The sequence below is a fragment of the Paenibacillus sp. JNUCC 34 genome (assembly GCF_058269055.1).
In genome coordinates this window covers 2,355,001-2,412,381 of record NZ_CM177770.1, presented here as the reverse complement: position 1 = coordinate 2,412,381, position 57,381 = coordinate 2,355,001, and the positions used below count along the sequence as shown (strand labels likewise).

Sequence of the window (57,381 nt, the reverse complement as noted above, 5' to 3'; positions counted from 1 at the left end):
TATTGCTCGCGCCTTCTCTTCGCCGATTTAAAAATGTCTAAACATCGGTTCGTTACCATTTTGCATAGATAGGCTTTCGGTTCTGTCATTTTCGAAGAATCTATATCGATTACTTTGACGAATACATCCTGCACGACATCTTCCGCGTCAGAAACAGATCCGGTCATCTGGTAAGCAAGATTAAACAGTAACCCTTTGTACTGTGTATAAAGCTCTTTCATGTCACAGCGCTCCTCACCATTGAAGCAAATATTTCATCAAAGCATACTGGAAAAATTCCACAAATATGATTTGATTTTATAACCAAGGCTACCGGTTATGGTCATATCAATTCCCCACTTTCGCGTCCAACTCAAGCCATTTTCCGGACCCAGACCGACAGTGAACGATTCGATCACTGTTTTATGCTGCGGAGCCGGTCGCCCATCCAAATCAGCCATAATGATGGCTCCGAGCCGGTTGGCCTGAAGGATCGCTTCTTTACACGTCATCCCGTCGGCTTTGCTAGTTGTTGGATCAACAATGTGTGCGCAATCTCCTATGCAGTAAATGCCTGGAGTTTCTCGAACACGATAGCTTTCATCAACGATCACTTGACCATCCCGCGTAAGCGGCAGTTTCATACTCCGAAGCACCGGATTGGGAACTAAACCTAACGTCCAGACTACCAAACCGACGAACAGAGGTTCATCTCCAGATATTGTAAGCTGACCACCCTGTTCTCGTAAAGCTTTTCGTCTATGATGAACCGTCACGCCCTTTGACATAAGGGAACGTTCCAACTTGATTCCAACTTTCGAAGGACCTTCAGGGAATAACCGTTCGTTCTTATTCAGAAGGTGGATAGTAATCTCCGACGGGTCAAGTCCTAGAGTTAACGCTTCCTCCCTCATAGCGTATGCCAATTCTGCGGATGTTTCGATACCCGTAATACCCGCACCTGCAACAGCAACACTCATCAAACGCCGCTTTTCCTTTTCTATTGGCTCTGTTAGGGCAAGTTGCAAGTTTGTTCGCCACTGCTCTAGAATTCGTGCTGCCGCTTCCAATCCGGTCAATGCAATACCACCCTGTTCCGGGTCAGGTTGCCTGATAACACTGCCTACCGCCATGACCAGCACATCATAGTTCATCAATTGCTGCTTGCCTTCTGCATCCTGATAACAAAGCCTTTTACTCCGGCTCTCCACTCTCAGTACCGTACCTTGTACGAATTGAGACCCTTCAGGTAGTATTCGCTGCCACGGTACGGTAATCTCCTCATTCCCTACAGCAGGTCTAAATAAAAGAACTTTCCGCAAATGGTATGTTTGCTTATCGATAAGGATCAGCTGAAGCCGGCGTCCGTCTGTTCTTTTTCGATACGCTTTTTGGATCGCTTTAACCGCATGAATACCAGCAAACCCGCCTCCCACAACAACACATATAAAATCTTGCATTTGTAACCACTCCTCTTTTTGCATTTGCAAATAAAACGAGGAACCCATGTTTTTTGTGACATGTGAAGTACAAAGATAATTATAAGAAAAATGTCCATCGACCCAGTGCTTTTTATAAAAGGGGAAATTTAAAATCACATATCAGCACTTTTTTACCTCCAAACTGCACTGCATAATAAAACCATAAGACATCTTGCGTATGCGTCTTGACGTAAATTTTGGAATGTCTTTAAGGAGGTACTTATGTACACTGACAGCTACTCAACAGAGAAATGGTTGGAATTCCAACAAGCCGAGTTGGAGCAGCTTGATCGTAAAGGAGCATTTGTCAAATATGACGGAAGCAGTTATTATGGCGTAACAGCATTACCCAGAAACGTTCGTTTAGTAGATATCCTCTATGGTTTCTTTCGAAAGCGCAGATCACGAAGAAACAATTCCATGTAAGCAAAAAGAGAGCAGGCGCATTTTGCGCTTGCTCTTCTTCCTTTTTCTCTCTTCCAAATAAGAGTTATTATGTTATAAACATATATATACTAATCAGAAATGTGGTGCTATCAAATTTCATGGATAACCAATTGGATGTACAACAATATCTAAATCGCATTGGGTACAGCGGTCCCATCAACAATAGTCCAGAAGTACTCTCTCAATTACAGGAGCATCATGTCCACACAGTCCCTTATGAAAACCTGGATATACTAGGACACATCCCCTTATCGCTTGAAATCCCGGATCTGTTTCATAAGATTGTAATTGAACGCCGGGGAGGCTACTGCTTTGAACTGAACGCGCTGTTCGGATGGCTTCTGCAGGAACTCGGCTTCAAGGTTACTAATTATTTCGGCCGGTTCTGGCGGGGTGAGTCCCATACGCCAGTCAAACGACGTCACCATATCCTTCACGTTGACATACATGATAGACGATTTATCGCTGATGTTGGAGCGGGCATGGCACCTCGACTCCCGATCGAACTCATTGAGAACGTCGAACAGGTACAAGGCAATGAAATCTATCAAGTTAATAAAACATCATCTTATGGATGGATGTTGTACGAGCGTAAGAATGGAGTTTTGGACCCTGTTTATTCCTTCACGGAGGAAAGTAACTTACCTCAAGATTATATAACGACGTCCTACTGGTGCCAGTATTCACCTGAATCGGTATTTAATAAAGGAGCCAAAGTATTCATCCGTACCAAGGACGGTAGAAACACTGTAGATGGTCATGAATTTCGTATCTTTACATCTGATGGAGTCCGTACATTTTCACCGTCCAATCCACAAGAATATGCGGATGCTTTATATGCTCACTTCGGAATCAAGTTACCTTTTGAATTGAAACAATAATGTACCGCATATAAGCATTAATGCTTTGTTTTGAATTGATCAAAACACGCCCTTTGTTATTTTTGTCCGATAATCGTCTGAGGGATTAAACTTATCGTAAAGCTAAAGTTCCACAAAATGCCCTTTCTATTGCCTTAGGCTTAAACTCATCTAATAAACAGATTGACCTTCCTTGACCTGATCTGAGGCGTTAATTCTTCATTATTTTAATGAGCTTCATCATCATGCCCGCAGCACCGGAATGACCGGTATACTCATTGATCGTTCCCGTGAAGAACAGATCGGTATCTTCGTGATAAAAGGCAAACGCCCCGGATTGCCCCCAATGCCCGATCAACCCCTTTTTCAAATTAAATAGAGTGATGGGCTGTTTCGAAATACCGATTCCATAATAAAAGAGTCCAGGTCCGAATAACAGATTCCAATGGGAGGTCAATTCCGAGAGATCTTTCTTGGGAAATAGCCGTCCGCTAAAAAAAGCTTTTAAGAAAGCCATCGACTCCTGTGCGTTTGAAACAATGCCTCCCTCCGAATCGATCGAGGACATATAAAGCGGAACGTTCAGCTGCCGTTTCTTGTAAAACATAGGGACTGGGCGAACGTCGCTTACATCTTCAAACAAATACGTCTTGGTCAACTGCAGTTCGTCAAAGAGAAAAACTTTGAACGCCGCTTGAATGCTCAGATCGGTAATGTTTTCAATAATCTTTCCAAGCAACCGAAAGTTCGGGTCCGAATATTGTGCTTTCCCTTTCTGGCCCGGTTTAAATTTTGGCTTTTTCCCCTTGATTACCTCCAGCGTTCTTTCAAGAGACCACGCCTGATCCTTTCCATTTACCAACTCCGAGACGAGTTCGGACGTAAAATAATCGGGAATGCCCGAAGTGTTGGACATCAGATGCTTAATGGTAATGTCATTGCTGTAATCAACCCCATCCAGCACATGAATTCGGTTCATGATCTCTTGCGAGAGATATTTGGAGATTTTATCCTCCATCTGCAACTTCTGTTGCGAGCGCAATTTCAACAAAATCGCTGTGATGTACAACTTGCTAACGCTGGCGATGAAATACTGAGCATCGAATTGAATGTTTCCCGCTCCGCTGACAAGCGAAAGCGATCCATCTCCCTTTTCCACGCACATCACAGCACCGATAATATTTTTCTTCCCGATGGCTCGAGCCACAAGATCGTCCAACAGCGATTGGGTTAATTTATCGTTCATTCCGCGCCAACGCTCCTCTCCCGACCTCTTTCATATTTCTTTCTGGCGTACGCGAGCAGACATGACAATGTCTAACGCAACGCTGTCCAACACTTCAATTAATTGCTCGTCTTTCAAATGGTCCGGAAGCAATCCATTCGCCGCCATAACCGAAAGGCCCGTTTGAAAAATTTGCATCTTGAACAAAATGTTCATCAGCTCTTCATCGGAGAAACCGGCCAATTCCTTGTCCTGCTTCATCCTTTCCACTACAAGGTTGACGTCATTCCGATCATGATTCATATAAGAGTTATGCTTCATAATTAAATCCCTGAACAGCACGCTATATTCCTTGGCAAAACGAAGACTGGCGATGCCGACGTCGCGAAACGGTTGCCCCGAATTTTGCTCTAGTAGCAATTGCTTCGCAACTTCCTGCGTTTTTCTAACGACTTCCTCCTTCAATTCTTCGATATCGTTAAAATTAACGTAAATGGGCGCGATCGAGCTCCCCAGTACCTCCGCCACTTTCCTGATCGTAATCGTATCGATTCCTTCGACTTTCGCGATTTTAAAAGCTGCGTCAATAATGTCTTGTTTGGAAAACTTTTTTTTCGGCGCCATCGTAATCCCCTTGCACTTGTTTGAGTAACGATCGATATATATCATGTGATCTATATTCGCATTGTATCAAAAATATCCATAATTTCAATACCGAAACGACGTTTTTCATAAAGAAAAATGTCAGGATAGGCGAGTGGTATGGGAGATTGCCGTTGATTCCCCCACTCCCTTCTCCGTTTATGCCGAATATCAATTACAGTTGTTCAACATTTTTCTTAACCTCTTGTCGTATAATTGGATCAAATCTTTTTTTTCGAGAGGAGACCATTTCAATGACCGCGAGCGAATCCCCGAAAAATCTGTTTACAAAAGAATTCACCCAGAACCCATACCCGGTATACGAAAAATTAAGGAAAAGCGATCCCCTGCTTAATTTGATGTTTCCGGACGGTTCTTACGGCTGGCTTGTCAGCAGTTATGAAGATGCAGTAGCGGTCCTAAAAGATCCTAGATTTATCAAAGACATAACGAAAATATACGGTAACGAATATGCGAGCGTTTTTACAAGCAACATGCTATTCTCTGATCCACCAGATCACAAAAGACTTCGTGGACTTGTACAAAAAGGGTTTACTCCGCAAATCATTGCTGGAATGAGAGACCATATTCAAGATATTGCTGATGAACTTCTTGATGCCGTGTCCTCACAAGACAGCATGAATCTTATCGATGATTATGCCTTCCTCCTACCGATCATCGTGATCAGTGAATTACTCGGGGTTCCTCTCGAGGACCGAGATAAATTCCGGATCTGGTCCAACTCCATTATCGGAGCTTCCAATCAGGAAACTGAAGAAGAAGTGATTCAACATATGAACGAATTCGTTCAGTATCTGCGAGAATGGTTTGCTAAGGTCCGTGAAAATCCCGGAGACGACATGATCAGTCAGTTGATTATTTCCGAAGAACAAGGAGACCGCTTGTCTGAAGAGGAGTTGTACGGTGTCGTCACCTTGATGATCATTGCTGGCCATGAAACGACGGTCAATCTGATCGGCAATGGTGTGCTTGCACTTCTGGAGCATCCGGAACAACGCAAATTACTGCAAGAACAACCAGACCTTATTCATGGCGCGATTGAGGAGATGCTCCGTTACAACGGCCCTGTCGAATTCAGTACATCCCGCTGGGCAAGTGAAGATTTGGAATTTAGAGGCCAGATGATGAAAAGAGGTGATCTGGTCATCGTAGCATTGGATTCCGCCAACCGCGATCCAGAACAATTTATCGATCCTGATATTTTTGATATTACAAGGGATAAAAGCAAGCATCTGGCTTTCGGTAAAGGTATTCACCTATGCCTTGGTGCCCCACTCGCCCGTCTGGAAGGTGAAATTGCAATAAACACGCTGCTGCGGAGATTTCCGAATCTCGAACTCCGTAGTGACATTCAAGAACTCGAATGGAGACCCGGCATGATTGTTCGGGGTGTAAAAGAGCTCCCCCTTTCCATCAAATGACCAAATATTCTTCATAACAGCCCACAATCTTACAGCAGTTTGTCTGCTATGAGATTGTGTTTTTTTACTTCTTTTAAAAAAAATGATCATCGTTATTGACTCTACCACTATGGTACACCTCATACTAAAGATGAGCTCAATAACACCGCGGTGGAAGGAAGATAACAATGTTTCGAATAGGTGATTTCTCCAAGCTGTCGAGGATCAGTATACGGATGCTGCGACATTACAATGAGTTAGGTTTACTCGTGCCGGAATATGTTGATGAAATGACGGGCTATCGTTATTACAAGCCAGGGCAGCTCTCGCTTGCTAACCGCATTCACTCCTTAAAGGATATGGGCTTTAGTCTTACGTTAATCGGACAAATTCTGAAGGAATACGGTGATGAGGAGAGTTTGCGTAAGCATCTCATGATTCAACACGCACAAATGAAAGAACAAGAGCAATTATTACAGAACAAGCTGTCACTGCTTCAAACAACCATCCAGCAACTCGGAAAGGACTGTCTACCCATGAAATACAATGTCACCCTAAAAGAAATTAGTTCAAGATATGTAGCGAGCTTACGCAAAGTCATACCTTCGTACAATCAAGAAGGACTGTTATGGAACCAACTGATGGAAGAAACAGCAGCTCAAAAACTGCAATTTGCAGAACCTTGCATAAGCCTTGCGGTCTTTCACGACGAAGGTTATAAGGAAGCTGATGTCGATGTTGAGATTCAGATTTCTGTCACTGGCACGTATCAGGACACGAAAAATGTCCATTTCAAGCATGTTCCTCAACTGCTCGTGACTTCTACAATCATTGAGGGAAGCTACAATCAATTGGGAGCTGCGAATGAAGTGATTGCAGCTTGGATCTCTGGCAATCATTATGAAATAAACGGGCCTATGTTTAACATTTATCATGTCGGACCTGGTACTGAAGCGAACCCAGACCTTTGGGTAACAGAGATATGTTATCCAGTGAGAAAGCAATAAGAAGAACTGAGTGTCTCGACAAGAAGGAGGGCTTAAAACCCTCCTTTTTTTTATACCTATCTTTTCTTGTGCAGCACATTCATTTGTCAATATCACGGACTTCCTTTGTTATGGGGTTCTCGGAATAATTTTCAAATGTTCTGGGGAATTTATTGGGTATTAATCATGGGAAGGCGAGCGATCTAATTATGAATACTCAAACCGCTGTATCATTTTCCTCTATAGATCAAAATATGCAGTACATCCAAAACGCCCTGTTTCAATCAAGTGATCTTAAAACTAGAACTCAAGCTTTTAAAGGAACTTCTGGAGTACTTCTATATCTCGAATCTGTAGCAAATAGTGAACTTATTGAGCGAAACGTAATTACACCATTAAGCAAAAGCGAAGAAGACAAAGAACTGATCGATATTTTTACAACTCTCAGTTTTGAGCAAGAAACCTCGTTAGATAAGGGAGTTCAAGGACTCATACAAGGAAAATGCCTCTATTTTTTGGAAGGGAACCACGAGTTCTACATCCTCTCCACACCAGCAAATTTCTTACGAAGCGTAGCTGAGCCAGAGAATGAAAGTGTTATTCGAGGCGCTCATAATGGCTTTATCGAAAGTTTGAAAGTGAATTTATACCAAATTCGCAAACAGATCAGCACACCTAATCTCACTGTGCGTTACTTCCAGCTTGGGAAAACAAATCCTAAGCAGGTTGCCATAGTATATATGCAAGATCTTGCTAGTGAAGAAGTAGTACAGAAAGTTGAAACAAGACTTAACCATATCACTTTGGATACCATCATCAGCACGGGGTACATACAGGAGGAACTGGAGGATAATCCGTATTCGATATTTCCCCAGCATCTGAACACGGAGCGTCCCGATACTACCTGTGGACACTTGCTCGGTGGGCATGTAGCTATTTTACTGGATGGTGACCCAACCGCTTTGATCGTACCTGTCGACTTTTTTTCTTTTTACAAATCTCCTGATGATTACAGTAACCGCTGGATGATCGCCTCCTTTATTCGCTGTATCAGGCTGCTAAGCTTCATTACGGCATTCCAGCTGCCCGCTATTTATATAGCGACCGTTTCTTATCATTCCAATGTTCTGCCACTACAATTGTTTTTCACGGTTCAAGGTTCATTATCACGTGTACCGTTTCCTCCATTGGTTGAAGCCATGTTGCTTGAGCTCATTTTTGAATTGCTTCGGGAAGCGGGACTTCGTCTTCCTAACCGAGTCGGTCAAACCATAGGCATTGTAGGCGGTTTGGTCATCGGGGATGCCATTGTAAAGGCTGGGTTGATATCTTATACAATGATCATTGTCGTAGCCTTAACCGCTATATCCTCTTTTCTCATTCCCTCCAATGAGATGAGTTCGGCTATTCGTATATTGAGGTTTCCACTGATGCTAGTGGCGTCCATATTCGGTTATATCGGAATTTCATTTGGTCTGACGATTTTGTTCATTCATTTAGTCAAGCTTGAATCCTTTGGCTCGCCATATTTTAAACCATTGGCACCGTTAAGATTAAGAGGTCTAAAAGATACGTTTGTACGATTTCCCATTTGGAGTATCCGCAGGAGTCACGGCAGTTCAAAACCTGATAAATAACAGTCCACTTCTTGCAGTAAAGGATGAGATAAAATGACCCTTAGTGAGAAAATGATCTCGAAAAACCAGCTTTTCTTTTTATTAACTCAAGCCCAAATCGGAGTTGGAGTTCTGTCGATTCCTCACAAGTTAAATGATGATGCGATGGGCGGTTCGGGTCTCTCCGTTTTGATCGCAGGATTAGTCACCCAAATCATCATCATATTGATGTGGTTCTTATTAAAGAAGTATCCTGGACTCACCCTGTTTCATATTTGTCTAAAACTATGTGGTCCAGTTATAGGAAGATTATTGATTGTTTGTTATGTCGCTCACTTCATACTTCTAGGTGCTGATATTATGCTCAGCACGGTTGATGTTCTACATCGCTGGATACTTCTGTCAACACCCAAATGGGTATTATTAGGTATCTTCTCGATCATGATCCTCTATCTAGCCAGAGAGAAACTCACGGTATTGGCCAGATTCTACACCCTGGCATCTTTTCTGTGTATTCCTTTGATCTTTTTTGTCAGTTATGGTTTAACTCAATCCAATGTAGACAATATGTTTCCGCTGCTTGGGGCCGGCTACCTGAATATTTTAAAAGGGGCCAAGGATACCACCATCTCCATGTATGGATTTGAGTTGATTCTCATCATTTTCCCTTTTACAATAGGTTCGAATAAACAAAGACTAAAAGTGATGAGCCTGGCTAATTTGTTCGTAACTTTATTCTATACATTTGTCGTGGTCACCTGTTTGACGGTATTTAACACTGAGCAGCTGCGATTAATACCTGAACCAGTGATCTATTTGATGAATACTCTTAATTTCTATATATTCGATCGTGCGGATGTCTTGTTTTTACCCATATGGACCATTACACTCGTGTGCTCAATAGTCAGTTATGTTTATGCCGCCTCTATTGCTCTTGCGGTTATATTTCAGAGGAGTAATCACAAGAGCTTTGCACCCTATGTCAAAATTATAATTTACATCATTGCGTTGATCCCTGTCACCCCGCTAGCCATACATCAATTAGATAAAGCAGCTGAATATTCTGCATACCTTTTTATAATCGCTATCCCTCTCGGTTTGATGATTCTATCTCTCTTTGTCAAAAGGAAGGCCGGTGAACTGGCATGAAGCTCATTTCGTGTATCTTGGTGATGCTCCTCTCCTTCGTCTCCCTAACCGGATGTTGGGATCGAGAATATTTGAAAGATATAAATCTAGCTTATAGCGTGGCCTTTGATCGTAAAGATAATGGGAATATTATGGAAACAGTTGAAATCATTATTCCTGCTCAAACAGAGCAGGCCGGCACGAGTAATGAAATCCACACCAGTGAAGGGGCATCAAAACGCGGTGCAAGCAATGAGATGCGAAATAAAGTTCGAGGTAATATGAAATTTATAAAAAGCGGGCTGCAGCTTATAGGGAGACCGTTAGCAGAGCAAGGTCTGTATTCTGTTCTGGACGTGAATTTCAGGGATCCCAGCAACCCGACTTCCAATGTTCGACTGGTCGTCACTGAAGATGAAGCTACAAAAATAATAAGTAAAAAAACGGTGGGGAAAACAAAAATCGGCGAGTTCATATCACAGAAAATTAAAAGCTTGGAAAATATGAGTGTATTCTACCCTTCTGAAACCCTTGATAAAGTGTTCCGATACTTAAAGGATCCTGGGCAGGACTTCGTTTTGCCTTATATTGGACAAGAAGGTAAAGAAGTAGTGGCTAAAGGTGTGGCTCTCTTTCATGGACAGCATCTCACCGGATCGCTTAATACGGATCAATCTATTATGTTGGTTCTTCTCAAGGGACAACATGGAAACAATGCACGCTTCAACAGAAAACTAGAAATAAGTTATCCAGATAAGTTAAACGGCACCATTAGCTTCAATGTCGGGAAGAAAAAACTAAAACGAAAATTTAAAGTGCATATTTCCAAGGATGGGGACATTCATGTGAATTTGAATTTGAAACTCCAAGCCATCGTTGAAGAGTTTACGGAGGAGAAAGCGCTTAATGAAAAAAAGCTAAAAAGTGTTAATCAAAGGCTCTCTGAAATGCTGACGGAAGAGGCAGAAGAAGTCATACGAGAACTCCAAAAGGCGAATTGCGATATTTTCGGCGTAGGGAGAAAAGTGATTGCCTATCATAATAACGTATGGAAAACGAAAAACTGGGATAAAGATTACCAAAAAGTACAATTCCATACGAAAGTAGATGTTGAAATCGTTGATACAGGCATTATTTTTTAGAAAACGAAAAATATTCCATCAGGAGGCGGGAACATGAAAAAATCAGCAGCACTAGCGCTAAAAAGCACAGTCTTGTCGATAGAGCGAGATATCGATCCCACCATATAAAGCGGTAAAATTTGTGGAGTCTCACAAAGAAGGCTAAACAGAAAAGGACTGTTCACCATGATGAGCAGTCCTTTTAATGTCAATCCGTTTCGTTCTACATTCCAACTCTTGAACGGCATGATGCTGAGCCCAACCATGTATGTGGATTGCCCGCCCAACACCAGCCAAGCTTCGGTTTTCCGGCACTAATCCATAAGGCGGTTACCCTGCGGTCTCCACAGCGAGAGCCAAGCAGTGAGAAGCCATTATTTTTCATTAATAGATCAGGGTAATGCGTTATAACAGCTATCCCCTCTTCCAGGGTAAGTGGTGATCGGTTATTTTTAGCAATAGTCTTAAGTGCTTCGTTAGGTGTGACGTTACGAGTTTCTTTACCTGTATCTATATCCATGGCCAGGTATGCTATTCCTTTGGGGAGGAGCTCTATCCCCTCAATAGGCTTAAACCTCTGAATGTCTTCAGCATCCATAACGCTAAATCCCTTTTCTTTTTTTCGCTCTACGAGTTGCATCGCTTTCTCTCCATCCACCCACTCGCTTTTGATAACGATAACATAAGGAATATAACCTTCTCGATCTTCCTCACTCTTCTCAAACTCTATTGTTTTTGTTTTTAGAGGCTGAAGCAGACTCCTGAATTCATCCTCATTTAACCCTGCAATCGCAGGATAGCCTTTTTGAATCAAATTCTCTACTTGTCGGTTAAATTCGTTAGTGATCATTTGTCGTACCCTCTCTTTCGCTGGACAAGCTTTGGAAAGCTCTTCACCATTAGAGCAATTATTCTTACTCTTTTATCGTACTACATTCAAGCTAATACTAAACTAATATAATTTCTGCATTGTTTCTGCTAGACTTGTTTTAAATAACTTTATAAATGTACTTTAATCTTATTCAGCTTGAGTGTTAAATATTGAGGTGAACCCATGAATATAAGACCGATTGATATTGCAACAAAACTTAATATAAGTACTAGTGCCTTAAGAAATTATGAAAAACAGGGAATTGTTCCCCCTACAAAGCGTTCAGCAAGCGGTTATCGGATCTATACAGAGGAACATGTCGCATATTTTGAATGCATTCTAGCTATGGCCCCAGGTTTTGGGATGGAAGTAACTAAAGACGTTCTACGTAAAATTCAATCTGAGGAAGTGGATGCTGCACTCCGGTTGGTTAACCAAGTTCAGGCGAACCTGTATCGTGATACAATTCTGGCTGAAGAAACGATTCAAGTCTTGGAGTCGTGTGACCTCTATTTTCTGGATTCAGATGGAAGCAAAGAATGGATGACCATCGGTGAGGTTTCTGCTGCAACGAACATCCCAAGTTCAACAATCCGATACTGGGAAAAGATCGGGCTTATCACTTCTTCACGAGATTCACGAAATAGGTACCGAATCTTTAATCAATCTCAAATTCGTAAAATCATCCTGCTTCGTACCTTGCGGCCAGCCGTCTATTCATATGACTTAGTAGGGCTTAAACAAGCAATCGGGGCAATGGATCATCACGATCTGGAACATGCGAAAAAAATCGCTCAAGATTCACTAGCGTACCTGAACAACATTAACCAAGAACAACTTCGTGGCGGGTACTTTTTATACCTTTTATGCCAATTGTTGGATTTAATAGATTAATACCAGATTTAGTCGACACTAGAAAAAGGTAACATTACACAATAATGAGCGTACAAACAATTTGCCTGTACGCTCATTCGATCTTGCAATTTTAAAATACAAGCATCACAGCTTAGAAAAATACTTTTTTGCCATCCACGTCTTTCTTCACATGCCACTTATCAAAGAGTCGCCCCTCTTCATCAATAGCCCTCACTTCCAAGTTATCGGATGTTGCAACCACCTGAAGAAAATGAGGTACCGCCAAGGATTGCGCTGTGTGCCACTCTCTTTTCGGCAGCAACCATTTCGGCATGGATCCGGCACCACCCGCAACAATATAGACAATACCATGGTCAAAATCAACTTTTTCTTCACGAAGAGGATGACTCCGTTCATAAACAATCGTGTGTGAATTGAAGACGATATCCACTCCATATTGCTCTAATACAGGACAAAGCTGTCGCAAATCTTCCACCTGATACCCTCCGGATATATACGGCGGGTAATGAAAATAAACGACTTTCCACTTGGCAGTGGAGGATTGTAAATCGTTGATCAGAAATTCATACTGCTCGTTACCTGGACCGATTTCTTCTATGCTGTTAGGATAATGGTCCGGTTTGATAAAGTCAGTACTATCTAAGCAAGTAAAGTGAACATCTCCGTAGTCAAATGAATAGTAGTTTTTAGGCTCTTCAAATGCGAAGAAATCATAGTACCAAGAACCATTATTTTCATGGTTACCGAGACAACTATAGAACGGTGTAGTTGTCAGAAATTCGCGGCCGGGGCCAAAAAAATATGTATACCAGTCATCATAATTACTTCCGTCATTCACGATATCACCTATGAACAACGTAAAGTCGGGACGATATTTTTGCATTTGGCTGAAAATATTTCTGTTTATCATTCCATCCGTCTGATCGAATCCACTGTACCCACCAGTCTCACTTGTTACCGTAAATGAAAACGGCACGCCTTTAGATATGGCTGTCTTAAAAGGATGTGGTCCTGACTCAACATTAGTTTGTCCGTTACCTGAATCTATTTGGTAAAAATAAACCGTTCCCGCTTCAAGGCCGCTCACTGTGAGCTGGTGAATTTTTGAATGCCCCTCATTAGAGACGGTTGTGATCACTTGCTCCGGTTTTTTGTAATTACCTTGATATCCGCTATGGATTCTCTCCGCTAATAGAACATCTACTCTGGACGATGCCGGTTCAGATGTTTCCCACATGATCGTCATGGAGTCCACCGTTGGCCATTGCAAATAGGGTCCCTTAATGATTGTGAACACTGTTCCTCACTCACTTCCGCTTGGAGTTTTTCGTACCGCGCGTAGTGTTACACGATGACGATCGACCGATTTAAAACGTTTACATATTTAACTTTACTTTATTCAGGACTCCACAACCGCTGAACATGGCTCAACTGATTATCTTCAAATTCCAACTTATAAATATCCGGTTTGCTTGTCCCCTTCCAAAATTCAAAACCGTAATTAGAATCGAAATAATTCATTATGATTGTCATTATATTTCCATGGGTGCCAAGTGCGATTTTCTTCCCTTTATGTTCCGAGAGCAGTTGCATAATGATCGGTATAGCTCGATCCTGCGCCTGCCTCGTTGTCTCCCCTTCAGGCATGCAATAATCTATATCGATAAAAGATTGTTCAATTCCTATTAACAGCTCCTCATCGGATACAACTTCATTCAAAGTACCAATTGGTCTTTCAATAAGCTCGTTATACAAAATGATCTCTTTCTGTAGCAGTTCAGCAAGTGGAGCTACTGTTTCTCTTGCCCTGTTATACGAACTGGAGACGATCACATCAATTCCTTCATCTCTTAACAGCTCTGCTACTCTTTTAGCATCAGATTGTCCCTGATCGTTCAAGCTTGCGCCTCCCAAGCGCTCTAGTTCCAAAGAAAATGGAGCAATTCCATGACGAACAAAATACAGATATGTTTTCATTGTTCACCCATCCCCAAATTTTTTAAGTAATAATAACTTAATATACTTGTTAGTTGAACAGGTTGTAAAGACGTTAAAAAGAGCCGTGCAGGTGTCGGATATTGCAACACTTACACGACTCTAATTCAAACAATACATTTCGTTTGGCTTGTCACTCTTTGACAGGATGATAGGTGAGAACAACGACCCCCGAACTAAATGTCTGCGTCTCGGACAGTTTCAGTACCTTTTTATCCAATCCCTCTCCAAAAAGACGTTGTCCACTTCCCAATACAACCGGGAAAACCATGATCCGATATTCATCGATGAGGTCAAGCCGGATCAGGCTTTGAACAAGCTGGCAGCTGCCGAATACCAATATATCCTTGCCTGGCTGCTGCTTTAACTTATGAATCTCTTCACCGATATCCCCACTGATTATGGTTGAATTGTTCCATTCTGCCTTATCCAGTGTTGATGAGACTACATACTTGGCATAACCGTTCATCATCTCACCGTATTCCCCGGTTTGCTCGACCATATTTGGCCATGCCGCCGCAAACCCATCATACGTTACACGCCCCAGCAATAAAGAGTCACTATCTTTCAGTTCATTGAACTTGAACTTCTCCTGTTCTTCGCTATTAAACGGGAACGTCCATTGCGGATCTTCCATGACACCGTCAAGAGAAACGAACTCCGATACAACAACTTTTCTCATGATTATCTCCTTTAGCTACTTAAGATTTTAGATATTTATAATGTAGCATAAAGAAGTACTTTTTCAAAAAAACACTTTTAATTATGATTCTACAATAGCAAGCTCATCGAGTGCCAATCTTGCCTGGTTCCGTGCCGTTTCAACCGAGTCGGACGTTGATAAAGCGACTGCCATTCTCCGACCCGGCTTTGTAACCGGTTTGCCAAATACACGAACCTGCGTGCTCAGGACGGACAACGCCTTCTCAAGACCGGTAATACGATAGTGTTCGAGTTCAAGGTTTGCTTTTAATGGACGGCTGGCTCCCGGTGTCATAAGTACAATTTCAGGAATTGGATAACCGAGGATTGCACGAACGTGTAGTGCAAATTCAGAAAGATTTTGTGTAACTAATGTCACGAGTCCAGTATCATGCGGACGGGGAGAAACTTCGCTGAAATAGACTTTATCCTCCGTTAAAAAGAGCTCAACACCAAACAGACCATATCCGCCTAACTCGTCTGTTATCGTTTTCGCGATATGCTTTGCCTCTTTAATTTGAGTCTCTGTCATATGATGCGGCTGCCAAGACTCAATATAATCCCCGCTTTCTTGAATATGTCCGATTGGTGAGCAGAAGCTTGTTCCGCTTACGGAACGAACCGTGAGCAGCGTAATTTCAGACTCAAAGCGGATGAACTCTTCTATAATAACCCGCCCGTTCTGAACCCTGCCGCCTTCCATTGCCACGTTCCAGCACTGTTCAATGTCCTTCTCTGCACGGCAAACACTTTGTCCTTTTCCTGAAGAACTCATCAGAGGTTTGATAACACAAGGATACCCCATCTCCTTTACCGCTTGAACAAACTGATCATATGTGTCTGCGAATTTATAATCGGCTGTTGGCAGCCCCAGTGTTTCAGATGCAAGACGTCTAATTCCTTCTCGATCCATCGTCAGCTTCGCAGCACGAGCCGTTGGAATGACCCGGTGGCCATCTTCCTCCAGTTTGATAAGCTCTGAAGTTGCTAATGCTTCAATCTCGGGTACAATAAGATCCGGTTTTTCCTGTTCGATAATTTCCCGCAGCCGCTCACCATCCAGCATATCGATCACATAATGACGGTGGGCTACCTGCATAGCAGGTGCATGAGCATAGCGATCAACTGCTACCGTCTCGACTCCCAGACGCTGAGCTTCAATCAAAACTTCCTTTCCCAGTTCTCCCGAACCGAGCAGCATGATTTTCTTAGTTTCCAACATTGGCATATCCCCCACTTTTACCGCTCATAGCGGTAGTTTATTCTTGCGAGATAAGGATGCACTCCGAAGTTTATTCTTTCTTATCTCAAAAATAAAAGAGGCAAGGAGAAAGAAACTCCTTACCTCTGCCCAGGCGTACGGCCGTTGCTATATATGTGCTCCCTCATGGTTCCCCATGCTACGCCAGTTACACATAAGCATTTCATTTGTCACGTAAATCATACTGAAATCTTCGTCTATTTGCAACTTGAAGGGTATTTTTATTGATGAGTTTGGATTTTGCCTAAAATGGTATTTTTCCGCTGCAGGCCCACCAGTTTTTCCACCGGTTGGCCGTTTTTAAATAGAATCAGTGTCGGAAGACCCATCACACCATACTTAGAAGCGAGCTCTGGCTCTTCATCTGCATTCACTTTCCCGACGACTACAGAATCTTGCAGTTCAACGGAAAGCTCTTCCATAATGGGGAGCTGCATTTTACAAGGTCCGCACCAAGGTGCCCAAAAATCAACCAGCGTTATTCCTTTGTCGATGAGCTCTGAAAAATTTTCTTTTGTCATTGTCTCAAGCATTCTGCTATCCCCTTTATTAATAAAGTTGTTTATAACTTGATATTCAAAGCTTTTTCCAGAGCATGAAGCACTGATGTTATTCCCTGTTCCAAATCATTGTCCGTGATGTCTCCCGCTGCATTCATTTTCAAACTTATTTGTGGAATACACATCGTTCCCCCAGAGACTATATGTGCATTCAACATATTCAGAGTCATTAAAAGTGACGCATGAGCATTTTCACCACCTGATGGATGTGGCGAGGCACTCAACACACCAGTCGGTTTGTTATACAACTCACCTGATGACACCGTCCAGTCGATTGCGTTCTTAAGAACGCCTGGTACTCCGCTTGCATATTCCGGTGTGCTAATTAACACGCCATCTACGGACATAAGTTGGTTCCGGAAAGCCATAACGGCTTCCGGTGCATCCTCTCCGTTGATTTCGGGATTGAAATGCGGAAGATCACCTAATCTATCGAAAATCGTGAGGTTAATATGTTTAGGTGCCAATGCCGCAGCTGCTCGTAACAGATTTGTATTAGAAGAACGGTTACGGAGACTTCCGGATATACCTAAAATGTGAATCGTTGGTTCATTCATCGCTGCATCCCACTTTCCAGGAATTGATTTCACTCGCTGGGTGTTCTTCAAGAATCGAGCTTATTCGTTCCTCCAGGTTTGACTTTATACTCTCGAGCTGCTTGATTTGACCATCAATTTCCTTCAGTTTCTGTTGATATACCGGGAGAACCTCTTTACAAAATGCTTCTTTGTTCATCAACACGCAATTCAGAAAGCCGGCAATTTGTTCAGTAGTCAAACCTAATTTCAAGTAAAATTGAATAGTTTGCACTTGTTCAATCATGAATGAGGAATATTCACGATATCCGTTATCATGCCGTTTGGGGGCAAGTAAGCCCTGTTGCTCATAATAACGAAGGGAGCGGATGCTGACTCCGGTTCGATTGGCGAGCTCTCCAATTCTCAAGTGTCATGCCTCCAATTGTAATTGTATGGGTTTAATCAGATTATAAACGATGACACTAATGTCAGGGTCAATACAATCACATCAATTTTTTGCGATTTAATATTCACAAACAAGCACTGTGTCTCTGTGTCTTACAAAAGACACAAAAAAAAGCCGCAAGCATGCGACTTTTTTTCATTCATAGTACACGTAGATTTACTCCTCAGAATCCACATTATGATACACTTGCTGTACATCTTCCAGATCTTCCAGTGCATCAATCAATTTATCGAATTGCGGCACAGAATCTGTAGGAAGTTCAACATAGTTTTGGGCAAGCATCGTTAATTCAGCAACGGTAAAATCAGAGATACCAACGTTTCTGAACGCTTCTTGCACCTCATGGAACTGATCCGGTTCCGCATATACAATGATAGACTCATCTTCTTCAATGATATCGCGAACCTCTACATCAGCTTCCATCAATAACTCAAATACTTCATCCAAGCTCTTGCCTGTAACACCAATAACAGCAGTCGCATCAAACATATACGCAACAGATCCGCTCACACCCATATTTCCGCCATTTTTATTAAATGCGGAACGAACATCAGAAGCTGTACGGTTCACGTTATTCGTCAATGTATCTACGATGATCATGGCTCCGTTCGGTCCAAAACCTTCATACCGAAGCTCCGTATACGTTTCTTCCGCACTGCCTTTAGCTTTATCCAAGGCGCGGTCAATGATAGCTTTAGGTACGTTATATGTTTTTGCTCGCTCAAGTACAACTTTTAAGGCGCGATTAGATTCAGGATCTGGCTCACCTTTTTTTGCTGCTACATAGATTTCAACCCCGAATTTTGCATAAATACGACTTGTATTCGCATCCTTTGAGGCTTTCTTCTCTTTGATATTATTCCATTTACGACCCATGCTGTTCCCGCTTTCTTTATGAATTTTACAACCCTATTATAGCATTATAACCTATGATGAAAAAACTCCCTTACATAAAGAAGTTATGTTATTGAACATTTCTCCAAACAGTCCGATATTTCTTCTGATATTTCGTCATTTAGAGATCCAAAAGGAGGATGATTTACTTGAAAGTCGGAGCTGCACGTAAGGCTGCTATTGAATGGGTCGATCAATACGCTTCTCGAGAAAAAGGCTTCTGCGGGGCTTATTTCAGTGGTTCAACTGTAGGTCAAACAGATGATGAGGAATTGCCCGCATCATCAGATATTGATGTTGTGATAGTGACTAAAGCGGATACTCCCCCCATTAAACTCGGGAAGTTTGATTATAAGGGAACACTCGTGGAGGTTACTTATTTATCTTGGAAGCAACTAGAATCTCCCGAAAAAGTCCTAACTTCCTATCATCTGGCAGGTAGCTTCCGTATGGATAGTATTATCTCCGATCCAACAGGACATCTACGTAAACTTAAGATACAAGTATCGCAGCACTTCTCGGAGTGGGCTTGGGTGTACCGCAGGTGTGGGAACGCACGGGAAAGAATCGAAATCGGGCTGAAGACGATCGATACATCGGCCCCCCTTTTTGACCGGATCACCTCATGGCTATTTCCAACCGGTGTAACCACGCATGTTCTCCTGGTGGCTGCACTTCGTAACCCCACGGTTAGGCTGAGGTACCTTGCTGCTCGTGAGGTGCTAATCAGTTACGGTCATATGGATATTTACCAGGAATTGTTGGAACTGCTAGGCTGTCACCTTATAACACCTCGGCGAATCGAATATCATGTCAGACAACTGGCTCGCACTTTCGACGTTGCAGCAGAAGTGGCCAAGACACCGTTCTTCTTCAGTACTGACATTACAACTTGGGCTCGACCGATTGCCATCGATGGAAGCCTGAGATTAATACAGACTGGCTTCCATCACGAATCAGTTTTCTGGATCGTAGCTACCTTTGCCCGATGTCATAAAATATTGGCAGCTGACGGTTCACCTGAGCTACAGCATGAATTATTACCGGCCTTTCAGGAGATCATTGCAGACCTTGGCATTACCTCTACAGATATCCTGCTTGATCGGGCTGAAAAGGTCATTCATTACTTACCCAGACTCTGGGATATAGCTGAACAGATCATGTCCGTGAACCCTCACATCGTGAATAAGAAATTCTAGCTAACCAAGGGAAAGGTTTTTTATGAATTTTTTGATTTTCGCCTACAAATAAACAAACAAAAATAATATTCGTTTATTAATTTGCATTGAATCACAACACAACCGCTTTTATGGTCAAGAGTTGATCTTACTACCTCCCAGCGGTATGATTAATTCAACAGTTTAGAATGAGAGGCATGTGTGATTATATGATTAAGAACGAAAAGATTAAAGCCGCAGAAGTGGAACTGACAGGGATCCATGGAGAAAATTTAGGAATTATTCCAACTGCAGAGGCGCTTAAGATGGCCCGGAAGTTAAAAGTGGACCTTGTCTGCACTTCCCTGTTCAGTAGTCCTCCGCCTTGCCGTCTGATATCAGCAGGAACGGTTAAGGAGGAACGCCAACAAACTCGCAAAAAAGAGCAGCCCGCTAAGCTCAAAGAAATACGATTAACTCCAAATATTGAAGAACATGATTATGATACGAAGAGAACTCAAGCGGATAAACTTCTTCGTGCCGGTAATTCTGTAGCACTCGTTGTCCGAGTGCAAGGTAAAGAAGGAGCCAAAGCGAAGGTTCTTTTAGAGGAATTGATTCAAGATCTGAAAGAAGTGGGTATTAAAAAAACCGGCATTCAATTGAGCGGTAAACAAGCGATGGTCCAGCTCGATCCAAGATAAGGTTCACGGGATGGATAACTCATATGAGGAGATCGTAAATGGATTTAGCCATGAATCAACAACAAACCAAGGAGCTAAAAGAATGAATATTAACACGAACAATCCTCAAGCGATTGACGTCATTCACGTATTGATTAGAGCAACACATTCTGTTCAGAGAGAATTTATGTCGCAATTATCCGCTCTCAACACACCGTTTCACATATCGGGTCCGCGTTTACAAGTACTTTCTATTGTTTCAGAAGCAGGAAAGATTCGTATGAACGAATTAGCTGCTAAGCTGGGCGTTAAGGCACGCACGGTTACTGATTTTGTTGATGCTCTGGAAAAAGAAAACCTTCTCCTCCGCACCCCCGACCCAACGGATCGACGTGCAACTCTTATCCAGCTAACGGAGCTGGCAGAAAGCAATATTAGTGGAATCCTTGACATACAAACAAATATCGCTGATAAGTTAATCAAAAAGCTCACTTCTACGCAGCGTAAAGAGCTTCTTGATATACTATTTCAGCTTATAGAGGATGAGAAAATAACGACGATATGTGACGATACCATAAATGAGTATCCAGATGGAAGGAAAATATGATCGATGTATCTTATTTTTGAAGGAGATCAATCATTTGCATTTACTGTATAAGGATCATGATAACGATCAAGAGATCACTGTACTGGACACTCCAAAATTATATGGTGAGAATGGGAATTTTCGAGTATTACAGTTTTCTAATGAGGCGATACAGGGCGCTCTGGATCTTAATCATCCGGAACGTATTTTGTTTGAATATCCCCGAGCCATGATCCATCTCATGGAGTTCAATGACCCGTCTTTCGAAGACTTGTTTATAATCGGGCATGGGATTGGGACCATCCCGCGTTATTGTGCCGATAAACGATGTAAAGTAGCAGAACTCGATGCTAGAATCGTGGAGTTAAGCAGGAAGTACTTTGGGTACAACGGGGATAATGTCATTGTTGCCGATGGACGTCACACTCTCGAAGGTGAGGATCCGGAAGCCTATGATTACATTATTTTGGACGCCTTTACGGATAAAGGAACACCGCGGCATTTAACATCGTGGGAATTTTTTAAGATGACATCAGAGAAGTTGGATTCCCATGGGGCAATCATACTAAACCTTATGGGAAGAAGTGAACATGATCATCACGTAAACGCGATACATACAACTCTTCGCGAATGGTATCCTTATGTTAAATCTTTTGCTCTCCCCGCTGAAGGTGCTGCAGACATTCAGAACATTCTGATTGTCGGCGGGAAAAGTCCCATCCAATTCCAAGCCCGGCATATGTCTGGTTTTACCGAGATTGAACTCGGCGAGGGGTATATCATTAGGGACGCTGACTCCCTCATTTAAACAGCCTATTCGTCCCATTGATGAAATGAGTGTACATAAAAACACGCGCAGACCGGAGTCTGTGCGTGTTTTTTGAATTGAGCAGATTACATATGTGAGGAACCTTGTCGCATAATTTAATAATTATTTGAAACGATAGGTCCAGAAAGCTTCATTGCCAAAGCGCTTGTTAATCTCTTCAGAGCTCGGTTGATTACTGCCCAGTAAGCCTGCTATCTGGAACTGGGAACGATGAGCTTTGATGGAGTTCATCTTGTGCTCGATAAAGCCTGTCACATCATTAACCACATCCGCCTTCCCAATATGCTGTTCACAGTTCTTAGCGAAGGCTATACAATGTACGACAGGACGCTGTTCTTCCGGAAGCTTTTGAACGGTTCGGATAACAGAAGCCCCCGTTGCATCATGATCGGGGTGAACGCTGTATCCCGGATAAAAAGTAATAATCAGTGCAGGATTCAATTCATTGATCAGCGATTCAATCGTTCGATCCAGTACCTCATGTGGCTCGAATTCAATCGTTTTATCATGAAATCCAAGCATTCTCAAATCCTGAATTCCAATAGCCCGACAGGATTCTTCCAGCTCCAGCTTACGAACAGAGGGAAGGGTGATCCGACTTGCAAATGGCGGGATACCCATATTTCGCCCCATCTCTCCCAAAGTCAAGCATGCATAAGTTACCCGCGTTCCTTGATGCACAAGCTTTGCAAGTGTTCCAGATGCTCCAAATGACTCATCATCCGGATGCGGCAGCACGACCAGAACGTTATTATCCATGTTGTTTCTCATCTCCTGTTCCATTTAGAAGGGCTTCCGGCTTAATTGTAAAGCTACGACCAGCTTGCCTTGGTTGTCATGGCCTGCCATGATCAGCCGTTCAGTCTCGCTCTTATCAAAATGGGTAAGCCCTTCCGCGTAAACCCAACCCTGTTCCATCTTTAATCCGACACGATAAGGTCCGTTTCCAGAAATCGAACCATGTGAAAACTGGATCTTCGCATTCGTAATAAAGTTCGCAGCAGGATGTTTAGAACTATCATAATGGGCAGCGTACGCTCCCGTTGTTAGCTCAAGATGTATGTAAAGATCTTGATCCGTTAGCTTATCAATCATGTGTTGTACTTCTAATAGATGTATGAGTTCCATATTCCCCTCCGATGTAGTTACGTGGATTATATATTAGTTCTACTAATATGTTTATTCTAACATAATTATTTATAAAGAAAAAACGAAACCTCATATTCCTATGTTGGTAACTTTAGAAAAGAAAGAGCAATCAGTCAGAAATAATTATAAATAAATCCCAACTTAGCATGCGGCAAGTTGGGATTTATTGTATCGAGTAATAATCTAATACATACCGCATTACGCATTATCCCTTGGGCTTAACAAACAAAGCTGCCAAAAATGAAAAGATAATGGCTGAGGAAATGCCCGCGCTAGTGACTTTAAAGATGCCTGTAACAATGCCGATCCAGCCGTCTTCTTTGATTTCCTCCAAGGCACCGTGCACAAGAGCATTGCCGAAGCTTGTAATTGGGACAGAAGCACCGGCGCCAGCAAATTTGATGAATGAATCGTAAAAACCCATTCCGCCAACGATCGCCCCAAGAACGACAAGCAATGTCATGGTATGAGCAGGAGTTAGCTTGAAAACATCGAAGCATATTTGACCGAATACGCAAATAGCACCGCCAATCAAGAACGCCCACAGAAAAATCATATTTTCCCCACCTCCCTTTCAATCGAAACCGCATGTGCGATACAGGGAATACTTTCTCCCTGCTGGAAAGATATCGGTGACAGCAGCGCCCCAGTTGCTACAACCAGAATCCGGTTTAGTTCATGGTTTTGCAATCGTTTCAACAGGTGGCCATACGTAACGACCGCCGAGCATCCGCACCCGCTAGCTCCAGCCTGTACCTTCTGTTTTTCGTAATCGTAAATCATCATTCCACAATCTTTATATTCCGTTTGTTGTATTGGCACTTTATGTTTCTCAAATAAATCGCATGCAATTTCATACCCCACTTTGGATAGATCGCCTGTCACGATTAGATCATAATGCCCAGGCTCGATCCGAAAATCACGGAAATGGGCTTGGATCGTGTCTACTGCCGCAGGAGCCATCGCTGCTCCCATATTAAAAGGATCCGTAATGCCCATGTCGATAACCCGCCCAATCGTTGCAGAAGTAACATAAGGTCCTTTACCTGTCTGCGAAACAACGCTCGCTCCGGCTCCAGTTACCGTAAACTGTGCAGTTGGGGGCTTTTGGGAGCCATATTCTGTTGGATAACGAAATTGTTTTTCCGCCGTTGAGTTATGGCTGCATGCGCTGGACAATGCATATTTCGCCGAACGCGAATTAACAAGATTGGCGGCTACCGCTAAGCTTTCCATTGAGGTTGAGCATGCCCCAAATAAGCCAATATAAGGCACCATAAGTGTTCTTGCGGCAAAGCTGGTACTGATGATTTGACTCATCAAATCGCCGCCGAGAAAGAAGTTGATTTGCTCTTTCGTTAATCCTGCATTCTCGATAGCGAGCTTGGCCGCTTCTTCCAACAGGGTTCGTTCCGCTTTTTCCCAACTATCCTGTCCCAGCAACAAATCCCCATGAATGATATCAAAATCTTCGGCTAACGGCCCTTGTCCTTCGAATGGACCGACGATGGTTGCAGCGCCAAGAATGGATGGACGGTTTTCGAAAATCCAGCTCTGATGACCTTTCAGCATATTCAAGATCCTCCCACAGCGCCAGGATTTATAATCAAATGCAGAATTCCGATTAAAAAAGCCGCAACCACACCGAATACAATGACGGGACCGGCAACCTTAAACATTTTTCCTCCAACACCCAGAACAAATCCTTCGCTTCGATGCTCAATCGCTGCGGAAGCCATAGTATTAGCGAATCCCGTAACAGGTACGGCAGAACCGGCTCCTGCCCATTGCCCAATCTTATCGTATACGCCAAAACAAGTAAGAATAACGGACAGCAGGATCAGTACAGCAACAGTTGGGTTGCTGGCTTCTTTCTCGCTAAAACCCGCCCAATGGACGAACATTTCCTGAATAGCTTGTCCAATTAAACAGATTGTGCCACCGGTAATAAAAGCCCGTAAACAGTTTTGAAAAATCGGTCTGGCCGGCTCTCTTTTTTTAGCAAGTTCTTGATATTCCTGCTGTGTTGGAGTCAGCTCTTTATTTTTATCATTTGACATAATTTCGAATACCTCCTTTTGAAAATTTAACGATGTAAGCACGGTTTTACTTCCGTTATGACAGACTGCAATTGTTTTGCGCACTGTTCGTACATTTTTTTAGCCTCTTTGTTTTGTGTCGTCAAGCCAAATAGCTCTAAATCCGCTTCGCATTTTTTCAAAGTAGCATATAATGTCGCCTTGATTTGAGGCTGTGGTATTGTAATCTGATCGTCAAACAAGTCGACATAAAATTGCCCATAAGAATCCACTTGACCAAGAAACACATTTTCAACAGCAGCGCCTACTTTTTCTAGTTCGGCATTTAACCATGCCCTGTTTAATCCGATTGTTGCCAGTGGTTCATCCATAATCTTGCCATCCATGATCACAGTTTGCGACTCTGGTTCAGGTCCGACTTTAATGCCAAGATGATTTGGCGTCAAAGGCTGATTCTCTCTCTTGAGCAGCACATTGATATCGCCGTTTGGCTCCATTGTCGCAAATTCGACATCCGCCATTTTAAAGACGTCTTTGCTTCTTAGTTGCTGCAATAACTCGTCGGTAGCGAGACGCTCTTTCTTCAAATTATCTTCCAATACTTTACCATCTTTAATGAGCACAGTAGCTTTGCCGTCTATAAAGTTCCTGGCCTTTTTGCTTTTAATCTGCAAATATTCAATGCCTATAGATACCGCGACCCATACACCTAAAGAAATTATTCCTAGATACCAATTTGCTTCCAAATCAGTCGAAATGTACGCTGCCAAGCTACCGATTGTAATTCCTGTAATGTACTCGAAGAACGAAAGTTGAGCAATTTGCCTTTTGCCCAATAATTTCGTCATGAAAAAAAGGACCGTTACGGCAACTAAAGTACGAACGGAAATTTCTAACCATTCCGGCACAGTTTGATCTCCTCCAGTCAACACATTTTTGGACTAATCAAATTATTTGTCAAAAAGGCTAACACCAAACTTATAACTCTTTTCCGTAAAAGGAATCCTTTTGGTCGCATACCAATTCAATGAATTTTTGTTTCACACCAATTTTTCCCTTGAATGTTTAATGGCTAACTGAGTTATATTATTTTCGTTACTACAGCTAACTCCTGGAAAGGAGGTGACATCGATGACAGTTGCTTCCCAAGTTAAAACTACCCTCGCTTCTTTGAAGAGCGCGCAAGCGAGCCTTGAACAATTTGCTTTGGAAACTCAAAACCAAGAGGCTAAAACACTTTTTACAAATGCAGCACAGCAAACAGACCAAATTGTTCAACAAGTGCAAGGCCGTGTTCAACAACTAGAAAACGAGGAGCCTCAATACAAAGGCTTTTAATTTATGTATCCCTAATAATGTTTCAAGCCGATTTCCCATTCATATTGATTGGGCAAATCGGCTATTACTTCATCTTTGTTATACTCTGAATATCTAAAAGGGCGAACCCATCTTCATGGTTTCTTCATCGAGATCAAAAAAAACACATGCATGTACGCACGTGTTTTTTGATCAGGTTTATAATTATTAGCTTATACTGCTACGCTTCTTCCCATTTCTGTTTGAAAAATCTGACGTAAATACGACTAACCACGATTTTGATTACCATGTACACCGGTATGATCACGATGATCCCGAAAATCCCAAATAAATCACCACCGGCAAATACCAAAACGATGGTCGTTAACGGATGTATATCCAGCTGTTTACCGAAAATATAAGGTGCCACGAGGTTGTCCTGAATTTGCTGTGCAACCAAAATAATGACAAGGGACCATATCGCTACGGAAGGTGATTGCACGAAACCTATAATGACAATCGGTACAGATGACAGTATAGCCCCAACAAAAGGAATAAAATTCATGATCACTGCAATAACGGTCAGCAGTAATGCATAAGGCAAGCCGATGATGATAAATCCAATATACATCAGAACACCAAGCGCCACATTAACTAAAACTCTTCCTACAATAAAGCTACTGAGTACCTTGTCGATGTCGTTCATCGTCTCAGTGCCTTCTTTACGAAAACGTTTCGGTAGGAAGCTTACGATTTGCTGACCAAACTTCCCTCCCTCTTTAAGCATATAGAACAGGAAGATGGGAAAGGTGAACAAAATAATAGCAAAATTCGAGAAGAAAGAAAACAAGCTTGACATATAATTCGTTAGGAATGAAAAACCTTTATTCAAATACTCTGTAACTTGGTCAAGTCTGTTGGTATCTTCCGGGAAAAAATTTGAAAGAAACGTGGTGTTCTTCAGCTGTTCCAACTCTTTGGCCAGTGCTACGAACAGACTTGGTGCGTTCTCCTGCAGAGCAATGACCTGTTTGCTTAACGAAGGCCATACCCCCCAAATGAATGCTACAATCATAATGGCGATTACAACATAAATAAGCAACACAGCTAATGAGCGATTCAGCTTTCGCTTTTCCAAGAAATCCACTAATGGTCGGAGTAAATAATAGAAAAACCCCGCCATCAAGACTGGAACAATGATGAGCAGGCTGAATAATGCAATAATCGGCTTGAAAATAAAACTCACAAGTGAACCCAAATAGATAATAACCAATACCAATATGACACCAATACATATTTTATAAAACTTATTCATCTTAATCAGCACAGCAGCCCCCAAACAATAATTTTCGCAAAAATGTATGCATGAAATATTATAGCAGAATATGGCTTTCAACCAAAATCTCTCCTATGCCCATTGAACTACCAATGAGCATAGCACGCTTTTTTCTAATTAGAATCCAGAAGCTGTTTATTCAACAGGTTGGTTTCCTCCTCGATCTGACTGACATCAATGCGCTCAAACAGTAATTCTAGATTGATAATACTCTGCTGTGCGGGTACATTTATCGTCTGCCAGGACGGCTGCGCCAAGTTCAAGAACCTTCTCACCTTCTCACATGAAAAAGGGATGAATGGATGAAGCAGCTGCGACAGATTGGCAATGATCTGCACACAAGTAAATAACGTTTGTTCACATGCCTCCCGTTGGTCTTTTATTTGAATCCACGGCTTTTGTTCATCAAAATATTTATTGGCCTTGCGAACACCAGCAAAAATATACTCCAGTGCTTCTTTAAGCTTTCCGTCTTCAATAAGTGCCCGGATTTCAAATACAGTTCCTCTATCGTAATTCGCCATTCTTCCGACAATTCCCCTTGCGGAACTTCTCCGTCGAAAGATTTTACAATAAAAGCCAAGGTTCGGTTCACCAAATTACCGTAAGCTCCGAGCAGCTCACCATTGTGACTGTGAATGAACTCCCTCCATGAGAAGTCGGTATCCCGCTTTTCAGGTCCGTTTGCAATGAGAAAATAACGAATCGTATCCGGATCATACCGGCTCAGTAAATCCGGAACCCATACCGCCCAATTCCGACTGGTAGAAAATTTCTTTCCTTCGAGTGTCATGTATTCACAGGAAATGATATGATCAGGCAGATGAAGTTCACCAGCCCCCAGTAAAATCGCAGGCCATATCAACGTATGAAAAGGTACGTTATCCTTGCCATGTACATAATACGATACAATGCTGTCTTCCCCTTCAAGCCAGAACGGTTCCCAGTTACCTCCCGTTTCTTCAGCCCACTGTTTGCTTGCAGACAAGTACCCACTAACGGCTTCAATCCATACATAGATTTTCTTGTCCCCAAATCCACTGACAGGAACATCGACTCCCCAAGACAAGTCCCTTGTCGCTGCACGGTCTTGAAGCCCCTCCTCCAAATATCTTTTGGTCAATTGCTTTGCGTTCTCTCTCCATCCTTGTGCATGAACCGCATACTCCTCCAATTCCGTCTGGAATCGGGATAAAGCAATATAGTAATGTTCAGTTGGCCGCTCTACCGGAGTAGATCCGCATAATTTGCACTTTCTCTCACTCAAATCGGAAGGGTCTAGCAAGGTCGAGCAATAATCACACTGATCTCCTCGCGCCCGCTGTCCGCACACAGGACAAGTTCCTTCTACATAACGATCCGGCAAAAACCTCCCATCGGTCTCGCAATAAACATTTCAGAAATTCATCATGGTACCTGCCTGCATAATCCGAAGGTGATATACCTTCTTTATCAGCCTGAACCGCCACAGGTGTACCATGACAATCACTGCCCGAAACATATAGTACTTTCTCACCTTTTGCGCGAAAATAGCGTGCCAGTACATCACCCGGCAATAAACTTGAAAGCCTCCCGAGGTGCAACGATCCGTTCGCATACGGCCATGCACCACCAATAAAAATATTTGCCATCTTGATCCCTCCTTAATTTTTGACAACAAAAAAAGCCCTCATCCCAAAGGGACGAGAGCTGTGCTCACGTGGTACCACCCAATTTTATAAATGCCTTGCGGCATTCACCTCTTCAGGTACGGCGCGTAAATACGCGAGTATACCCTAGCTCAGTAACGGAAGCGGGTTCCGGCGCAGCCTACATCCCAATCGGGGTTCGATGCGCAGCTCAGAGACCATATTCCCACAGATCTTCTTTACTCCTTTTCAGCTACCGGAGCTCTCTGTTCAAAGATATCACCATGGTACTCTTTCTCTTCATTGCTTTTTCATAAAATATTCAAGTTAATGGTTATCATAAGGATAACCTTGAACGATGTCAACCTTATTCTTAGCGAATTCCCGCCCATTTATCACTTTTCGTAGCTTTGTCACGTGGTTGAGCGAAATTAACACCAATCCTGTACGGACCACACCTGCGTTACCCAGTCCAGATAAAAATCAGGCTCGTGCGAGACAAGCACAATCGTACCGGGATATTTGGATAAAGCATCTTTCAGTGACTCTTTGGCGTTAACGTCAAGATGGTTGGTCGGTTCATCAAGCACAAGTACATTACCCGGTGTGATCATCAGCTTGCTTAAACGCACCTTTGCCTGTTCACCACCGCTCAGCATCGATATTGAACGACGGATATGTTTATCCGTCAAACCGGCACTTGCCAGCGTCTGCCTGATTTCTTTTTGCGTGAGGTCAGGTCGGTAGCTCCATAAATGTTCAAGCGGTGTCTCCTGAGAAGCTATATGTTCCTGCGCATAATAAGCAGCATGAACACCATCGCCCATCAGTAAAGAACCGCTGAGTGGCGCAATATTACCAAGCAATGTTTTTAGCATGGTTGATTTTCCGATTCCGTTATGACCGGTTATTGCGATCTTCTCCCCCTGCTTAATTATAAGATCTTTTGGACTAAACAGCGGGTGGGTATAACCAACCTGAAGATGTTTCGTCTCAATAATCTTGTTAACAGGTTCTTTGTTCACTGTAAACTTAAAGCGGGGTTTAGGTGCTGTTTTCTGGATCTCGATGCGCTGAATTTTGTCCAGCATTTTTTCTCTGCTCTTCGCCTGTTTGGCATTACGGTTTCGGTTTTTCTGAACAAAACTTTCAAGCCTTCCAATTTCCTTTTGCTGCCGAACATAGGCTTCTTGCGATTGATTGCGACTTAGCTCATATCGATTTTTAAAAGCGATATAGTTTCCGGTATATCGCTTGATACTCTGATGCTCCAAATGAAAAATCGTGTTAGTTACCTCGTTCATGAACTTCTCATCATGGGACACAACCATATAAGCTGATTCATAACGTTTCAGATATGAAGTTAACCACTCAATATGCACATCATCCAAGTAGTTCGTCGGCTCATCCAGCAGCAACACGTCCGGCTGATCAAGTAAAAGCTTTCCTAGCAATAGCTTAGTGCGCTGACCTCCGCTCAATTCACTAACATCACGGTCTATCCCGATATCCAGTATGCCGAGTCCAGCTGCAACCTCTTGAATTTGTACATCCAGATGGTAGAAACCACTGTGCTCGAGGCTGTTCTGAATTTTTCCATACTGCATTAATAGTGATTCCATACCCTCTGAAGCAGAAGACATTTGCTCTGCCAGTTCAAGCATTTTGCGTTCCTGATCGTACAAATGACGGAACACATCCTGTAATGCTTCCAACACCGTTGTTCCGGCTTTCAAATCTAGATGCTGCTGGAGGAAACCAACCTTCACTCCCGGTAGCCAGGTAACCGAACCGGAATCCGGAATGACCTCTTCAGTTAACATGCGGAGCAAGGTTGATTTGCCAGCTCCGTTGCTTCCGACCAATCCTGCGTGTTCTCCTTGCAGCAGACGGAAATCCAGTCCGTTAAAAAGTTGTTTATCTCCATACGTATGCTTAAGTTGTTCTACGTTTACAATACTCATCCTTACTCTCTCCTTAGGTTTCAATTCTGAAGCCAACCGGAAGAGCAATAGGAAAGAACGATATTCAATTTAGATATAACAAAAAATGGGTAAGGTGAACACACCCTACCCATTACAATATATCACTGTAAAGACAAGGAAGAATGACGTTCTCGATCTACTGTTCTTCGGTTGGAATAGCTATAAATGGGCAGACTTCTCCCGTCTATCCCATTCTCCGAATTAAAACAGTAGACAAAAAGAACATATATTCTTCCTCCTCATTTCAAATATTGTTGATTATTGGTTTTAATACAACTAGTTGAAGTATAACTGGATGCTTCAGAACATGTCAAGACATGATGGGCCTTACGGAAGCCGCCCAATGAAATATAGGCTTTCAACCGGAATGTGATCCATACTTCCGTTTAGAATCGCTTGTACATCCGATAATGTGTCCTGAAGGCTGACCGACTCTCCTTTTGTTCTGGTAAACGGTTCGGCAACGCAGAAGGGCTGGGTAAGATACGCTTCTAATCGCTCGCCCCGGTGATAGGTTTCCACTTCTGAAGCAGGTATCCCGGCAAGCCCCTTCACATTGACAAGCGCACGCAGCTCACGGTACCGCCGCAATAGCTTTTGGGCCCGCTGTTGTACTGATAAATGATTTTGGTCTAGATGAACGCCTTCCAGTACAGAGGATGTAGAGTGCATCGGATTTACAGCCGGATACTTGTGTCTGGCGGCAAGATCCGCATCGAAAACCCATAAGGTTTCAAGCGGTCCATAAGGTATGTCCTCATCCACTACCGCCCCTTTGAGGTCTACCAAAAAAGTCGTAATATTAGCGACTCCTTCATTCTGAAGGCGTTCCTGCAAATCATATATTTTACCAGTCAATACATGTTCCCGGTCAGCAGCAAAAACAATTTCTTTATCCGGTCCCGCAGCTTTAGTAATGCTATACACATCTTCTATGGAATAAGCGACTTTTTCCACATCATCAAGCATATCCTGCAGCTCAGGGTAGTTCCCTTCCGGCTTCAGCAGCAGTGTCAAGTACCCGTCCTGTTTAAAATGATGAAACAGTTCACCGAGAAGCACTAGCTGCCCCATCCCCGGCCGGGCTACTAAACCGACGGTTCCCCCTTTGGCTAACGGTGCGAACAGATCAAGCGTCTTTATTTTTGTTTCAATCATATCAACTGCTTCTCCATTGAGAATCAACTCATCCAGACTACATTTCGCTAGAGCTGCTAGTGCTGCAATTGTCCGGACTTCTGCTCGACCCACAGGGATCTTACCGGTGCATAGATTGGAAACTGTGGCTGGACGCAATCCTACAGAACGTGCTGCGGTGGTAAGGTTTGGTACTCTTTGTCTCAACAAGGAAACATTAAGTTTTAGTTTCATTTGATCCATGAAGTCGTTCCCTTCCTTTTCTTCAACTTACTCTCTTTTGCTTGATTGATCCACTTTTCTCATAAAATCATCAACCGTTTCAATAAAGGTCTCTGGACTCGGCTCAAAGAGATTATGATCGAATCCGTCAAAGACAACAATCTCGGCCTCAGGCAATTGCTCTTTATACATCTGCATCGCTTCAGCTGACAGCGGAGAATCTTTACCCGCCTGAATAATGAGGGTTGGGCAAGTTACCCGAGAAAGCTCCTCCCAAAAAGCAACGTTTACGGACTCCTTCTGCAGCGCTTCCAAAGCTTCCCGCTTCATTCTCTCCAGCAGCATTTTCCCCCTCCAAGGAGGCATCGTGGCCATGAAATCCACCCAACCGTCCCTTAAATGCGTGTGAACGGCAGGATAATCACCGATAATGAGGCCTTTTAACACGGTCGTGTTTTGCAGGGCGTAACCGAGCGTGTAGGCGACTCCTCTGGAGTAGCCTAATAAGATAAAATCGGTAAGCTGCAGCTGCTGAATTGCGGCTTGAATATCGCTAATATGATCCTCCAACGTGTATCCTCTGGAAGGCGAGTCACTCTTTCCTCTGCCGCGCAGGGTAATAACGACACAATGTCTAGGTGCGAACCGCTCCATGATCGGCAAATAATCTTCTGCGGATTCGGATAACCCAGGAATAATTACGAGAGGTATCATCTCTTTCGATCCGGCATTTGTTTCGGCAACATGAATCGTTACACCCTGATTATTTACTTTACTTTCAGTATAGGTATTGTTCATATGAATACTTCCTCCTCATTTTATCATCATTTTGGTTCAAGGTTAAAAGTGATTTTCATGTGATCAACGAAGTGCGTGAAATGGCAAAAAGGCATGAACTCCTTTAGATACATTGACGATTTGGGTGACTCGAAGGTCTACTGTTAACGAAGCATAAGCATAAGCCTCCACACGTGAAATGTTATATGTCGTCATCATCAGATCCAGCATTCCATTTAAAGCGATCCACATGGCTTCCTCCAAATCTTCATGGAACCCCATCGTCAGCCATCCGTTTTTTGTCCTCGCTCGTGGCATCGTTAACGGCATGTCATCCCTAACATGAAAGGTTAAGCTAACCTTATCCATTGGACATTCCAGTGCAGGTCCGGAAACTTCTCCGTCTCCTTGCGCTGCATGACCATCCCCCGTCGAGAAAAGCCCACCTTCTACAGGAATCGGTAAATAAAGGGTAGTTCCGGCTTGCAGTTCTTTACAATCCATATTCCCACCGTATGCCCGCGGTACAAAAGTCGTATGCTTTCCCTCGTCTTTAGGCGGCATCCCCATAATTCCCATAAAGGGGTTTAAAGGAACTCTATACTTAAAGTTACCGAACTGGCTTCTTCCCACCATCTGCTCAATATCCAGTTCGAAATCCATTGTTATTTCTTTTTCTTCTGTCATCTCCATTTTCTTATTCCAATAGCTTGGAAAGCCTCCTGCCGAAGTCCACCCCCACTTTCCAGGAACTATTTCATTGATTACAATTTCTAAGGTTTGACCCTGTTTTGCTTGCTCAATATAGATCGGCCCAACCAATGCATGACCAAACTGCTTGCATTCCCGGCTTTCTTTTCTCTCGGTGAACTTTCTTCTGGGTTCTCCCGGTGCTGAACGATTCTCCAAGCCCCACCCGGCATCCAGTGTCTGAAACACAACCGTATCTCCAGAGTCAATCTTCAGTGCAGGTTCCAAATCTTTGCTAAAAAAACCGTGAAGTGTATCTAGCTCTGGCTTTAGAAAATAAATATTTGACATAACCGCACTCCTCACATGATTTTGTAGTAGACCTGGTAAAAAATGAATGTACATTTCATTACTTTATAAAGTAATTTAAATTACCCTAATAGTCAATATTTATTTCTTTTTAGAGTAATAAATTTTACTTTTAGGAGTCTTTTGTAATTACTAAAGTTTAATCGCAACAAAAAACCTACCGGTATCTTGTATCTTACCGGTAGGTCAACACCAAATATAACAATCTTCACTTTGATTTTCATCCCACTTTCGGCCATCATGATCAGCCATTGACTTATCTCTCCGTGCAGAGTTCCAAGCTGTTCCCAAAATCCCAGCGGCGAATCAAGCTTGGCGCAACCTTGATCGCATCAGTCGGCATCTTCTTACTGAAAATTGACCCAATTCTTCCTCAGTTGTTAAAGCGTTTAAGCCTAATGGCTAACATTTATATGAAAAAGAGCCGTTTCCTTCAATCCGGAAGCGGCTCTTTTAAGTTATTTCACAGAAACCGTAACAGTCACAGTTTTGGTACCAAACGTAGCTTTAATACGTGCGGATCCTTTAGACACCGCTTCGATTTTGCCATCAGTCACTTTAGCAACAGACGTGTTGCTGCTAGACCATTTTGCACTGCCTGTTACGCTGCTTGTCTTACCGGTGTCATATTCAGCCGTTAACGATACGGTTTTGACAGCACCTGGAGCCAAGCTCAGCTTCTTCTCACTGGCAGTTAATTTTGTCAGTTTCGGCACCACATTCACTTTTACACTAACCGGAATACCTTGATACGAACCACTAACAGTTGCTGTCCCTTCTCCGACTGCTTTAACAGAAGAACGGCTTGTCGTTACTACTTTTGGATTCGATGAAACCCAATTCATTTTAGTCGACAGTGCAACGGTTTTTCCATTCGCATAGTATCCTGTTGCTTTAATAGATTTAGATTTCTTAATATTTAGTTCAACCGTTTCAGGGTCTACGATGATCTTAACAATCTCCTGTTCCACAAGTACAGGGATCTTGATACTTTGATTTAAATAAGTTCCTTTAAGAACTGTAGAGCCTTTAGTCAGTCCCTTAATCCGGCCATCCTTGATAACACCAACAGTACCCGTTACCGACCATTCAACGGATGAAGTTACATCTTCCTCATCACCGTTTTCAAGTACAGCCGTTACTTTCGGGAGATCCTCAGTTCTACCTGTAACTATCTGATATTCCTCAATGGATGGCAAAAGGATCAATACCTTCTCATTAACGATTACCTTAACCTCAGCCACTTCTTTACTGCCGATTTTCCCGGTCAAGACCGCTTCGCCTTTAGCTTGGGCTTTGATTTTGTTATCATCTACAGTTGCTACTTTCTCATCACTCGTTGTCCATTGTACGGATTTGCTGAAATCCTGTTTCTCGTCATCAAGCAATGTTCCAGTTACCTTTGGTACCGACTTGGACTCGTCTTTGAGAAGTTTAATTTCGGTTTCGTCTGTTTTGAACTCTGTAACGGTCGGCAATACCGTCACTTTGAATTCTTTAGATATTCCAAGATATGAAACTTTGATATTGGAAGTACCTGTTGCTCTCGCCGTAATTTTCCCACCATCTGCTGTTACTGCTAGCGGATTAGAGGATGTCCATGTCGCAGCGACCTCTATTGATTCCGTTGCCGCATTACGCACCATAGCCTTAATCGTTGTCTGATCATTCAGGAACATCAGTGGATTTTTAATGAAGTCCGGCTCGGTCAAGATCAAGGCTTCATATGGATTACGCACGTAAACATCGATTGAAGCGGAAGTTCCAAGATAAGTCGCGGTGATCGTCGCTTTACCTAATGCTACAGGCTCCAGCTTACCGTCGTCATTTATCTTCGCTACAGAAGAATCGGAAGATTTAAGCTTAAGCTCCTCGTTATCTGTCACCTCTGTACCCAGACCTGTTTCAGAATCTGATGTTCTAGCATAAACCTTAAGCTCTACAGGATCATCTCCAACGAGGAGCTCCTGATCCTCACCTGGAGAGATGGCAAGCTTCTCGTAAGGTGATATTACTTTCACTTTATAGGACGCGCTGAGACCTTTATATGAAGCTGTAATCGTTGCATTACCTCTACCGATCAGCTTCAACTCGCCTTTATCAACGGTAACAACACCTTCATCCGAAGATGTCCATTTAGCTTCCGAAGTAACATCATTCGTACCGTCGGTAAGTGCTTTAACTTCTATACCTTCCGTACCAAGCTTATACTCAACCTCTTTAGGTTGGTTAATCGCAAACTCTTCGGCCGCATATTTGGATATGACTTTAATCGTGGCTATCGAGCCTTTGTATTTAGCTGTAATTGTTGCCGTTCCCTTATCAAGCGGTGTAAGCAATCCACCCTCGACTTTAACTGTTTTGGTGCTGGAAGAAGTCCATGTCGCCTCGTTGGTTACATCTTTCTTGGCACTAGAACCTTCAATGGTTGCCAGGACGCGAAGCTGTCTGGTCGTTTCGGCGACCGTTAGATGAATCTCTTCCTCATTCGTGTCAAAAGCGATAGATGTCAGATCCCCGTTCGCAGCAAAAACGCTCGTGGGAAACACCATAGCCAGCATCATCACAATGACTAGAGATAACTTGGTTGTTCTCCTGTTAACGATCATTCGTTTCTCTCCTTTGTTCCTCTGTTACACAGGTATTTTCCAGTACTATACCAGTTTATCGACATTTCTCATGTTTCTTGTTACCTTTTCACTAAAAAATAGGTAGAAAGTAGTACATTATGAGTCATCACATACCGATATACATTCTATAGACACGTTGTTACGTACCATATACATACAAAGGAGAAGAATCGTACATGAAAAGAATCACCGCTTTAGTTCTGCTAGTCATGCTCACACTGGTTACGCCACTCTACGCCGCATCCTCAGCAAAAATGATGGTATATGTGGATAAGAGCAGTCAGTCCTTTATTCCTGTTGGATTGTTAAAAAGCTACGAAGGGATCAAGGTCAACTATCAGTCAGCTCAGAAAAAAATCGACATCTCCAAGGAAGATACCAACCTTACTCTCTATGTTGGCAAACGCACGGCATACGTAAATGGCAAGAAGACTGAGATAAAAGCAGCCCCTTTCCGTGATAATGGTAATACATTTGTACCACTACAATTTATTAGCCAACATTTGAATCTCAATATTACATGGAACAAAGATACTTCGTCGGTCCAAATCTCCCAAGGGGAGACTACGACCCCTTTGCCGGTTCTTTCAGGCACACTAATTCCGTCCAGCTCCAAGCCAATCGTATCCTCACGTAAATCCTTTAAGGTCGGTTCACGTACATTCAGTGCACAGACCGTTACGGTCTCTCTGCTTCACCCTAAGGTAGAACTGGATGTTGTACTTGCTGGCAATAAAATAGGCAAGGTAGAAGACTTGCGCAGTTTGGCCAAACGCAATAACGCCGTAGCAGCGATCAATGGAACGTTTTTTGACGCATACACACCAGGCTCTTTCAAAACACCTTATGGTTATATCGTCGGTGGCGGTAATCTTCTGAAAGACAGCCCTGCTGATAGACGAACCGTATTTACTTTTGACTCCAACAACCTTGCTCAGTTACTCCCTGGGTTGGATTTTAAAGAACACTTTACGTCAGGCAAATCGGCGGGTGCCGTACAAGCAGGTCCACGATTAGTCGTAAACGGTAAGGTTTCTCTTGATGTTACAAAAGAAGGGTTCCGTGATCCGAAAATCCTGACTGGTGGCGGAGCACGGAGTGCTCTGGGCATTACGAAGGATCATAAGCTAATCCTGTTAACGACCGGTGGCGCTACCATTCCACAACTCGCTGAAATCATGAAACAAGCTGGTGCCTATCAGGCTATGAATTTGGATGGCGGTGCATCCAGCGCCCTTTACTACAACGGCTCCTACCTTACGGCACCTGGACGCCAGATCAGCAATGCGATTATCGTAAAATATAAATAAACATAATGTAGACTAGATTATCAAATTAATTACAAGAAGCCGCTCGGGATGAGCGGCTTCTCTTGTGTTCAAACCGTTGGACAGATCGTTGAACGCTGTATGTGCATTGTATTGTTCTTATTTCATTGCCTGCAATTCATGTTCCAACTCTTCGATTGTAGTCTGGATGATGATTTCCAGCCCTTTTAACATCGTATCGTGAGTTAATGTCGGGAGCCCTGGCTTGTCCACCGCCATTTCAGTCGATGCTGGAAAGTGTACAAAACCTCCAAGCATCGGCAAGTTATGAATCCGGATATAGTCCAGCACAGCATACATCGTATTGTTGCAAATAAAGGTTCCAGCTGTGTTGGAGATGGAGGCCGGTATCCCTTGTTCCCGCATCCGGTCTACCAGTTTGCGGATAGGTAGTCGGCTGAACAGCCCATCAGGACTTTCCGGTTGAATCAACTCATCTTGCGGTCGGCCGCCCCGATTGTCTGGATAAGGTGAATCCGGAGCGATATCCTTAACATTCACTGCGATGCGTTCCGGAGTAATCGATGTCCGGCCGGCCGCAACTCCGCAGGCAATAACCGCATCAGGTTTGAAAGATTCCATCTCACGCAGCAGCAATTCGGCACACTCATCAAAATAAACAGGTAGCAGTATTGTTTTCAGATCTACATTTTCAAAAGGTACATTTACAATTTCCTGTATTAGTCGCTCTGTCGGATTTATGCTGCTGCCGCCAAAAGGCTCAAAGCCGGATATTAATATTTTCATAGAAGTGCCTCCTAATAGTTCTCGTTTATATGAATCAATTCTCTTGCTCACTCGCGAACAGCTTTCACAACGACTCCCTCGGCTGCAAGCCGGGAGCGAAGCTCGGATGCAAACATGGAAGCATAGGCTCCATCTCCATGAATACACACCGTATCCGCTTGAATCGGTATTCTCTTGCCTGATGTAGATAGGACCACCTTTTCCTTCACCATACGGATAACCTGTTGTACGGCTTGTTCGGAATCAGTAATCATCGCACCTGGAAGCCGTCTAGGAGTAAGAGTGCCGTCATCCTGATATGTACGGTCTGCAAACACCTCTTGAGCTGTTGACAGCCCTAGTCTCTGTCCGGCTTGAACCAACTCACTACCGGATAGTCCATACAAGATCAGGCTTGAGTCGATACCTTGAACGGCGGCAGCTATTGCATCAGCAAGAGCTCTGGAGGTAGCTGCCATATTATACAGAGCGCCGTGCGGCTTCACATGCCGCAGGACGCCTCCTTCCTGTTGAATGAATGCCTGCAAAGCTCCAATCTGATAGGTAACCATATCATAGGCTTCCTCCGGAGTAATATCCATGTTTCTTCTCCCGAAGCCCGCAAGATCCGGTAGTCCGGGATGGGCACCGAGAGATATTCCTTTACTGAGCGCTTGTTTAACGGTAGAACGCATCACGGCGGGGTCTCCGGCATGGAAACCGCAGGCAATATTAGCTGAGGTTACATGATTCATTAACTCTTCATCCATATCTATGCGGTATGCACCGAAGCTCTCTCCCATATCACAATTCAGATCCACCTGTAACATGAAACTCCTCCTTTAACCTCATGTAGATCATCTTGGACAGGAACTGGATCTTCTGGCTCCATTCAATAAATAACGTTTCAGCTTCCTGCAAGGTGATCTCGCTGAATCGTATCGAGCCACCAGGTGGCACCTGGGCCATGACCGGAATATCAATGCTCGCGACTTGCGCTATCTTTGGATATCCTCCATGGGTCTGACGGTCGGCCATCAGAATGATCGGCTGCCCGTCGGAAGGGACCTGAACGGTGCCCAGTGTCACGGCTTCAGATATGTACTCACTTACTGAACTTAAACGTAACGGCGCTCCTGACAAACGGTATCCCATGCGGTCCGATTGGGGTGTCACTTGAAAAGTCTGATCATACAGAGACTTCCTACTTTCCATATCGAAATCATCAAATTGGTTTCCGCGGATAACACGAATCGTCGGATGCTCGTGATAGGAAGGAAATAAAGTCGTTGGAACCGACCATTTTACGGAATAAAAAGGGCTGCCTTCATCAAATTCGATCGGATGTTTATTGGACCCGCCAGGTTTAACAGATATCACATCTCCGGACTTTAATGCTCTACCATGAAATCCACCAATTCCAGCGCGTAAATAGGTGCTGCGACTGCCCATCACCTCAGGGACATCGATTCCACCTGAGACAGCCAAGTATGATCTGCATCCGGTAATTGGTTTAAGAAAAGTGAGTGTACTGCCTCTTCGAACAAACACCGGCCGCCACATCGGAACACTTTCACCTTCAATTGCAGGCGAAAAATCTCCTCCAGTGATTGCAATCCATTGATCCTGCTCGAATTGAGCGGTGAAGCCCGACCAGGTCAATTCAAGCGTGGCCTCTCTTTCATCGTTTCCGACCAGCCAATTCGCTATGCGATGAGAAAAGTGATCCATAACACCCGACACGCTAACCCCGTATTTACCATATCGGGTTCTGCCTAAATCCTGAACGGTAGACAGCAACCCAGGTTTCATAACTGTTATGCTCATACGCTGCCACCTTTTATAAATTCAAACTCCGCACGGTCTATTTTCCGAAACCTTATGTATTGACCCCCTTCAAGCAGCGTCGGAGGATATCGATCCGGGAGAAACAAAGATAGTGGTGTCCGGCCGATAATCTGCCACCCGCCAGGTGTTTCGATCGGGTAAATTCCCGTCTGATTCCCCGCTATCCCGACCGATCCGGAAGGAACTTTAAGTCTTGGTGTGCTTTTTCGTGGAGCCGAGATCATTTCAGATACTCCACCGACATAAGGAAAGCCGGGAGTAAAGCCAAGAGCATATATAAGATAGTCCTGCCCGGTGTGAATATGGATCACTTCTTCCGGAGTCAACCCGTTTATAGAAGCTACAACTTCCAAATCGGGTCCGTATTCCTCTTCATAACATACCGGAATATCGACGACCACAGGGACCCAATCTTCCTGAAGCTCGATTTCGTTTAACAATTCATTCAGAAGTGAGCATACAACTTCAAAGGAAGAGCTGACTCCGTCACGCCTGGGTAGCTTGAGCAAGTCGTAGTGGATACTTACTGTTGTGAAAGAAGGAATGCATTCGATGTAACCCGGAAACGGATGGTTCTCGATGTACTGCATTGTAGCTTTGACCTGACGGTGTACTGACTCACTGAGAACATGACCTAGCTGGATAAGCACCGCCGCATCACCAAGCGGAAGCATTGCAAGAGGCTTTATCATTTCAATCAACCTCCTTTATTTATGTCTGTAGGGCTAAATGATTCCTCAAGGTACTAACTACATGATATCAAAGAAAAGGCTGTACGAAACGATGAAATTAGAAATGTTATTATATCGCTGGTCACACTCATTTTGATAAACTACAATTAGAAATTTAAACATTGTTGGCATAGAAAAAAGCCTCCTACCATCCCGAGGTGGCAGAAGGCTTCCTTGCTCTTATCAGTCGTGGAGTCATGCGACGTTTTCACTTGGCGTCATGAAAGATGATCCCAAGGCTAAAGCGTGTCCCGGAAGTAATCGTGCTGACTCCATGCCTCATCGTTGTTCTGTAATAACCTCGGGATCCTAGCACAGGTCTGTGCTGTGTCGGAAAAATAAGCCCCTCCCCCTGTTCCAGGGTGATGGCATGACCCCTGCTCTGTGCTCGGGGACGCTGCTCCATCAATAAAAATTGTCCTCCACAATAATCCTTTTCCCGCTGATTTAATGCAAATACGACCTGAAATGGGAAGAATACATCTCCGTACAAGTCCTGATGAAGACAGTTATATCCTCCTTCTTCATATTTCAGGATGAGCGGTGTTGGGCGAGTCTGTCCCTGTTCATGACATACTCCCAGAAATTTCTCCAAGTGATCCGGATAAACTTGCTTCTTTCCCATATATTCGGACCATCGGTTCGCTGTTCTGGACAACTCTGGATAGAGAGCCTCTCTTAGCTGCTGCAGTAAGTCTGGAAGAGGTGCTTGAAAATACTTGTACTCCCCTGCTCCAAACCGGTATCTGGACATATTGATTGTACTGCGATAGCGTGTCTCTTCCTCATATGCATCCATCAACTCTTGGCATTCGTTATTGCCGAATAGCGCCGGGAGTTTAGCGAACCCCTGTTCATCCAGGTGGTGCTGGATAAGGGGCCAATCCAGTCCAGTAACCCGTTCTTTAAGAAGTAGAGACATGCAGCCTGCTCCCCTCTTCTGGAATCACCAGGTCTTTCTTCTCCAACTCCAACAGCCTGGTTTTCATCTCCAGACCTCCCCGGTATCCTGTCAGTGATCCATTCTTACCAATAACCCGGTGACACGGCACGGTGATTAACAGAGGATTCGCTCCTATTGCTGTTCCAACCGCTCTTACCGAAGAAGGCTTTTGGATATGCTGTGCTATATCTGAATACGATTTCGTTAATCCGTAAGGTATTTCACTCAAAGCATTCCACACCGCAATCTGAAATGCGGTTCCCCGAAGATCAATCGGCTTGCTGAATATCTTACGCTCTCCTCTTAAATATTCGAGGAGTTCTTTAACATATGGAAGTAACATCTCATCATCTCTAATGATCGGGCTTCCCAGATAACGAGTTTGTGCCCAATCGATTAGTTCATCTATCGCTTGATTGTGGGAGCCCACAAAACAAAGTCCCTTTTCCGTAGCAGCCATATGCAGACTCCACTTTTGATCGTTTAATAATGTCCAATAGATAGGTTCTGCCGCGTCTCTTTGTTTGGTGTTCATAGTTTCTGAACCTCCCTAGAATGGTGTATTTGATGTTGGTGACGATATTCCTTAGGGGTATATCCGGTCTTCTTCTTGAACAAAGTTATGAAGTAAGGGATATTAGACATCCCAACATTCAACGATATTTCCGAGACCGATTGGTCCGTGTGTATCAGACTCTGTTTCGCTTGCTCGATCCGTTTCTGCTGCACATATTCAACAGGAGTTATCCCTGTTACTCTTTTAAAAGTTCGCTGTAAATGATAGGGACTGCCATGGCAAATATCAGCCAGGTGTTCCAGTGTGATCGTCTCAGCGTAGTTATTATCAATATACATCTCAATCTGTTCCACCCATTCCCGGTCCGGCAATCGTTCTCCCGTAGGTTTGCATCGTTTGCAAGGCCGGAAATGGGCGGACAGCGCCTGTTCCGCATTTTGAAAAATTCGGACATTTGATTTCATGGGTGCTTTTGATTTGCAGGAAGGTCTGCAAAATATTCCTGTTGTTCGTACCGCATAAAAAAACTGGTCATCATATCTAGAATCGTTGTTAATAATGGCACCCCATTGTTCATCAGACAGATACTTTCCCTCTGGATCTTCTGGAAGCTTTTGATTCATAGAGCCATTCTTACGTTCTTCATCCATGGTGCTTCACCTCCATCTCCAGTATACCCTCGCATAGGGACGTATGTACGCATTATGGAATGTAATAGCAAGATAATGAAATGTTGAGATTTCAATATATGGTACAACTAAGAAGAGAATGTCAATTCACTTTGGAGGAAAAGAATAATGACTGGACTATACGAACAAAATTCAGGGCTGCCCTTAAAACTTCCGGTGCCTCGGGAATTCAGCTTTTCTCAAAACTTAAATTACCTGACCAATGCAACTAATGAATGCATGTACCGTGTCCACGAAAATAGGATTTATAAAGCTCTGCCAATCGGACAGCATATTTATGTCATTGAAATATTTGAAGATCCCGATGTCCCCCATTCGCTTATGGTCTCCTTTATTGGAGATATTGTGCCGAAAGATACCACTGACTTTGAAGCTATCATCCGCTATGTAAGGGAATGGTTCGACCTGGATGTAGACCTTGTTCCCTTTTATGAGATGGCCGAGCAAGACGAGCTTCTTCAGACAACGGTACATTCCTTTTACGGACTCCGAAATATGGGCATTCCGGATTTATTCGAATCTATCTGCTGGGGGATTCTTGGGCAGCAAATCAATCTAACCTTTGCCTTCACACTCAAAAGACGGCTCGTAGAAACCTACGGCAGAAGTGTAACAATTGATGGCATAACGTATCATGTGTTTCCAGAACCAGATACCATCGCCGCCCTTTCGGTTGCGGATATGGAGGAACTTCGGATGACTGTTAAGAAGCGCGAGTATCTAATTGCCATAGCTCAGCTTTTTGTAGAGGGTAAGCTGTCGAAGGAAGCATTGCTCCAAATCGGAGAACATAAAAAAACCGAAAAATTGTTGGTGGGCATCCGGGGTATTGGTCCATGGACAGCCAATTATGTATTAATGCGCTGCCTGCGAATTCCTACTGCCTTTCCTATCGATGATGTCGGTTTGCATAATGCTGTAAAGCATGCTCTTGGATTAGACCTTAAGCCGTCCCGTGATGAACTTCTTAAGCTCACTGCCGGCTGGGCAAACTGGGAATCTTACTCGACATTTTATATGTGGAGATTGTTATATTGATCACGATATACCATAGAGCATGCCTAGTATTTGCATAATATTCCGCTGATTCGGGACACTAAATGATGTTGCAAGTTACAAAAGGAGGTGTCCATATGAGCAAATCGAATTCTAATGAACCAACAAAATCCGAGGTATATACCACGAAGCTGAACAGAATGCCTGCTCCGGGTGAAGGATTAGACAATACGGAATTTTCTGCTGAGGAAGCGGCAGAGGTATTTATGAACAATCCGTCTTCCGAGAAGACTTCGAAAGAGCAGCAATAACATAAGACCTCATAGCACTTCCTTTAGTCGGAAGGCCGTGAGGTCTTTCTATTATCTCCTTGATTTACATATCTTCCTACTCACTGTACATCTTACTGGCGCGTTTAACAATCATCGTATCTCTAAAACAGCTATATCATTCCATAAACTTCCACCTCACCAAAAGGGAAAAATTTAATATATTGTCACCTCCTATCGTCATACACTGTAAAACGGTCGTTTTATCACTTTACAGGATGGGAGGCTAAGCCATGCTTAAATGTCGGTTCCTCGTTTCATGCTTGATCGTTTGTATCACCTTATTTGTAAGCGGTTGCTCAGCTGATCAATCAAACTCAAAAAAGAAAACGCTTACTTTATGGTATTGGAACCGAAGTCTGGACGACGATCTGATTAAAGCGGTGGAAAAGGAGTTCCCCGGCATACGAATTCAGGCTCAAAAGATTGGCGGTGATTTCAAATCCAAGCTTAAGACCACTCTAGCCGCTGGATCTGGAGGTCCGGATATCGTTGCCTTCAACGACTGGGTAGCTGAACTGTTCACAAGCTCGGACCGGTTCTACGACTTGTATGAGCTCGGAGCCAAAGAGATTGAACAAGATTATCTCGATTGGAAATGGAACCTGGGGGTAACGCCCCAAGGTAAAATGATCGCGATGCCGATTGACACCGGACCGACTGCTCTCTTCTACCGGGCTGACCTGTTTCAGGAGGCTGGACTACCCATCGATCCTGAAGAAGTTCATCGTCAGCTTGCGACCTGGGATGATTATTTAGATGCCGGGAAGAAGCTAGATCAAGCTTTCGGGGGTAAGGTCAAACTCACAGATAATATCAATAATGTTTACAATCAGATCAATTCGCAGTCCAAACACATTTATTTCTCAGAAGACGATGCCTTTATCGGAGAGGATTCCTCCTCTTCCATGAAAACCGCATGGGACACCGCTGTGAACGCATCACGTATGGGACTGTTAGCCAACGCTGGCAGCTCATCTTCCGAATGGAACGCAGCAATGAACAACGGAAAAATCGCTTCTTTCGTGGGAGCCGTTTGGGTCAAGGAGATACTTATGCAGGCAGCACCGGATACATCGGGCAAATGGCGAGTAACCCGAGCACCCGGTGGAGATGGAAACAATGGCGGCTCATTCCTAGCTATTATGAAAACCAGTCCATATCCGGAGGAATCGTTCAAGGTGCTTCAGTGGCTACTGAATCCTGACAATCAGGCGAAATCGTATGAAAGCATTAATCTTTTCCCTTCGGCAGCTAATGCATTGGATTCACCTGCTATGCTGCGGAAGGATCCATTCTTTGGCGATCAGGCGACGGGTAAGATTTTCACGGAATCAGCACGGAACGTCAAATCCGCTTATTTCGGCGGTAAGTTTGGTAATGTAAACGGGATTGTTAACCGGGAGCTTCAATCTGTGGCGCTCGAAGGCAAAGATCCGGATCAAGCTTGGGAGGATGCGTTGAAACGCGTTAAGAAAGAACTGCTGCGTTAACCCCTTCAGTGATGAAGAGAAGGATAACAATGGAGGTTGAAACGTATGGAACCACCCCTGAATCAACAGACATCACTGCATTCCGGAAACGGGCCAACCCAGGCCAAGAACCGGAGAGGTTTTGCCGCGACACTCTGGAAACATCGCAAAGAATACCTGGCCATTTCGCCATTTTACATTTTATTCGCTATCTTCGGTCTGTTTCCAATCGCCTTCTCCATGTACCTATCATTTCAAAAATGGGACGGCATCGGCGAGATGACATTCAACGGATTGAATAACTATCAGTTCATGCTCACTGACCCCGAGTTTTGGAGAGCTGTCCGCAACACACTCGTCATCTGGATCTACTCCACCATACCCATGCTCTTTTCCGCTTTAATTATTGCCTTTCTGCTTAACGCTTCGTTTGTCAGGTTCCGCACTTTCTTTCGGATCGGTTACTTCCTACCGAATGTTACATCCCTTGTAGCTGTTGCTATCGTGTTTAGCACTCTGTTTTCGAACAATTATGGACTGCTTAATTACTTTCTAAATCTGATAGGACTGGAGTCTGTCGAGTGGTTGAATAAAACGTGGGGTATACAACTCGCCATCTCCGTCATGATCATTTGGCGCTGGGTCGGCTATAACGCCATTATCTACCTAGCAGGCCTGCAGAGCATTCCAACCGTACTTTATGAGGCAGCCAAAATTGACGGCGCTACCGGTATTCAAGCTTTTTTCAGAATTACGATTCCGAATTTAAGACCGATCATCCTCTTTACCGTAATCACCTCTACCATTGGCGGCATGCAGGTATTTACGGAACCCCAGGTGCTTGTCGGCAATGACGGCGGTGTCAGCGGCGGAGGACTAACCATCGTCCTCTATTTATACCGGGAAGCTTTTGTTAACAATTACTTCGGATATGGATCCGCTGTAGGCTGGGGAATGTTTGTACTGATTGCCCTTTTCTCGATCATCAACTGGAGAATGGTTCAAGGCAAAGGATCAAATGAATCGTAATAGGAGTGAGACAAATGATGAAAGGTAAATCACTTCTGCTGCATTTGGGGCTGTTTGCCGGGCTGATCGTATCGATTTTCCCATTCTACTGGCTTCTCGTCATGTCCACGCGAACGACAGCAGACATATACAGCTTCCCGCCCAAAATGTGGTTTGGCTCCCATCTGCTTGATAATATAACGCGGGTACTAAACAGTATCGATTTTTTCGGCGCTTTCCTAAACACATTATTCGTTGCTACGGCTTGTACACTTCTTGTCCTGTTCTTTGATTCCCTGGCCGGTTTTACATTTGCAAAATTCAACTTCCCGGGTAAACAGTGGCTGTTCATCGTTCTGCTCGCCACCATGATGGCTCCGGCACAGCTATCACTTGTCCCTTCTTTTGTTATTATGGCAACTTTCGGTTGGGTAGGTACTTTTAAAGCATTAATCATACCAGGAATGGCTAACGCCTTTGGAATTTTCTGGATTCGGCAGTATGCGTCGGAATCTGTTCCCTCCGAACTGTTGGATGCCGGCAGGATCGACGGCTGTGGTTTTTTTCGACTCTATTGGAATGTTGCTCTTCCCATCCTGAGACCCGCTCTTTCATTCTTAGCAGCCTTCACGTTTATCGGAGTATGGAATGACTACCTTTGGCCGCTTATCATCCTAAATGATGAAAGCAAATTTACGCTTCAAATTGCACTTTCTTCTTTAAACGGCATCTATACGACCGATTATGCCATGGTCATCGCCGGTACGTTAATGGCGGTCATCCCGCTAATTGTTCTGTTTCTGTTTATCAGCAAACAGTTCATTTCAGATATTGCAGCTGGAGCGATCAAAAGTTAATCCTTCACGCCAAAAGGGCGTCTCTACGGTGATATGGACGCGGAGACCCCTTTTTCTTGTCTAAATTTGATTACTAGCCATGTCCAAGCATTTGCCTTGAATATCTACAAAGTGTAATTATCTTCGATCATCCATGCTTACTGTTCAAAACATGTTAAACTATTGAAAGTACCGATTTATATGACATGGAGGAATATACATATGAGCAGTTTTGAAACGATGTTGGAAAAATACGCAGAGCTCGTTATACGAGTGGGTGTAAATGTACAGCCTGGGCAAGTTCTGCTGGTTCATTCTCCCCTAGAAACGGTGGAACTCACTCGATTGATCGTAAGCAAAGCTTATGAAGCAGGCGCGAAATATGTTCAGGTCGATTGGGAAGATGAAAAAACCACCCGGATCCGTTATGAAAAAGCGCCGGATGACTCTTTTGGCTATTATCCGAAGTGGCAGGCCGACATGATGGAGCAGCTCGCTGAAGGCGGCGGTGCCGTGCTGCATATTAAGGTACCAGATCCAGAGCTATTCCGTGGAATTGATTCGTCCAAAGTGTCCACAGCTGTAAGAGCAGCTGCCGTAGCAAGAGAGAAATACCAGACCTATGTAAGAAATAACAAGGTTACTTGGTCGTTGATCAAAGCGCCAACCCGGGCTTGGGCGAACAAAGTCTTTGCCGACCTGCCGGAGGAGCAGCGATTGGATGCCATGTGGGAAGCTGTGTTCCTGATGAATCGGGTAGGCACAGAGGATCCGGTTGCCGCTTGGCGCAAACACATTGCCGAACTGAAACAAAGACAGGAGTTTATGAATAATAAACGTTACAAAAGTTTTCATTACCGCGCTCCTGGTACGGATTTGCGTGTCGAAATGCCGGAAGGCTATCTCTGGCTTGGAGGTGGGGACTATAACGAAACCGGCATTTATTTTGTCGCCAATATGCCTACAGAAGAAATCTACACCATGCCACATCGTACAGGTGTCAATGGCACGGTAACCAGCACACTTCCACTGAACTTGAATGGCCGTCTAGTTGAAGGGATTACCCTTACGTTCAAGGACGGCAAAGTAGTTGAGTATGATGCAATATCCGGACGTGAGCATTTGACCTCGTTGCTCGATACGGATGAGGGTGCTTCCTATCTTGGAGAAATGGCGCTTGTGCCTTTTGGCTCTCCAATCTCCCGTTTAAAACGTGTGTTTTACAATACGGGTGTAGATGAGAATGCATCATGCCATTTTGCATTGGGCAGCTCCTACCCGGTTAACATCGAAGGTGGAACTAAGCTTTCCAAGGAAGAATTGCTCGCTAAAGGCGCAAATGTCAGTTTGACGCATGTCGATTTTATGATCGGCTCGGAAGAGTTAGAGATTGATGGTGAGTTGGCTGACGGTACCATCGAACCGGTATTCCGCAACGGAAAATGGGCTTAATGTCTAATTGAAGCCGCAAGTCCAATATATGTACACAACATAGCCCCTGCTGATCGCGGGGGCTATTAACGTGGGAAGTGATATGATTTTTTGGGCTGAAACCCTTAAGCCTATTTCGCAATCCATTTACGTATCCGACCATCAACAATCCTTGTACGGTCAGAATGAAAAAAGACATTTTGACTATCATCCGCTATCGAAAAAGAGTAACCAATCGGATCATCGGTATAAAAAACCATAAGATAATATTGAGGATCTCCATTTTTCATATTAGGTGAATAATTAGGGGAATCAACCCCATCATCCAGAAGCTTCATCAAATCTTTCATGTCTTTCCCAGTAAGTGTTTTGTAAGGCTTCGATTCATTGTCACGATACAGCCCAATGCTATTCACCTTGTCTTTAGGAATCTTAACGTACCACGTGGTAATAGAGCTTCTGAATTGATCCTCTATATACAATTTATAACCGTTTACCCGAGTGTCGTCAGCAACTGCAATAATCTCATCTGTTCCAAAGCCATTTACACGGAATAATTTAGTTCCAATGTCCATAAAGGCGGCATCTCCGTCTTTGGTTTTGTAACCTAAATCTGTTACGACCTCATCCACTGTAAAACTCACTTCACCAACCTCTTCAGCCACGTCATTCTCATTTTTTAGTACGATTCCCCAGTCACTTGAATACATGTTTCCATTCAGCTTTACAAAATCCACCCAATCGATAATGGTATGTGTCTGATTCTGATTAAACGGGAGGCTGGAGCATCCACTTAGAAAAATAATCATAAGCAGGCCTAAAGTTTTTATCTTCATCATCAATCCCCCTTTATCTGCTAAACGTAAGGGAATCCGATTTTGTTCCACTTCTGGTAAAATTTTTTAGCATAGCCTATTTAGGCAGCTGTCACCCGATTAAAAGGCCGTGGTACAGATTGGTTTGATACTATGCCGAAAACATTGTTCAAGCAATGCTATATCTTGTGAATGGGAAGCCTTTATTTTTCCAAATTGATATAGCTTATCCGCAGTAACCGCCCCCATAAACAGGGAAGAAAAATCTGAGATGTCCATTTCGATAACAGAATCGCCGCCAGCTTCTTGTTGTTCTTCCATTGAAATCGTTAATGACTGTTGCTCAATATGTAAGGTAAAAATGACCGGTTGCTTTGAGGAGAAGGTGTCAGTTACCTTAAAATGCAAAGTAACCGGCTCCGAGCTATACACAGCACCTGTTTGGGCAAGCTCGATTATAAACTGCTCAATATCAATGATCTTGTACATCAAGCCCACACCTGATGTATGACTTTCATGAAACACACTCGGAAGAATGCGGTCGCTGCCGTTGCGAGGATCTCCGATCCAATATTCGATTGTATCATCCTGTGTCGTCCATATAATCCGGTTGATCTGATCACTTTGCGTATGTAAAAAAGTCCCCATCTGTTGCAGCGCCTCCGGTGTCTCATATACAAACTCATGAATGACCATGTCATGCAGCAGGAAGTTATCCGAGCTAATACTGTTAAAGGTGAATGAAATGTAGCCATTTAATTTGTTATCTTCCATATATCCGATCAGCCTCTTACCCGGAGCGTTGAACAACGGATTCAGTTCATAAGGAGTTTTCAGCATCATTCCGTGTGTAGATGCGGTTTGTCGGTCGCTGCAGTCACGAATCAGATCTTGATGGGAGCGATCCAACCACACTAAGCCATGCTTCTCTGCTGCCTTTGGAAAACTATCCGGCTTGATTCGATATTGATTCATTTTTGTGCCATAGCCAAATCCCATATTTTTATAAAAATCCGGTCTGAACGGATATAGGAGCACAAGAGAAATTCCTTTTAACTTAAAATGTGAGATGAAAAACTCAATTAACTGTTTGGCTGCTTTTTCTTTCTTATGAAGGAGGTCTACGGCAACCTGCCCTACACCGCCCACTTGGATCATTCGTCCGTAAAGATTCATGGTGTATTCATGGATGCGCATCCCGGCTATCAGGCGCTTATCCCGAAACAGACCATAATATTGAACCGTAGGCATATTCTCTTGAATGTGTGTGAAACGTGTAATTTGTCGTTCTCTGAACTCCGGTCCCGGTACGGCTTTTGCAGGATATGCATTCAGAGCGATGTCCACAAACACAGGAATTTCATCGATATTTAGCTTACGAATAACCTCATTCATGACAGGCTTCCTTTCAGGTGAATTGGATAGTTTGGAAAGTGACTTCCATTACTACGATAACAAGCTAAACTTATTTACACAATATGGTCAGTTAAAATATTGAGGTTGATCGATAATGGATACGCTAGCTATTCACTTTCAAGAAAAACACAAAAGGGTACCGGATAAAATCCAGCACCCTTCTATTCATGTTATTTTTTGGGGACGGCCTATATCGAAATTGTTAATTTGCCTTTCCATTCGTACTCTCCTAGCAACCCGGATTATCTAAAGCAGTGCCTTGACCATCCTGATTATTCAAACGGTTCAGTACCAGGTAGACCGCAATGGCGTCATCCAAATATCCTATTGGAAAAACATAATCGGGAATGATATCAGCTGAAGATATAAAGTACAGTATTGCGCTACCCAGGAGCTCCCGTTCGTGGTCAGAGGTATCTTCTTCACAATATCGTATGTGCATTTTTTTTAAATGTTCGATGAAGGGCCCCTCACCGCTAACCTGTTTTATTTTCGTGTTAAATTCGCGGCTGATCATAAGACGGCCCTCTTCTGTTCGCTCATATTGGGCATACTTAATTAATTCTTGTTCAATATGTTCCGTAGTAACTTTAGGATTGAAAAGTTTGGAATACCCCAATATCTCTTTAACAGCCTCTAGTGAATGGAGAATCTCCATATCATTGCCTTTTCCCCTGCCATTTACTTCGTAACCCGCAGCTTCGAGCAGCTCATCCAATGAAATATCCAAGTGTTCAGAAAAGGTTTTTAAATGAGTAAGCTTTGGTTGCTGCTTCCCATTGACAATCCGTGAAATGGTGGCGGCATCCATGCCACAAAGAAGACCCAACTTACGCATTGAGAGCGAATGCTTTTTGAGCAGCACTTCAATCAAGTTTCCGAAACGGTTATCTTTCGACTGCTCAATGATTTCCATATAATCCCCCTCCTATTCTTATATAATGTATGAGGGAACGATGTTAAACTTTCCTCAACGTCTCGTTTCAACAGAAATAATTGTTGTTGCGTTTTTCTCAATGTACTGGCACTTTTATTTCAACAAGGCATACATTAATCCAAATTCAACTATTTGAGGTGATAATATGGTTTGGTTACTTATCCTCGGTTTTACTATTTCATCGAGTCTTGACAACCTAGGTGTAGGACTATCTTATGGAATCCGAAAAATCAAAATCCGTTTCTTTTCGAACCTGCTGATTGCTGCTGTATGCTATGTGTTCAGTTATTCAGGGATTATGTTCGGAAAATGGATTTCTACCGTACTTCCTGGCATCCTTCCTATCCTTCTGGGAACCTTTCTATTGTTAGTGATTGGTCTGCGCATCATTTTGTTGGCCGTTCCGCGTAAGACAAACGAAATGAAACAAAACAATTCGAAAACGAAAGGACTTTCCGCAATTCTGCAAAATCCCGAACTTGTGGATAAAGACAAATCAAATGATATCGGAATTATAGAAGCATTAGTTTTAGGGGTTGCCCTCTCCGCAAATGCGTTGACTAATGGGTTAAGCGCAGGAATTTACGGCTTACCCCCTATCACTCTCTCCATTATGGCAGCCGTCGGTAGCTTTACCACGGTATGGCTTGGAGTCGTATTAGGCGGTAAGTTGGCAAACGTACGCATCGGAGCTCTTTCATTAGGACAATTCGGGACACTCATCAGTGGTGTGATTCTAATCCTGATTGCGGCAAACAGCTTGCTCTAATCAGGAGTACAAACCAGCTTCGAGCAAGCGCTCCATGAATCACCTGTGTTTCTAAGCATGCCAATCTGCTCTCCTGCTGCACTTTAATCATTCATCGCCATTGTCGAAGTAGACCGATCCGTCACAGGCTCCCTAAAACCACAATTACAAACTGTCCGTACAAGGGAGCCAACATATTAAAATGTTTAGGTGAAGCGAAGGAATTTTCGGTTATCGTCACAGTCTTGTAATCCTGTTGCTGGACTATAGCTCGAAGCTTTCGTCAGCTCAAGTCATGAGCAATAGCCTAAATTTCATTAGTATACAAAAAAGGCTCGTAAATCGCTCTAAGAGCAATTTCACGAACCTGTTAATTGAAGGGTTGGTGCGGTCAAGAGGACTCGAACCTCCACGGTATTGCTACCACTGGCACCTGAAGCCAGCGCGTCTGCCAATTCCGCCATGACCGCATAATAAGATGAGCCATGAAGGACTCGAACCTTCGACACCCTGATTAAAAGTCAGGTGCTCTACCAACTGAGCTAATGGCTCTTAAAAAGAAAAAATTATTGCGAAAACGATAAGATTGGTTGCGGGGGCAGGATTTGAACCTACGACCTTCGGGTTATGAGCCCGACGAGCTACCGAACTGCTCCACCCCGCGTCATTAAAAGGTGTTATTATTACTGAGGAGAATTTAAAATCCCATTTAATGATCTTACTTAAGTAAGATCATTTTAATTCAACCATTTTTCAACAGCCGGAATTATAATATATCATAAATATCTCGAAATTGCAACTTATAAATATATTCTGGAATCCACTTACTTCTACTCGCTTCAAAATGTATTTAGTCATACGCATTCAATAAGTCATCTAAAACAAAAAAGCCCGCGATCGATATAAAATCAACAACGGGCTTAACTGGCTTGGCGACGTCCTACTCTCCCGGGACCCTTCGGTCCAAGTACCATCGGCGCTGGAAGGCTTAACGGTCGTGTTCGGGATGGGTACGCGTGGAACCCTTCCGCTATCGCCACCAAACGGAGCATTTGTTATTCAAATGCTATAAATCAGGTTTCAGCATCGCCAAATGCTGAAAGCCATATGTGCTTTCCTTAAACCACTTGGATTTAGAAAAGTCATCTTGACTCCCTGAAAACTAGATACGAAACGTTTGCGAATAGTGTTTCCGAAGTACCTCCTTCGATGCAAAGCGTAACGCTTTCGAAGTGAGTTTTCCTTCGGAAAACTTTTAGGATAAGCCCTCGACCGATTAGTATTGGTCAGCTCCATGCATTGCTGCACTTCCACCTCCAACCTATCTACCTCGTCGTCTTCAAGGGGTCTTACTAATTGGGAAATCTCATCTTGAGGGGGGCTTCACGCTTAGATGCTTTCAGCGCTTATCCCTTCCGTACGTAGCTACCCAGCCATGCTCCTGGCGGAACAACTGGTGCACCAGCGGTACGTCCATCCCGGTCCTCTCGTACTAAGGACAGCTCCTCTCAAATTTCCTACGCCCACGACAGATAGGGACCGAACTGTCTCACGACGTTCTGAACCCAGCTCGCGTACCGCTTTAATGGGCGAACAGCCCAACCCTTGGGACCTACTTCAGCCCCAGGATGCGATGAGCCGACATCGAGGTGCCAAACCTCCCCGTCGATGTGGACTCTTGGGGGAGATAAGCCTGTTATCCCCAGGGTAGCTTTTATCCGTTGAGCGATGGCCCTTCCATGCGGTACCACCGGATCACTAAGCCCGACTTTCGTCCCTGCTCGACTTGTAGGTCTCGCAGTCAAGCTCCCTTATGCCTTTGCACTCTTCGAATGATTTCCAACCATTCTGAGGGAACCTTGGGGCGCCTCCGTTACTCTTTAGGAGGCGACCGCCCCAGTCAAACTGCCCACCAGACACTGTCCCCGCACCGGTTTACGGTACTAGGTTAGAACCTAGATACGATCAGGGTGGTATCCCAACGGCGCCTCCACAGAAGCTTGCGCTCCTGTTTCTTAGGCTCCCACCTATCCTGTACAGATCGTACCCAAATCCAATATCAAGCTGCAGTAAAGCTCCATGGGGTCTTTCCGTCTTGTCGCGGGTAACCTGCATCTTCACAGGTATTAAAATTTCACCGGATCTCTCGTTGAGACAGCGCCCAAATCGTTACGCCATTCGTGCGGGTCAGAATTTACCTGACAAGGAATTTCGCTACCTTAGGACCGTTATAGTTACGGCCGCCGTTTACTGGGGCTTCGGTTCATAGCTTCGGATTGCTCCTAACCACTCCCCTTAACCTTCCAGCACCGGGCAGGCGTCAGCCCGTATACTTCGCCTTACGGCTTCGCACAGACCTGTGTTTTTGTTAAACAGTCGCTTGGGCCTTTTCACTGCGGCCCCCTCGTGCTATTCACACTACCGGGGCACCCCTTCTCCCGAAGTTACGGGGTCATTTTGCCGAGTTCCTTAACGAGAGTTCTTCCGCGCGCCTTAGAATTCTCTTCTCGCCTACCTGTGTCGGTTTGCGGTACGGGCACCTTCACCTGACTAGAGGCTTTTCTTGGCAGTGTGAGATCATGACCTTCGCTACTATAATTTTCGCTCCCCATCACAGCCCAGCCTTAATGATGTGCGGATTTGCCTACACATCAGCCTCACTGCTTGGACGGACATCCATCAGTCCGCGTCACTACCCTCCTGCGTCACCCCATCGTTCATAACGGTTTACGGTGGTACAGGAATTTCAACCTGTTGTCCTTCGATTACGCCTTTCGGCCTCACCTTAGGTCCCGACTTACCCTGAGCGGACGAACCTTCCTCAGGAAACCTTGGGCTTTCGGCGGATCAGATTCTCACTGATCTTTTCGTTACTCATACCGGCATTCTCACTTGTATGCTGTCCAGCGCTCCTTACGGTACACCTTCAACCTACATACAACGCTCCCCTACCCCTGAATCGACTTCACTCCGCCTTCGAAGTGTGTTTATCCCCTGAGTGCATTTCATCGTCAGCCTGTTTTCTGGCTTTCCGATCAAAATGTTCATT

Annotated in this window: 56 protein-coding genes, 3 tRNA genes, 2 rRNA genes, 1 pseudogene, 1 riboswitch and 1 other annotated feature (2 of these 64 cut by a window edge); of the genes and pseudogenes, 21 read left to right on the top strand and 41 right to left on the bottom strand. The window is 43.7% G+C overall.

From position 1 onward, the window contains the following. Both sigJ and AC2TF5_RS11435 read right to left on the bottom strand, forming a co-directional pair. Positions 1 to 221, bottom strand: the 5' portion of a protein-coding gene (sigJ, locus tag AC2TF5_RS11440) for an RNA polymerase sigma factor SigJ (RefSeq protein WP_491302267.1). Its footprint begins 640 nt before the window's first position; 221 of the gene's 861 nt are visible here — the first part of the coding sequence; it begins with the start codon at positions 219 to 221; its stop codon lies beyond the left edge, outside the window. Between the two features lie 36 nt (positions 222 to 257). Next, the gene (locus tag AC2TF5_RS11435; RefSeq protein ID WP_491302266.1) at positions 258 to 1,439 is read right to left on the bottom strand and encodes an NAD(P)/FAD-dependent oxidoreductase; all 1,182 of its coding nucleotides are present in this window, start codon (positions 1,437 to 1,439) and stop codon (positions 258 to 260) included. A gap of 243 nt (positions 1,440 to 1,682) precedes the next feature. Between AC2TF5_RS11435 and AC2TF5_RS11430 the strand changes: the two genes are divergently transcribed. Both AC2TF5_RS11430 and AC2TF5_RS11425 read left to right on the top strand, forming a co-directional pair. Then, complete coding sequence (locus tag AC2TF5_RS11430; protein ID WP_241929467.1) at positions 1,683 to 1,886, top strand: hypothetical protein; 204 nt, start codon at positions 1,683 to 1,685, stop codon at positions 1,884 to 1,886. A gap of 119 nt (positions 1,887 to 2,005) precedes the next feature. Continuing rightward, positions 2,006 to 2,788, top strand: coding sequence for an arylamine N-acetyltransferase family protein (locus AC2TF5_RS11425; protein WP_491302265.1), 783 nt, complete (start codon positions 2,006 to 2,008; stop codon positions 2,786 to 2,788). 190 nt (positions 2,789 to 2,978) lie between these two features. Here the strand turns inward: AC2TF5_RS11425 and AC2TF5_RS11420 are convergent, their stop codons facing one another. Both AC2TF5_RS11420 and AC2TF5_RS11415 read right to left on the bottom strand, forming a co-directional pair. After that, positions 2,979 to 4,013 (bottom strand): serine hydrolase domain-containing protein, encoded by a 1,035-nt coding sequence (locus AC2TF5_RS11420; protein ID WP_491302264.1) that lies wholly within the window; start codon positions 4,011 to 4,013, stop codon positions 2,979 to 2,981. Between the two features lie 30 nt (positions 4,014 to 4,043). Next, positions 4,044 to 4,616: a TetR/AcrR family transcriptional regulator gene (locus AC2TF5_RS11415; protein WP_491302263.1), complete on the bottom strand. Its 573-nt coding sequence runs from the start codon at positions 4,614 to 4,616 to the stop codon at positions 4,044 to 4,046. Between the two features lie 272 nt (positions 4,617 to 4,888). Between AC2TF5_RS11415 and AC2TF5_RS11410 the strand changes: the two genes are divergently transcribed. The 5 genes from AC2TF5_RS11410 (at position 4,889) to AC2TF5_RS11390 (ending at position 10,927) form a co-directional block, all read left to right on the top strand. Continuing rightward, positions 4,889 to 6,076: a cytochrome P450 family protein gene (locus AC2TF5_RS11410; protein ID WP_491302262.1), complete on the top strand. Its 1,188-nt coding sequence runs from the start codon at positions 4,889 to 4,891 to the stop codon at positions 6,074 to 6,076. A gap of 167 nt (positions 6,077 to 6,243) precedes the next feature. Further along, entirely contained in the window at positions 6,244 to 7,062 is an 819-nt protein-coding gene (locus tag AC2TF5_RS11405) for a MerR family transcriptional regulator (RefSeq protein WP_491302261.1), read from the top strand. 188 nt (positions 7,063 to 7,250) lie between these two features. Next, positions 7,251 to 8,678, top strand: a complete 1,428-nt coding sequence (locus AC2TF5_RS11400) for a spore germination protein (protein ID WP_491302260.1) — start codon at positions 7,251 to 7,253, stop codon at positions 8,676 to 8,678. 33 nt (positions 8,679 to 8,711) lie between these two features. Beyond that, on the top strand, positions 8,712 to 9,806 hold the full coding sequence (locus tag AC2TF5_RS11395) for a GerAB/ArcD/ProY family transporter (protein WP_491302259.1): 1,095 nt from the start codon (positions 8,712 to 8,714) through the stop codon (positions 9,804 to 9,806). 71 nt (positions 9,807 to 9,877) lie between these two features. Continuing rightward, entirely contained in the window at positions 9,878 to 10,927 is a 1,050-nt protein-coding gene (locus tag AC2TF5_RS11390) for a Ger(x)C family spore germination protein (protein WP_491302258.1), read from the top strand. A gap of 202 nt (positions 10,928 to 11,129) precedes the next feature. On the opposite strand, the gene AC2TF5_RS11385 is transcribed toward AC2TF5_RS11390, so the two are convergent. Further along, a complete protein-coding gene (locus AC2TF5_RS11385) occupies positions 11,130 to 11,756 on the bottom strand; it encodes a DUF5701 family protein (protein ID WP_491302257.1) in 627 nt (208 codons plus the stop codon). 204 nt (positions 11,757 to 11,960) lie between these two features. Here AC2TF5_RS11385 and AC2TF5_RS11380 point away from each other — a divergent pair, with 204 nt between their 5' ends. After that, positions 11,961 to 12,671 (top strand): MerR family DNA-binding transcriptional regulator, encoded by a 711-nt coding sequence (locus tag AC2TF5_RS11380; protein WP_491302256.1) that lies wholly within the window; start codon positions 11,961 to 11,963, stop codon positions 12,669 to 12,671. A gap of 112 nt (positions 12,672 to 12,783) precedes the next feature. On the opposite strand, the gene AC2TF5_RS11375 is transcribed toward AC2TF5_RS11380, so the two are convergent. The 8 genes from AC2TF5_RS11375 to AC2TF5_RS11340 all read right to left on the bottom strand — a co-directional run bounded on the left by AC2TF5_RS11375 (position 12,784) and on the right by AC2TF5_RS11340 (position 19,031). Further along, positions 12,784 to 13,923 carry a purple acid phosphatase family protein gene (locus tag AC2TF5_RS11375; RefSeq protein ID WP_491302255.1) on the bottom strand — a complete coding sequence of 380 codons (1,140 nt, stop codon included), beginning with the start codon at positions 13,921 to 13,923 and terminating at the stop codon, positions 12,784 to 12,786. A 125-nt stretch (positions 13,924 to 14,048) separates the two neighbouring features. After that, positions 14,049 to 14,630, bottom strand: a complete 582-nt coding sequence (locus tag AC2TF5_RS11370; RefSeq protein WP_491302254.1) for a histidine phosphatase family protein — start codon at positions 14,628 to 14,630, stop codon at positions 14,049 to 14,051. Positions 14,631 to 14,781: 151 nt separating this feature from the next. Beyond that, the gene (locus AC2TF5_RS11365) at positions 14,782 to 15,330 is read right to left on the bottom strand and encodes a dihydrofolate reductase family protein (RefSeq protein ID WP_491302253.1); all 549 of its coding nucleotides are present in this window, start codon (positions 15,328 to 15,330) and stop codon (positions 14,782 to 14,784) included. A gap of 81 nt (positions 15,331 to 15,411) precedes the next feature. Next, positions 15,412 to 16,572, bottom strand: a complete 1,161-nt coding sequence (purT, locus tag AC2TF5_RS11360) for a phosphoribosylglycinamide formyltransferase 2 (protein WP_491302252.1) — start codon at positions 16,570 to 16,572, stop codon at positions 15,412 to 15,414. Positions 16,573 to 16,692: 120 nt separating this feature from the next. Further along, positions 16,693 to 16,773, bottom strand: a riboswitch (ZMP/ZTP riboswitch). Between the two features lie 59 nt (positions 16,774 to 16,832). Beyond that, complete coding sequence (gene trxA / locus AC2TF5_RS11355; RefSeq protein ID WP_491302251.1) at positions 16,833 to 17,144, bottom strand: thioredoxin; 312 nt, start codon at positions 17,142 to 17,144, stop codon at positions 16,833 to 16,835. 29 nt (positions 17,145 to 17,173) lie between these two features. Then, on the bottom strand, positions 17,174 to 17,728 hold the full coding sequence (locus tag AC2TF5_RS11350; protein ID WP_491302250.1) for an NADPH-dependent FMN reductase: 555 nt from the start codon (positions 17,726 to 17,728) through the stop codon (positions 17,174 to 17,176). Continuing rightward, positions 17,721 to 18,116 carry a MerR family transcriptional regulator gene (locus AC2TF5_RS11345; protein WP_491302249.1) on the bottom strand — a complete coding sequence of 132 codons (396 nt, stop codon included), beginning with the start codon at positions 18,114 to 18,116 and terminating at the stop codon, positions 17,721 to 17,723. The genes AC2TF5_RS11350 and AC2TF5_RS11345 overlap by 8 nt, the downstream gene beginning before the upstream one ends. 195 nt (positions 18,117 to 18,311) lie before the next feature. Next, a complete protein-coding gene (locus AC2TF5_RS11340) occupies positions 18,312 to 19,031 on the bottom strand; it encodes a YebC/PmpR family DNA-binding transcriptional regulator (RefSeq protein WP_491302248.1) in 720 nt (239 codons plus the stop codon). A gap of 158 nt (positions 19,032 to 19,189) precedes the next feature. Between AC2TF5_RS11340 and AC2TF5_RS11335 the strand changes: the two genes are divergently transcribed. The 4 genes from AC2TF5_RS11335 (at position 19,190) to AC2TF5_RS11320 (ending at position 22,283) form a co-directional block, all read left to right on the top strand. Then, a complete protein-coding gene (locus AC2TF5_RS11335; RefSeq protein ID WP_491302247.1) occupies positions 19,190 to 20,248 on the top strand; it encodes a hypothetical protein in 1,059 nt (352 codons plus the stop codon). Between the two features lie 188 nt (positions 20,249 to 20,436). Then, positions 20,437 to 20,910 (top strand): translation initiation factor IF-3, encoded by a 474-nt coding sequence (infC, locus tag AC2TF5_RS11330; protein WP_491302246.1) that lies wholly within the window; start codon positions 20,437 to 20,439, stop codon positions 20,908 to 20,910. A gap of 88 nt (positions 20,911 to 20,998) precedes the next feature. Beyond that, complete coding sequence (locus AC2TF5_RS11325; RefSeq protein WP_491302867.1) at positions 20,999 to 21,496, top strand: MarR family winged helix-turn-helix transcriptional regulator; 498 nt, start codon at positions 20,999 to 21,001, stop codon at positions 21,494 to 21,496. 16 nt (positions 21,497 to 21,512) lie between these two features. Further along, positions 21,513 to 22,283 (top strand): spermidine synthase, encoded by a 771-nt coding sequence (locus tag AC2TF5_RS11320; RefSeq protein ID WP_491302866.1) that lies wholly within the window; start codon positions 21,513 to 21,515, stop codon positions 22,281 to 22,283. A gap of 123 nt (positions 22,284 to 22,406) precedes the next feature. Here AC2TF5_RS11320 and bshB2 read toward each other — a convergent pair whose 3' ends face one another. From bshB2 to AC2TF5_RS11290, 6 genes are all read right to left on the bottom strand, one after another. Then, positions 22,407 to 23,063, bottom strand: a complete 657-nt coding sequence (gene bshB2 / locus AC2TF5_RS11315; protein WP_491302245.1) for a bacillithiol biosynthesis deacetylase BshB2 — start codon at positions 23,061 to 23,063, stop codon at positions 22,407 to 22,409. A gap of 24 nt (positions 23,064 to 23,087) precedes the next feature. Further along, positions 23,088 to 23,432: a YojF family protein gene (locus tag AC2TF5_RS11310; protein WP_491302244.1), complete on the bottom strand. Its 345-nt coding sequence runs from the start codon at positions 23,430 to 23,432 to the stop codon at positions 23,088 to 23,090. A 226-nt stretch (positions 23,433 to 23,658) separates the two neighbouring features. Beyond that, the gene (spoVAE, locus tag AC2TF5_RS11305) at positions 23,659 to 24,009 is read right to left on the bottom strand and encodes a stage V sporulation protein AE (RefSeq protein WP_491302243.1); all 351 of its coding nucleotides are present in this window, start codon (positions 24,007 to 24,009) and stop codon (positions 23,659 to 23,661) included. After that, positions 24,006 to 25,025 carry a stage V sporulation protein AD gene (gene spoVAD, locus AC2TF5_RS11300; RefSeq protein ID WP_491302242.1) on the bottom strand — a complete coding sequence of 340 codons (1,020 nt, stop codon included), beginning with the start codon at positions 25,023 to 25,025 and terminating at the stop codon, positions 24,006 to 24,008. The genes spoVAE and spoVAD overlap by 4 nt, the downstream gene beginning before the upstream one ends. 2 nt (positions 25,026 to 25,027) lie before the next feature. Next, on the bottom strand, positions 25,028 to 25,513 hold the full coding sequence (gene spoVAC, locus AC2TF5_RS11295; RefSeq protein WP_491302241.1) for a stage V sporulation protein AC: 486 nt from the start codon (positions 25,511 to 25,513) through the stop codon (positions 25,028 to 25,030). A gap of 26 nt (positions 25,514 to 25,539) precedes the next feature. After that, positions 25,540 to 26,400 carry a DUF421 domain-containing protein gene (locus AC2TF5_RS11290; protein WP_491302240.1) on the bottom strand — a complete coding sequence of 287 codons (861 nt, stop codon included), beginning with the start codon at positions 26,398 to 26,400 and terminating at the stop codon, positions 25,540 to 25,542. Between the two features lie 223 nt (positions 26,401 to 26,623). Here AC2TF5_RS11290 and AC2TF5_RS11285 point away from each other — a divergent pair, with 223 nt between their 5' ends. Beyond that, entirely contained in the window at positions 26,624 to 26,830 is a 207-nt protein-coding gene (locus AC2TF5_RS11285; protein WP_208919332.1) for a DUF1657 domain-containing protein, read from the top strand. Positions 26,831 to 27,029: 199 nt separating this feature from the next. Here the strand turns inward: AC2TF5_RS11285 and AC2TF5_RS11280 are convergent, their stop codons facing one another. The 7 genes and pseudogenes from AC2TF5_RS11280 to AC2TF5_RS11250 form a co-directional block, all read right to left on the bottom strand. After that, a complete protein-coding gene (locus AC2TF5_RS11280) occupies positions 27,030 to 28,112 on the bottom strand; it encodes an AI-2E family transporter (protein ID WP_491302865.1) in 1,083 nt (360 codons plus the stop codon). A gap of 125 nt (positions 28,113 to 28,237) precedes the next feature. Further along, positions 28,238 to 29,755 (bottom strand): annotated as a pseudogene (metG, locus tag AC2TF5_RS11275) (methionine--tRNA ligase). 44 nt (positions 29,756 to 29,799) lie between these two features. Further along, positions 29,800 to 30,065 (bottom strand) — a binding site (T-box leader). A 118-nt stretch (positions 30,066 to 30,183) separates the two neighbouring features. Continuing rightward, positions 30,184 to 31,716 (bottom strand): ABC-F family ATP-binding cassette domain-containing protein, encoded by a 1,533-nt coding sequence (locus AC2TF5_RS11270; RefSeq protein ID WP_491302239.1) that lies wholly within the window; start codon positions 31,714 to 31,716, stop codon positions 30,184 to 30,186. 348 nt (positions 31,717 to 32,064) lie between these two features. Continuing rightward, positions 32,065 to 33,117 carry a P-loop NTPase family protein gene (locus AC2TF5_RS11265; RefSeq protein ID WP_491302238.1) on the bottom strand — a complete coding sequence of 351 codons (1,053 nt, stop codon included), beginning with the start codon at positions 33,115 to 33,117 and terminating at the stop codon, positions 32,065 to 32,067. Between the two features lie 27 nt (positions 33,118 to 33,144). Then, a complete protein-coding gene (locus AC2TF5_RS11260) occupies positions 33,145 to 33,894 on the bottom strand; it encodes an alpha/beta fold hydrolase (protein WP_491302237.1) in 750 nt (249 codons plus the stop codon). A gap of 63 nt (positions 33,895 to 33,957) precedes the next feature. Continuing rightward, a complete protein-coding gene (locus AC2TF5_RS11255) occupies positions 33,958 to 34,914 on the bottom strand; it encodes an acetamidase/formamidase family protein (protein WP_491302236.1) in 957 nt (318 codons plus the stop codon). Between the two features lie 476 nt (positions 34,915 to 35,390). Continuing rightward, complete coding sequence (locus tag AC2TF5_RS11250) at positions 35,391 to 37,541, bottom strand: hypothetical protein (RefSeq protein WP_491302235.1); 2,151 nt, start codon at positions 37,539 to 37,541, stop codon at positions 35,391 to 35,393. Positions 37,542 to 37,738: 197 nt separating this feature from the next. On the opposite strand from AC2TF5_RS11250, the gene AC2TF5_RS11245 reads away from it, so the two are divergent. Beyond that, a complete protein-coding gene (locus AC2TF5_RS11245) occupies positions 37,739 to 38,872 on the top strand; it encodes a phosphodiester glycosidase family protein (RefSeq protein ID WP_491302234.1) in 1,134 nt (377 codons plus the stop codon). 117 nt (positions 38,873 to 38,989) lie between these two features. On the opposite strand, the gene AC2TF5_RS11240 is transcribed toward AC2TF5_RS11245, so the two are convergent. From AC2TF5_RS11240 to AC2TF5_RS11210, 7 genes are all read right to left on the bottom strand, one after another. After that, positions 38,990 to 39,637, bottom strand: a complete 648-nt coding sequence (locus tag AC2TF5_RS11240) for a pyroglutamyl-peptidase I (RefSeq protein ID WP_491302233.1) — start codon at positions 39,635 to 39,637, stop codon at positions 38,990 to 38,992. Between the two features lie 47 nt (positions 39,638 to 39,684). Further along, positions 39,685 to 40,446, bottom strand: a complete 762-nt coding sequence (locus AC2TF5_RS11235; RefSeq protein WP_491302232.1) for a LamB/YcsF family protein — start codon at positions 40,444 to 40,446, stop codon at positions 39,685 to 39,687. Further along, a complete protein-coding gene (locus AC2TF5_RS11230) occupies positions 40,421 to 41,443 on the bottom strand; it encodes a 5-oxoprolinase subunit C family protein (protein ID WP_491302231.1) in 1,023 nt (340 codons plus the stop codon). The genes AC2TF5_RS11235 and AC2TF5_RS11230 overlap by 26 nt, the downstream gene beginning before the upstream one ends. Further along, positions 41,440 to 42,156, bottom strand: a complete 717-nt coding sequence (gene pxpB, locus AC2TF5_RS11225) for a 5-oxoprolinase subunit PxpB (protein WP_491302230.1) — start codon at positions 42,154 to 42,156, stop codon at positions 41,440 to 41,442. The genes AC2TF5_RS11230 and pxpB overlap by 4 nt, the downstream gene beginning before the upstream one ends. Positions 42,157 to 42,403: 247 nt before the next feature. Continuing rightward, positions 42,404 to 43,117 carry a 2OG-Fe(II) oxygenase gene (locus AC2TF5_RS11220; protein ID WP_491302229.1) on the bottom strand — a complete coding sequence of 238 codons (714 nt, stop codon included), beginning with the start codon at positions 43,115 to 43,117 and terminating at the stop codon, positions 42,404 to 42,406. Further along, positions 43,101 to 43,673 (bottom strand): methylated-DNA--[protein]-cysteine S-methyltransferase, encoded by a 573-nt coding sequence (locus tag AC2TF5_RS11215; RefSeq protein ID WP_491302228.1) that lies wholly within the window; start codon positions 43,671 to 43,673, stop codon positions 43,101 to 43,103. Before AC2TF5_RS11215 ends, AC2TF5_RS11220 begins: the two co-directional genes overlap by 17 nt. Then, a complete protein-coding gene (locus AC2TF5_RS11210) occupies positions 43,670 to 44,305 on the bottom strand; it encodes a bifunctional transcriptional activator/DNA repair enzyme AdaA (protein ID WP_491302227.1) in 636 nt (211 codons plus the stop codon). Before AC2TF5_RS11210 ends, AC2TF5_RS11215 begins: the two co-directional genes overlap by 4 nt. 147 nt (positions 44,306 to 44,452) lie before the next feature. On the opposite strand from AC2TF5_RS11210, the gene AC2TF5_RS11205 reads away from it, so the two are divergent. The 6 genes from AC2TF5_RS11205 (at position 44,453) to AC2TF5_RS11180 (ending at position 50,437) form a co-directional block, all read left to right on the top strand. Continuing rightward, positions 44,453 to 45,382: a DNA-3-methyladenine glycosylase family protein gene (locus tag AC2TF5_RS11205; RefSeq protein ID WP_491302226.1), complete on the top strand. Its 930-nt coding sequence runs from the start codon at positions 44,453 to 44,455 to the stop codon at positions 45,380 to 45,382. A gap of 95 nt (positions 45,383 to 45,477) precedes the next feature. Then, positions 45,478 to 45,651: a hypothetical protein gene (locus AC2TF5_RS11200; RefSeq protein ID WP_491302225.1), complete on the top strand. Its 174-nt coding sequence runs from the start codon at positions 45,478 to 45,480 to the stop codon at positions 45,649 to 45,651. 251 nt (positions 45,652 to 45,902) lie between these two features. Further along, positions 45,903 to 47,162, top strand: coding sequence for an ABC transporter substrate-binding protein (locus tag AC2TF5_RS11195; RefSeq protein ID WP_491302224.1), 1,260 nt, complete (start codon positions 45,903 to 45,905; stop codon positions 47,160 to 47,162). Positions 47,163 to 47,207: 45 nt separating this feature from the next. Continuing rightward, entirely contained in the window at positions 47,208 to 48,170 is a 963-nt protein-coding gene (locus AC2TF5_RS11190) for a carbohydrate ABC transporter permease (protein ID WP_491302223.1), read from the top strand. Positions 48,171 to 48,184: 14 nt separating this feature from the next. Then, complete coding sequence (locus AC2TF5_RS11185; RefSeq protein WP_491302222.1) at positions 48,185 to 49,006, top strand: carbohydrate ABC transporter permease; 822 nt, start codon at positions 48,185 to 48,187, stop codon at positions 49,004 to 49,006. Between the two features lie 201 nt (positions 49,007 to 49,207). Further along, positions 49,208 to 50,437 (top strand): aminopeptidase, encoded by a 1,230-nt coding sequence (locus AC2TF5_RS11180; protein ID WP_491302221.1) that lies wholly within the window; start codon positions 49,208 to 49,210, stop codon positions 50,435 to 50,437. Positions 50,438 to 50,547: 110 nt separating this feature from the next. Here AC2TF5_RS11180 and AC2TF5_RS11175 read toward each other — a convergent pair whose 3' ends face one another. From AC2TF5_RS11175 to AC2TF5_RS11165, 3 genes are all read right to left on the bottom strand, one after another. Beyond that, positions 50,548 to 51,255: a hypothetical protein gene (locus tag AC2TF5_RS11175; RefSeq protein ID WP_491302220.1), complete on the bottom strand. Its 708-nt coding sequence runs from the start codon at positions 51,253 to 51,255 to the stop codon at positions 50,548 to 50,550. 96 nt (positions 51,256 to 51,351) lie between these two features. After that, positions 51,352 to 52,626 (bottom strand): GNAT family N-acetyltransferase, encoded by a 1,275-nt coding sequence (locus AC2TF5_RS11170; RefSeq protein ID WP_491302219.1) that lies wholly within the window; start codon positions 52,624 to 52,626, stop codon positions 51,352 to 51,354. 250 nt (positions 52,627 to 52,876) lie between these two features. Continuing rightward, positions 52,877 to 53,563 carry a helix-turn-helix domain-containing protein gene (locus AC2TF5_RS11165; RefSeq protein ID WP_491302218.1) on the bottom strand — a complete coding sequence of 229 codons (687 nt, stop codon included), beginning with the start codon at positions 53,561 to 53,563 and terminating at the stop codon, positions 52,877 to 52,879. Positions 53,564 to 53,729: 166 nt separating this feature from the next. Here AC2TF5_RS11165 and ytaF point away from each other — a divergent pair, with 166 nt between their 5' ends. Next, positions 53,730 to 54,353, top strand: coding sequence for a sporulation membrane protein YtaF (gene ytaF / locus AC2TF5_RS11160; RefSeq protein WP_491302217.1), 624 nt, complete (start codon positions 53,730 to 53,732; stop codon positions 54,351 to 54,353). A 362-nt stretch (positions 54,354 to 54,715) separates the two neighbouring features. Here the strand turns inward: ytaF and AC2TF5_RS11155 are convergent. From AC2TF5_RS11155 to AC2TF5_RS11135, 5 genes are all read right to left on the bottom strand, one after another. Further along, positions 54,716 to 54,802: transfer RNA gene (locus tag AC2TF5_RS11155), tRNA-Leu, on the bottom strand. A 9-nt stretch (positions 54,803 to 54,811) separates the two neighbouring features. After that, a tRNA-Lys gene (locus AC2TF5_RS11150) sits at positions 54,812 to 54,884 on the bottom strand. A 35-nt stretch (positions 54,885 to 54,919) separates the two neighbouring features. Next, positions 54,920 to 54,996: transfer RNA gene (locus tag AC2TF5_RS11145), tRNA-Met, on the bottom strand. A gap of 263 nt (positions 54,997 to 55,259) precedes the next feature. After that, positions 55,260 to 55,376: ribosomal RNA gene (gene rrf, locus AC2TF5_RS11140) — 5S ribosomal RNA — on the bottom strand. 212 nt (positions 55,377 to 55,588) lie between these two features. Next, positions 55,589 to 57,381 (bottom strand): 23S ribosomal RNA (locus AC2TF5_RS11135) (it continues 1,340 nt past the right edge of the window).

Excerpts from the sequence above, each read along its gene's own strand:
- AC2TF5_RS11435 (WP_491302266.1), bottom strand. The coding sequence starts at position 1,439 with ATGCAAGATTTTATATGTGTTGTTGTGGGAGGCGGGTTTGCTGGTATT.
- AC2TF5_RS11430 (WP_241929467.1), top strand. The coding sequence starts at position 1,683 with ATGTACACTGACAGCTACTCAACAGAGAAATGGTTGGAATTCCAACAA.
- AC2TF5_RS11425 (WP_491302265.1), top strand. The coding sequence starts at position 2,006 with ATGGATAACCAATTGGATGTACAACAATATCTAAATCGCATTGGGTAC.
- AC2TF5_RS11420 (WP_491302264.1), bottom strand. The coding sequence starts at position 4,013 with ATGAACGATAAATTAACCCAATCGCTGTTGGACGATCTTGTGGCTCGA.
- AC2TF5_RS11415 (WP_491302263.1), bottom strand. The coding sequence starts at position 4,616 with ATGGCGCCGAAAAAAAAGTTTTCCAAACAAGACATTATTGACGCAGCT.
- AC2TF5_RS11410 (WP_491302262.1), top strand. The coding sequence starts at position 4,889 with ATGACCGCGAGCGAATCCCCGAAAAATCTGTTTACAAAAGAATTCACC.
- AC2TF5_RS11405 (WP_491302261.1), top strand. The coding sequence starts at position 6,244 with ATGTTTCGAATAGGTGATTTCTCCAAGCTGTCGAGGATCAGTATACGG.
- AC2TF5_RS11400 (WP_491302260.1), top strand. The coding sequence starts at position 7,251 with ATGAATACTCAAACCGCTGTATCATTTTCCTCTATAGATCAAAATATG.
- AC2TF5_RS11395 (WP_491302259.1), top strand. The coding sequence starts at position 8,712 with ATGACCCTTAGTGAGAAAATGATCTCGAAAAACCAGCTTTTCTTTTTA.
- AC2TF5_RS11385 (WP_491302257.1), bottom strand. The coding sequence starts at position 11,756 with ATGATCACTAACGAATTTAACCGACAAGTAGAGAATTTGATTCAAAAA.
- AC2TF5_RS11380 (WP_491302256.1), top strand. The coding sequence starts at position 11,961 with ATGAATATAAGACCGATTGATATTGCAACAAAACTTAATATAAGTACT.
- AC2TF5_RS11370 (WP_491302254.1), bottom strand. The coding sequence starts at position 14,630 with ATGAAAACATATCTGTATTTTGTTCGTCATGGAATTGCTCCATTTTCT.
- AC2TF5_RS11365 (WP_491302253.1), bottom strand. The coding sequence starts at position 15,330 with ATGAGAAAAGTTGTTGTATCGGAGTTCGTTTCTCTTGACGGTGTCATG.
- purT (WP_491302252.1), bottom strand. The coding sequence starts at position 16,572 with ATGTTGGAAACTAAGAAAATCATGCTGCTCGGTTCGGGAGAACTGGGA.
- trxA (WP_491302251.1), bottom strand. The coding sequence starts at position 17,144 with ATGCTTGAGACAATGACAAAAGAAAATTTTTCAGAGCTCATCGACAAA.
- AC2TF5_RS11350 (WP_491302250.1), bottom strand. The coding sequence starts at position 17,728 with ATGAATGAACCAACGATTCACATTTTAGGTATATCCGGAAGTCTCCGT.
- AC2TF5_RS11340 (WP_491302248.1), bottom strand. The coding sequence starts at position 19,031 with ATGGGTCGTAAATGGAATAATATCAAAGAGAAGAAAGCCTCAAAGGAT.
- AC2TF5_RS11335 (WP_491302247.1), top strand. The coding sequence starts at position 19,190 with ATGATTTACTTGAAAGTCGGAGCTGCACGTAAGGCTGCTATTGAATGG.
- infC (WP_491302246.1), top strand. The coding sequence starts at position 20,437 with ATGATTAAGAACGAAAAGATTAAAGCCGCAGAAGTGGAACTGACAGGG.
- bshB2 (WP_491302245.1), bottom strand. The coding sequence starts at position 23,063 with ATGGATAATAACGTTCTGGTCGTGCTGCCGCATCCGGATGATGAGTCA.
- AC2TF5_RS11310 (WP_491302244.1), bottom strand. The coding sequence starts at position 23,432 with ATGGAACTCATACATCTATTAGAAGTACAACACATGATTGATAAGCTA.
- spoVAE (WP_491302243.1), bottom strand. The coding sequence starts at position 24,009 with ATGATTTTTCTGTGGGCGTTCTTGATTGGCGGTGCTATTTGCGTATTC.
- spoVAD (WP_491302242.1), bottom strand. The coding sequence starts at position 25,025 with ATGCTGAAAGGTCATCAGAGCTGGATTTTCGAAAACCGTCCATCCATT.
- spoVAC (WP_491302241.1), bottom strand. The coding sequence starts at position 25,513 with ATGTCAAATGATAAAAATAAAGAGCTGACTCCAACACAGCAGGAATAT.
- AC2TF5_RS11285 (WP_208919332.1), top strand. The coding sequence starts at position 26,624 with ATGACAGTTGCTTCCCAAGTTAAAACTACCCTCGCTTCTTTGAAGAGC.
- AC2TF5_RS11270 (WP_491302239.1), bottom strand. The coding sequence starts at position 31,716 with ATGAGTATTGTAAACGTAGAACAACTTAAGCATACGTATGGAGATAAA.
- AC2TF5_RS11265 (WP_491302238.1), bottom strand. The coding sequence starts at position 33,117 with ATGGATCAAATGAAACTAAAACTTAATGTTTCCTTGTTGAGACAAAGA.
- AC2TF5_RS11260 (WP_491302237.1), bottom strand. The coding sequence starts at position 33,894 with ATGAACAATACCTATACTGAAAGTAAAGTAAATAATCAGGGTGTAACG.
- AC2TF5_RS11255 (WP_491302236.1), bottom strand. The coding sequence starts at position 34,914 with ATGTCAAATATTTATTTTCTAAAGCCAGAGCTAGATACACTTCACGGT.
- AC2TF5_RS11250 (WP_491302235.1), bottom strand. The coding sequence starts at position 37,541 with ATGATCGTTAACAGGAGAACAACCAAGTTATCTCTAGTCATTGTGATG.
- AC2TF5_RS11245 (WP_491302234.1), top strand. The coding sequence starts at position 37,739 with ATGAAAAGAATCACCGCTTTAGTTCTGCTAGTCATGCTCACACTGGTT.
- AC2TF5_RS11240 (WP_491302233.1), bottom strand. The coding sequence starts at position 39,637 with ATGAAAATATTAATATCCGGCTTTGAGCCTTTTGGCGGCAGCAGCATA.
- AC2TF5_RS11235 (WP_491302232.1), bottom strand. The coding sequence starts at position 40,446 with ATGTTACAGGTGGATCTGAATTGTGATATGGGAGAGAGCTTCGGTGCA.
- AC2TF5_RS11230 (WP_491302231.1), bottom strand. The coding sequence starts at position 41,443 with ATGAGCATAACAGTTATGAAACCTGGGTTGCTGTCTACCGTTCAGGAT.
- pxpB (WP_491302230.1), bottom strand. The coding sequence starts at position 42,156 with ATGATAAAGCCTCTTGCAATGCTTCCGCTTGGTGATGCGGCGGTGCTT.
- AC2TF5_RS11220 (WP_491302229.1), bottom strand. The coding sequence starts at position 43,117 with ATGTCTCTACTTCTTAAAGAACGGGTTACTGGACTGGATTGGCCCCTT.
- AC2TF5_RS11215 (WP_491302228.1), bottom strand. The coding sequence starts at position 43,673 with ATGAACACCAAACAAAGAGACGCGGCAGAACCTATCTATTGGACATTA.
- AC2TF5_RS11210 (WP_491302227.1), bottom strand. The coding sequence starts at position 44,305 with ATGGATGAAGAACGTAAGAATGGCTCTATGAATCAAAAGCTTCCAGAA.
- AC2TF5_RS11205 (WP_491302226.1), top strand. The coding sequence starts at position 44,453 with ATGACTGGACTATACGAACAAAATTCAGGGCTGCCCTTAAAACTTCCG.
- AC2TF5_RS11200 (WP_491302225.1), top strand. The coding sequence starts at position 45,478 with ATGAGCAAATCGAATTCTAATGAACCAACAAAATCCGAGGTATATACC.
- AC2TF5_RS11195 (WP_491302224.1), top strand. The coding sequence starts at position 45,903 with ATGCTTAAATGTCGGTTCCTCGTTTCATGCTTGATCGTTTGTATCACC.
- AC2TF5_RS11190 (WP_491302223.1), top strand. The coding sequence starts at position 47,208 with ATGGAACCACCCCTGAATCAACAGACATCACTGCATTCCGGAAACGGG.
- AC2TF5_RS11185 (WP_491302222.1), top strand. The coding sequence starts at position 48,185 with ATGATGAAAGGTAAATCACTTCTGCTGCATTTGGGGCTGTTTGCCGGG.
- AC2TF5_RS11180 (WP_491302221.1), top strand. The coding sequence starts at position 49,208 with ATGAGCAGTTTTGAAACGATGTTGGAAAAATACGCAGAGCTCGTTATA.
- AC2TF5_RS11175 (WP_491302220.1), bottom strand. The coding sequence starts at position 51,255 with ATGATGAAGATAAAAACTTTAGGCCTGCTTATGATTATTTTTCTAAGT.
- AC2TF5_RS11170 (WP_491302219.1), bottom strand. The coding sequence starts at position 52,626 with ATGAATGAGGTTATTCGTAAGCTAAATATCGATGAAATTCCTGTGTTT.
- AC2TF5_RS11165 (WP_491302218.1), bottom strand. The coding sequence starts at position 53,563 with ATGGAAATCATTGAGCAGTCGAAAGATAACCGTTTCGGAAACTTGATT.
- ytaF (WP_491302217.1), top strand. The coding sequence starts at position 53,730 with ATGGTTTGGTTACTTATCCTCGGTTTTACTATTTCATCGAGTCTTGAC.